General features: G+C 64.5%; 52 protein-coding genes and 8 pseudogenes. 15 read left to right on the forward strand and 45 right to left on the reverse strand.

What is annotated here, in order from left to right; translation table 11 throughout:
* Positions 1-743: pseudogene (locus tag J1M64_RS11015) on the reverse strand (cytochrome P450); the annotation flags it as partial.
* Between the two features lie 88 nt (positions 744-831).
* Positions 832-1,152 (reverse strand): 2Fe-2S iron-sulfur cluster-binding protein, encoded by a 321-nt coding sequence (locus J1M64_RS11020; RefSeq protein ID WP_182618092.1) that lies wholly within the window; start codon positions 1,150-1,152, stop codon positions 832-834.
* Positions 1,153-1,462: 310 nt separating this feature from the next.
* Here J1M64_RS11020 and J1M64_RS11025 point away from each other — a divergent pair, with 310 nt between their 5' ends.
* Entirely contained in the window at positions 1,463-2,173 is a 711-nt protein-coding gene (locus tag J1M64_RS11025; RefSeq protein WP_146776291.1) for a TetR/AcrR family transcriptional regulator, read from the forward strand.
* Between the two features lie 387 nt (positions 2,174-2,560).
* Positions 2,561-3,169: a hypothetical protein gene (locus J1M64_RS11030; RefSeq protein WP_241261435.1), complete on the forward strand. Its 609-nt coding sequence runs from the start codon at positions 2,561-2,563 to the stop codon at positions 3,167-3,169.
* Positions 3,170-3,711: 542 nt separating this feature from the next.
* Here J1M64_RS11030 and J1M64_RS19870 read toward each other — a convergent pair.
* Positions 3,712-4,035 carry a hypothetical protein gene (locus tag J1M64_RS19870; protein ID WP_228549012.1) on the reverse strand — a complete coding sequence of 108 codons (324 nt, stop codon included), beginning with the start codon at positions 4,033-4,035 and terminating at the stop codon, positions 3,712-3,714.
* Between the two features lie 244 nt (positions 4,036-4,279).
* Positions 4,280-4,672, reverse strand: a complete 393-nt coding sequence (locus J1M64_RS11040) for a hypothetical protein (RefSeq protein WP_181694353.1) — start codon at positions 4,670-4,672, stop codon at positions 4,280-4,282.
* A 182-nt stretch (positions 4,673-4,854) separates the two neighbouring features.
* On the opposite strand from J1M64_RS11040, the gene mobF reads away from it, so the two are divergent.
* Positions 4,855-8,475 (forward strand): MobF family relaxase, encoded by a 3,621-nt coding sequence (gene mobF, locus J1M64_RS11045; protein WP_241261436.1) that lies wholly within the window; start codon positions 4,855-4,857, stop codon positions 8,473-8,475.
* A gap of 35 nt (positions 8,476-8,510) precedes the next feature.
* Here mobF and J1M64_RS11050 read toward each other — a convergent pair whose 3' ends face one another.
* From J1M64_RS11050 to J1M64_RS11070, 5 genes are all read right to left on the reverse strand, one after another.
* Positions 8,511-10,358, reverse strand: a complete 1,848-nt coding sequence (locus J1M64_RS11050; RefSeq protein ID WP_146776290.1) for a hypothetical protein — start codon at positions 10,356-10,358, stop codon at positions 8,511-8,513.
* Positions 10,359-10,655: 297 nt separating this feature from the next.
* The gene (locus J1M64_RS11055) at positions 10,656-10,817 is read right to left on the reverse strand and encodes a toxin-antitoxin system HicB family antitoxin (protein WP_119192862.1); all 162 of its coding nucleotides are present in this window, start codon (positions 10,815-10,817) and stop codon (positions 10,656-10,658) included.
* A gap of 319 nt (positions 10,818-11,136) precedes the next feature.
* Positions 11,137-12,320, reverse strand: a protein-coding gene (locus tag J1M64_RS11060) for an IS3 family transposase (RefSeq protein WP_156776420.1) whose coding sequence is annotated in 2 segments (ribosomal slippage) — positions 11,137-12,056 and positions 12,056-12,320 — 1,185 coding nt in all. Because the reading frame shifts where the segments join, the coding sequence is not laid out codon by codon here.
* A gap of 391 nt (positions 12,321-12,711) precedes the next feature.
* Entirely contained in the window at positions 12,712-13,491 is a 780-nt protein-coding gene (locus J1M64_RS11065) for a ParA family protein (protein ID WP_119192861.1), read from the reverse strand.
* Positions 13,492-14,252: 761 nt separating this feature from the next.
* Positions 14,253-14,867: a hypothetical protein gene (locus J1M64_RS11070; RefSeq protein ID WP_083249842.1), complete on the reverse strand. Its 615-nt coding sequence runs from the start codon at positions 14,865-14,867 to the stop codon at positions 14,253-14,255.
* Between the two features lie 207 nt (positions 14,868-15,074).
* Between J1M64_RS11070 and J1M64_RS11075 the strand changes: the two genes are divergently transcribed.
* Positions 15,075-15,866 carry a recombinase family protein gene (locus J1M64_RS11075; protein ID WP_119192860.1) on the forward strand — a complete coding sequence of 264 codons (792 nt, stop codon included), beginning with the start codon at positions 15,075-15,077 and terminating at the stop codon, positions 15,864-15,866.
* 42 nt (positions 15,867-15,908) lie between these two features.
* Here the strand turns inward: J1M64_RS11075 and J1M64_RS11080 are convergent, their stop codons facing one another.
* The 19 genes and pseudogenes from J1M64_RS11080 to J1M64_RS11175 form a co-directional block, all read right to left on the reverse strand.
* The gene (locus tag J1M64_RS11080) at positions 15,909-16,169 is read right to left on the reverse strand and encodes a hypothetical protein (protein WP_119192859.1); all 261 of its coding nucleotides are present in this window, start codon (positions 16,167-16,169) and stop codon (positions 15,909-15,911) included.
* A 523-nt stretch (positions 16,170-16,692) separates the two neighbouring features.
* Positions 16,693-17,589: a Kiwa anti-phage protein KwaB-like domain-containing protein gene (locus J1M64_RS11085; protein ID WP_119192858.1), complete on the reverse strand. Its 897-nt coding sequence runs from the start codon at positions 17,587-17,589 to the stop codon at positions 16,693-16,695.
* Positions 17,590-17,625: 36 nt separating this feature from the next.
* Positions 17,626-17,949 carry a hypothetical protein gene (locus J1M64_RS11090; protein ID WP_146776289.1) on the reverse strand — a complete coding sequence of 108 codons (324 nt, stop codon included), beginning with the start codon at positions 17,947-17,949 and terminating at the stop codon, positions 17,626-17,628.
* 422 nt (positions 17,950-18,371) lie between these two features.
* On the reverse strand, positions 18,372-19,073 hold the full coding sequence (locus J1M64_RS11095) for a hypothetical protein (RefSeq protein WP_119192856.1): 702 nt from the start codon (positions 19,071-19,073) through the stop codon (positions 18,372-18,374).
* Between the two features lie 385 nt (positions 19,074-19,458).
* Positions 19,459-20,355 (reverse strand): alpha/beta fold hydrolase, encoded by an 897-nt coding sequence (locus J1M64_RS11100; RefSeq protein ID WP_119192848.1) that lies wholly within the window; start codon positions 20,353-20,355, stop codon positions 19,459-19,461.
* A gap of 36 nt (positions 20,356-20,391) precedes the next feature.
* Positions 20,392-20,598: pseudogene (locus tag J1M64_RS20550) on the reverse strand (LLM class flavin-dependent oxidoreductase); the annotation flags it as partial.
* Positions 20,599-20,824: 226 nt separating this feature from the next.
* On the reverse strand, positions 20,825-21,454 hold the full coding sequence (locus tag J1M64_RS11110) for a TetR/AcrR family transcriptional regulator (protein WP_181694352.1): 630 nt from the start codon (positions 21,452-21,454) through the stop codon (positions 20,825-20,827).
* Between the two features lie 93 nt (positions 21,455-21,547).
* A complete protein-coding gene (locus J1M64_RS11115) occupies positions 21,548-23,209 on the reverse strand; it encodes an AMP-binding protein (RefSeq protein WP_119192845.1) in 1,662 nt (553 codons plus the stop codon).
* A gap of 17 nt (positions 23,210-23,226) precedes the next feature.
* A complete protein-coding gene (locus tag J1M64_RS11120; RefSeq protein WP_119192844.1) occupies positions 23,227-24,381 on the reverse strand; it encodes an acyl-CoA dehydrogenase family protein in 1,155 nt (384 codons plus the stop codon).
* A 45-nt stretch (positions 24,382-24,426) separates the two neighbouring features.
* Positions 24,427-26,214: an acyclic terpene utilization AtuA family protein gene (locus J1M64_RS11125; protein WP_119192843.1), complete on the reverse strand. Its 1,788-nt coding sequence runs from the start codon at positions 26,212-26,214 to the stop codon at positions 24,427-24,429.
* Complete coding sequence (locus tag J1M64_RS11130; RefSeq protein WP_119192842.1) at positions 26,211-27,050, reverse strand: TIGR03084 family metal-binding protein; 840 nt, start codon at positions 27,048-27,050, stop codon at positions 26,211-26,213. The genes J1M64_RS11125 and J1M64_RS11130 overlap by 4 nt, the downstream gene beginning before the upstream one ends.
* Positions 27,051-27,815 carry an enoyl-CoA hydratase/isomerase family protein gene (locus J1M64_RS11135; protein WP_119192841.1) on the reverse strand — a complete coding sequence of 255 codons (765 nt, stop codon included), beginning with the start codon at positions 27,813-27,815 and terminating at the stop codon, positions 27,051-27,053.
* Positions 27,812-29,806: a biotin carboxylase N-terminal domain-containing protein gene (locus tag J1M64_RS11140; protein WP_119192840.1), complete on the reverse strand. Its 1,995-nt coding sequence runs from the start codon at positions 29,804-29,806 to the stop codon at positions 27,812-27,814. Before J1M64_RS11140 ends, J1M64_RS11135 begins: the two co-directional genes overlap by 4 nt.
* Before the next feature lie 5 nt (positions 29,807-29,811).
* Positions 29,812-31,410 (reverse strand): acyl-CoA carboxylase subunit beta, encoded by a 1,599-nt coding sequence (locus J1M64_RS11145; RefSeq protein ID WP_119192839.1) that lies wholly within the window; start codon positions 31,408-31,410, stop codon positions 29,812-29,814.
* A gap of 62 nt (positions 31,411-31,472) precedes the next feature.
* Positions 31,473-33,053: an AMP-binding protein gene (locus J1M64_RS11150; protein WP_119192838.1), complete on the reverse strand. Its 1,581-nt coding sequence runs from the start codon at positions 33,051-33,053 to the stop codon at positions 31,473-31,475.
* A gap of 927 nt (positions 33,054-33,980) precedes the next feature.
* Positions 33,981-34,442: pseudogene (locus tag J1M64_RS11160) on the reverse strand (transposase); the annotation flags it as partial.
* A gap of 374 nt (positions 34,443-34,816) precedes the next feature.
* On the reverse strand, positions 34,817-36,409 hold the full coding sequence (locus J1M64_RS11165) for an AMP-binding protein (RefSeq protein ID WP_181694409.1): 1,593 nt from the start codon (positions 36,407-36,409) through the stop codon (positions 34,817-34,819).
* Positions 36,410-36,419: 10 nt separating this feature from the next.
* Positions 36,420-37,574: an acyl-CoA dehydrogenase family protein gene (locus J1M64_RS11170; protein WP_181694410.1), complete on the reverse strand. Its 1,155-nt coding sequence runs from the start codon at positions 37,572-37,574 to the stop codon at positions 36,420-36,422.
* A gap of 57 nt (positions 37,575-37,631) precedes the next feature.
* Positions 37,632-38,426: a TIGR03084 family metal-binding protein gene (locus J1M64_RS11175; RefSeq protein ID WP_119193354.1), complete on the reverse strand. Its 795-nt coding sequence runs from the start codon at positions 38,424-38,426 to the stop codon at positions 37,632-37,634.
* A gap of 187 nt (positions 38,427-38,613) precedes the next feature.
* Between J1M64_RS11175 and J1M64_RS11180 the strand changes: the two genes are divergently transcribed.
* From J1M64_RS11180 to J1M64_RS11195, 4 genes and pseudogenes are all read left to right on the forward strand, one after another.
* Positions 38,614-39,231 (forward strand): TetR/AcrR family transcriptional regulator, encoded by a 618-nt coding sequence (locus J1M64_RS11180; RefSeq protein WP_119193355.1) that lies wholly within the window; start codon positions 38,614-38,616, stop codon positions 39,229-39,231.
* A 19-nt stretch (positions 39,232-39,250) separates the two neighbouring features.
* Complete coding sequence (locus tag J1M64_RS11185; protein WP_119193361.1) at positions 39,251-40,969, forward strand: acyclic terpene utilization AtuA family protein; 1,719 nt, start codon at positions 39,251-39,253, stop codon at positions 40,967-40,969.
* An 82-nt stretch (positions 40,970-41,051) separates the two neighbouring features.
* Positions 41,052-42,044: pseudogene (locus tag J1M64_RS11190) on the forward strand (carboxyl transferase domain-containing protein); the annotation flags it as partial.
* Positions 42,045-42,071: 27 nt separating this feature from the next.
* Entirely contained in the window at positions 42,072-42,839 is a 768-nt protein-coding gene (locus J1M64_RS11195; protein ID WP_119193357.1) for an enoyl-CoA hydratase-related protein, read from the forward strand.
* 60 nt (positions 42,840-42,899) lie between these two features.
* Here J1M64_RS11195 and J1M64_RS19880 read toward each other — a convergent pair whose 3' ends face one another.
* Positions 42,900-43,346, reverse strand: a complete 447-nt coding sequence (locus J1M64_RS19880; RefSeq protein ID WP_119193358.1) for a transposase — start codon at positions 43,344-43,346, stop codon at positions 42,900-42,902.
* A complete protein-coding gene (locus J1M64_RS19885; protein WP_241261505.1) occupies positions 43,228-43,470 on the reverse strand; it encodes a transposase in 243 nt (80 codons plus the stop codon). Before J1M64_RS19885 ends, J1M64_RS19880 begins: the two co-directional genes overlap by 119 nt.
* Positions 43,471-43,527: 57 nt before the next feature.
* Between J1M64_RS19885 and istA the strand changes: the two are divergent.
* Both istA and J1M64_RS11210 read left to right on the forward strand, forming a co-directional pair.
* Positions 43,528-45,103 (forward strand): annotated as a pseudogene (gene istA, locus J1M64_RS11205) (IS21 family transposase).
* Entirely contained in the window at positions 45,100-45,843 is a 744-nt protein-coding gene (locus J1M64_RS11210; protein ID WP_119193359.1) for an ATP-binding protein, read from the forward strand. The pseudogene istA and the gene J1M64_RS11210 overlap by 4 nt, the downstream one beginning before the upstream one ends.
* A 116-nt stretch (positions 45,844-45,959) precedes the next feature.
* On the opposite strand, the gene J1M64_RS11215 is transcribed toward J1M64_RS11210, so the two are convergent.
* The 5 genes and pseudogenes from J1M64_RS11215 to J1M64_RS11235 form a co-directional block, all read right to left on the reverse strand.
* Positions 45,960-46,301, reverse strand: coding sequence for a transposase (locus tag J1M64_RS11215; protein ID WP_241261437.1), 342 nt, complete (start codon positions 46,299-46,301; stop codon positions 45,960-45,962).
* Positions 46,302-46,340: 39 nt separating this feature from the next.
* Positions 46,341-47,447, reverse strand: a complete 1,107-nt coding sequence (locus J1M64_RS11220; RefSeq protein WP_067478094.1) for a BtrH N-terminal domain-containing protein — start codon at positions 47,445-47,447, stop codon at positions 46,341-46,343.
* A 329-nt stretch (positions 47,448-47,776) separates the two neighbouring features.
* A pseudogene (locus J1M64_RS11225) lies at positions 47,777-48,112 on the reverse strand (transposase); the annotation flags it as partial.
* Between the two features lie 108 nt (positions 48,113-48,220).
* Complete coding sequence (locus J1M64_RS20555) at positions 48,221-48,577, reverse strand: helix-turn-helix domain-containing protein (protein ID WP_119193562.1); 357 nt, start codon at positions 48,575-48,577, stop codon at positions 48,221-48,223.
* Complete coding sequence (locus J1M64_RS11235) at positions 48,531-48,674, reverse strand: hypothetical protein (RefSeq protein ID WP_156776214.1); 144 nt, start codon at positions 48,672-48,674, stop codon at positions 48,531-48,533. The genes J1M64_RS20555 and J1M64_RS11235 overlap by 47 nt, the downstream gene beginning before the upstream one ends.
* 90 nt (positions 48,675-48,764) lie before the next feature.
* Between J1M64_RS11235 and J1M64_RS11240 the strand changes: the two genes are divergently transcribed.
* From J1M64_RS11240 to J1M64_RS11250, 3 genes are read left to right on the forward strand one after another with little or no spacing between them, the layout of a single operon-like run.
* Positions 48,765-48,989 (forward strand): hypothetical protein, encoded by a 225-nt coding sequence (locus tag J1M64_RS11240; RefSeq protein WP_206474211.1) that lies wholly within the window; start codon positions 48,765-48,767, stop codon positions 48,987-48,989.
* Between the two features lie 12 nt (positions 48,990-49,001).
* On the forward strand, positions 49,002-49,295 hold the full coding sequence (locus tag J1M64_RS11245) for a transposase (protein WP_206474212.1): 294 nt from the start codon (positions 49,002-49,004) through the stop codon (positions 49,293-49,295).
* Entirely contained in the window at positions 49,292-50,176 is an 885-nt protein-coding gene (locus tag J1M64_RS11250; RefSeq protein WP_206474213.1) for an IS3 family transposase, read from the forward strand. The genes J1M64_RS11245 and J1M64_RS11250 overlap by 4 nt, the downstream gene beginning before the upstream one ends.
* Positions 50,177-50,405: 229 nt before the next feature.
* On the opposite strand, the gene J1M64_RS11255 is transcribed toward J1M64_RS11250, so the two are convergent.
* The 4 genes from J1M64_RS11255 to J1M64_RS11270 all read right to left on the reverse strand — a co-directional run bounded on the left by J1M64_RS11255 (position 50,406) and on the right by J1M64_RS11270 (position 52,081).
* Positions 50,406-50,711, reverse strand: coding sequence for an AMP-binding protein (locus tag J1M64_RS11255; protein WP_307872433.1), 306 nt, complete (start codon positions 50,709-50,711; stop codon positions 50,406-50,408).
* A gap of 156 nt (positions 50,712-50,867) precedes the next feature.
* Entirely contained in the window at positions 50,868-51,164 is a 297-nt protein-coding gene (locus tag J1M64_RS11260) for an addiction module antidote protein (RefSeq protein WP_069389435.1), read from the reverse strand.
* Positions 51,161-51,475, reverse strand: coding sequence for a type II toxin-antitoxin system RelE/ParE family toxin (locus tag J1M64_RS11265; RefSeq protein WP_069389434.1), 315 nt, complete (start codon positions 51,473-51,475; stop codon positions 51,161-51,163). The genes J1M64_RS11260 and J1M64_RS11265 overlap by 4 nt, the downstream gene beginning before the upstream one ends.
* Before the next feature lie 102 nt (positions 51,476-51,577).
* A complete protein-coding gene (locus tag J1M64_RS11270) occupies positions 51,578-52,081 on the reverse strand; it encodes a hypothetical protein (protein WP_083249696.1) in 504 nt (167 codons plus the stop codon).
* 248 nt (positions 52,082-52,329) lie between these two features.
* Between J1M64_RS11270 and J1M64_RS11275 the strand changes: the two genes are divergently transcribed.
* Positions 52,330-52,908 (forward strand): hypothetical protein, encoded by a 579-nt coding sequence (locus tag J1M64_RS11275; RefSeq protein WP_119193514.1) that lies wholly within the window; start codon positions 52,330-52,332, stop codon positions 52,906-52,908.
* Positions 52,909-53,435: 527 nt separating this feature from the next.
* Here the strand turns inward: J1M64_RS11275 and J1M64_RS11280 are convergent.
* The 5 genes and pseudogenes from J1M64_RS11280 to J1M64_RS11300 form a co-directional block, all read right to left on the reverse strand.
* Positions 53,436-53,600, reverse strand: coding sequence for a hypothetical protein (locus J1M64_RS11280; RefSeq protein WP_241261438.1), 165 nt, complete (start codon positions 53,598-53,600; stop codon positions 53,436-53,438).
* 69 nt (positions 53,601-53,669) lie between these two features.
* Positions 53,670-54,197 (reverse strand): annotated as a pseudogene (locus J1M64_RS11285) (IS3 family transposase); the annotation flags it as partial.
* Positions 54,198-54,209: 12 nt separating this feature from the next.
* Positions 54,210-54,608 (reverse strand): IS3 family transposase, encoded by a 399-nt coding sequence (locus J1M64_RS20390; RefSeq protein ID WP_307872434.1) that lies wholly within the window; start codon positions 54,606-54,608, stop codon positions 54,210-54,212.
* A gap of 46 nt (positions 54,609-54,654) precedes the next feature.
* Complete coding sequence (locus J1M64_RS11295) at positions 54,655-55,743, reverse strand: IS110 family transposase (RefSeq protein WP_269529596.1); 1,089 nt, start codon at positions 55,741-55,743, stop codon at positions 54,655-54,657.
* A 196-nt stretch (positions 55,744-55,939) separates the two neighbouring features.
* Positions 55,940-56,245: a transposase gene (locus J1M64_RS11300; protein ID WP_069389780.1), complete on the reverse strand. Its 306-nt coding sequence runs from the start codon at positions 56,243-56,245 to the stop codon at positions 55,940-55,942.
* 79 nt (positions 56,246-56,324) lie between these two features.
* Here J1M64_RS11300 and J1M64_RS11305 point away from each other — a divergent pair.
* Positions 56,325-56,660: pseudogene (locus tag J1M64_RS11305) on the forward strand (transposase); the annotation flags it as partial.
* Between the two features lie 54 nt (positions 56,661-56,714).
* On the opposite strand, the gene J1M64_RS11310 reads toward J1M64_RS11305, so the two are convergent.
* A partial coding sequence (locus J1M64_RS11310) for an acyl-CoA dehydrogenase family protein (protein WP_274601509.1) occupies positions 56,715-56,950 on the reverse strand: 236 nt, incomplete at its 5' end.

Consider the following 56,950-nt stretch of genomic DNA (forward strand, 5'->3'; position numbering starts at 1 on the left):
CCGGGTTCCTCCCCCTCTGCTAACCGAGCCTTCTTGTCGTACCACAGAGAACTCAGACCGCTCGCCATCTCGCGCATTCCGTCGAACGTCTCGTCGAGGTCCGCAGGACCACCGTTCGCTTCCTCGATCGAGGTTGCAATATCTGACCAGTACACGAGTTTGCGACGTTCCTCGTAGGGGAAGTCCAAGAGCGTCGCGAGCATTCGAGCTGTCAGTTCGATCGAGACAGTCTGGACCCAGTCGAACGGCTGATTCACCGGCAAGTCGTCTAGTACCTCGCGAACCCGAGACCGAATGAGCGTCTCCATCTCGCGCAGGTTCTTCGGTGCGACCACCCCTTGCACAGCTGCTCGCTGCACGTCGTGGCGCGGTGGGTCCATCGCGATGAACATCTCGATATCGAGAAAACGAGGCGGGGCCCCGATCACTATCATCGGCTCGGCGGAGAAGACCTCATGGTTCTTATCGACCGCGATGATGTCTTCATGTCGGGTCACTGACCAGAACGGCCCGAACGCACTGTTGGGCTGAAAGTGGACCGGAGCCTCGTTTCGCAGGCGCTCATAGTAGGACTGCCAGCGTCCTTGCCGATAGAGAAAGGGATTACTGAGGTCGATGTCGGCGAGTTCGACGTCCTCGACGGGGGGGATGGGCTTCTCTACGAAGAGCTTCTTCCCATTCGTCCTTGTCACCCAGCGCCGAGTCCTGTCGTACAGATGGGCGCCCCGGATCTGCAGATCCATCGGGATGGCCGACTGAACCTTGTCGCCGATCGTATCGGAAACCTTCACGTGTCTCACCTTGTCTTTCGTCGTTACATCTGGAACGTCGTTACATCTGGAACTCTGGCACCTGGACGGTAAGGCCGTCCCAATCCGCGGACGCGGTCATCTGGCACGACAGTCGGGAGGTCGGCAGCCGTTCGGGGTTCATTGAGAGCATCTCTTCTTCACTTGCTCCCGAGAGGCCCACCACGTCGGACCATTGCGGATCAACGATGACATGACACGTGCCGCACGCGGCTTCGCCTCCGCAATCGGCGTCGATTCCGGGCACCGCGTTGTTGACGGCGATCCGCATGAGTGACTGCCCCTCCTCCAAGGGCACCTCGTGCTCCTCGCCGTCGTGGGAGACAAAGGTTACAACTGCCATAGTGAACTCCTGATACGTAGTATTTGACGTCCTTTGGCCCGTTGAGTTTTCCGTTGGTCAGCGCAGGCTCAGTGGCCTTCTTGTCACGCTTCTTTCCCTGGGCTCAGACGGCCGCGGCGGGCGCCTCGTGCGTCCGTCTCTACGTGGGTCGGCGCGCCTCTTCTCGGTGGAGTGGCCGTCCTCGACGCCACTGTGACGTCGGCCACGTTCGTGACCCAGTCTGGAACGCCCGACCCACTTTGTCAACGAATATTCCCTAGTGAATCTCGTTCACGGGCCGGGGGGGCCTCGACCCGGTAGCATCCGGGAGGTGACCGAGTCGGCAAGCGCGCCCCCGCGGCGCAGCCCCCGGATGGTTAAGCGCCGCGCGCAGAACTGCGAGCGCATCCTCGACGCCGCCGAGCGGGCGTTCGTCTCCGGGCAGCGCAACGTCCGGATGGAGCAGATCGCCGAGGACTCGGACATGTCAGTGGGCGCGCTCTACAAGTACTTCGGCAGCAAGGACGGCATCCTGCTCGCCCTCGCCGACCGCGCGCTGACCCGGTTCAGCACCTACCTCGACGAGGCCCTCCGTCCCGAGTACTCGCCCCTCGAGCAGGTCATCGCCGCCAGCGACGTGTACCTGCGGTTCTACCTGGACCACCGCGGGTCGTTCCGCTTCCTCGCCTTCGACGGCCACGGTTCCGGCCTCTCCGCCAGCGCCCACGAGCTGAGCCAACAAGTCGGCGACCGCCTCGACGAGATCCTCGGCCGGTTCCAAGCACACCTCGAAAGCGCCATCGCCACGGGCGAGGCCTCGCCCGACTACCCGCCGAAAGAAACCGCGCTCTTCCTCTGGGGCGCATGGAACGGCGTCGTCTCCCTGACCCTGCGCAATGACCGCATGGCACTCACCGACGATCAACTCGCCGCCACCCTCGACGTCGGCCGCCGCCTCGTCAACGAGGGACTCGCCCACCCCAGCTTCCGCATCCGCGGCCACTCGCGCGCCCGCGTCATGGACCCCACCAAGAACTGGTAAGCGCGCACCCACGGCCCCACCCGACAGCCCGCTCACGAGCGACCACCACTCACTGGCCACACGACCGCCAGTCACGTACCTGGGCTCCCACATCCCGGTGTCGCTGTGGGAACGAGGAATCACCGGGATTACCGTGGCCCCGCCGGCGGGCAACACCGCCCTGGCCGCCGTCTTGGATACCTACAACCTGACCGCCGATAGCCGGCGCTCCCCTCCCTCTGGGCAGAATCGCCTTCGGGTCGTCGCCTGGGCCCTGGGCGCCGACGACCCGCCGCAGCGCCCGCTCGCCGGCGATATCCGGGCGAGCACTATCCCGCCGGACGCCACAGGCGGGTAACATAGGTAACGGAAAACGTTTCCGGTTACTCGTTACCGATCGGAGGGGAGATGGCTATGTCGACGTCGGAGAAGATCGCCAGGGCCTATGGGGTGCTCGTCGCGCGAGGGGACAAGGTCACCGTGCGCAGCGTGCAGCGTGAAGCGGGGGTGCGCATCGGTGAGGTGGCCGCGTGGATGCGCGAGCACGCCACCGGCGCTGCCGGGGACGTGCCCGAGGCTCCGGATCTGTCGGAGGCGATGTCGGCGATGGTGCAGTCGGTGTGGGCCGCGGCGTGGAAGCGGGCCGCGGAGCAGGCGGACGAGGCGACCGCTGTGGCGCTGGATGCAGCCCGCACTGGCGAAGCAGACGCCCTGGCCGCCGCCGAGCAGGCCGCCACGCAGAGAGATGACGCCGTCGCGGCCTGCGATCGCGCCGCTGGCGAGGTCGAAGGGTTGCGCGCGGAGCTGGCGCAGCTGCGCGGGCAGCTTGACGCGGCCCTTCGGGACGCGCAGGACGCGCGCGCCGAGGCCGAGCAGGCCGACCGGGCCCGGGTCCGCGCCGAGGCGACCTCGGACACTCTGCGTGAAGTGCTGGACTCACTACGCGATAACACTCGCGAGGCCGGCCCGGCCGGCACACCGTCGACCGCAACTGAACGCCCCGACGAGCGCCCCTGAGAACTGAGTGTCAGAGGTGGCAGCCACACCCCAAGGGCACGACGATCATTCGGGGACGCCGAGCTCGGCGGACCGACTCGAGTCGTAGGTAGGCGGCGTCCACGGCGCCCGCGGCCTGAGGGAGAAGGTGGCACGCAATGTGGGATCTTGGCACGGCGACGTTGGCGGTCGCGGTGGTGGCGGGCGGTGCCCTCGTGCTTCCTCCGACCGCGCGAGGTGTGGGCGGGATGTGCGCGATCATCGGCTTGCTCGGGGTGATGCAGGGGGCGAACGTGGGCGCCGACTCCTCGCGGCGCTGGGGACGCTGGCCTGGTTTATCGGGCACTGGTCGTTCGCGGTCCGCAATGATGCGCGGTACCGGTCACGGTTGGCGCGCGTGGTGATCGACCAGACGCCGCCCGCGGTGGACGCTGCCGCAGTTCTGGGAACTGCGAAAGCGCAAGACGCGCGAGTGACTGAACGCTGACACATCTCTTCCGACCGGAACGAGAAAAGGCCCCGCGGTGTGGCGGGGCCTTTGTTGTGGGTAAGCGTACGTCAGATCAGAACAGCGAAGGTGTATCCAGGGGTGCGGTATTGCCGGATGCGGCGCTGTAGGCGATGGGGTCCCAGCCACCAGAGACTGCGTTGCGGACGGCCAGGGAGCGGGCGTGGCGGTCTTGCCGTCTGAGGGAGGTTCGGATAATTCCGGTGCGTCCGCAGGCGACGGCGTAGTTCAGGTTCGCCGCCTGTGTGGACGGGATCAGGTGATCGGGATCAACGCGCACGCATAGTGGCTCGTTGCAGCGGTGTTCGGCGACGACGCCGGCCAGGTCGATGCCGTCGAGTAGAAGCGCGAACCGGTGCGCTGATTCGGTGCGGCTCACGCCGCCTTCGCGCCAGCTCAAGCGTCCGTACCCATCAACACCGGAGACGGCCCCCGTGAACAGCCAATGTCCGTCGCCGGGGGCTCGTACGACCTTGGCCCAGAACGCGGCGATTGCCTCCGGAGTGGGGGGCAGTGTCGCGCTGTAGGGGCGCGAGTTAGCCGACGGCCCAGACGAGGTGGACCGTGGTTCCAGGTCCAGTCCCGGCAGGGGAACGTCCCCACACCACGGCCCACCGCGGGGATCAGTGGTTGCTGGCACCGTTGCTGTCCGAACTGTCTACAGCCGTGCCCGTCTCAGCGTCTTCGCTCGCACTCCCGGTGCTCTCTGACTCAGACTCGCCGCTGGCTTCGTCGTTGTCGTCCTCGGAGTTTTTTGCGCTGCGGATCGCTGCACCGACGTCGCGGGCAGACAGGCCGGTCATCTCGGCTAGGTCGGACTGGGGGACGCCGAGGCCCCGGAGCTCGATGAGCGCGCCGCCGAGGGTGGCTTCTGCTTCCTCGCGGGCGTCGATCGCGGAGAACACGGCAATAAGCTTGGACTCGCGCTTGCGCGCTCGCTCCAACTCGACGGCCATTGCTTGGCGGGCGCGGGCCCGTGCGGTCTGTGAACGGGAGTCTGTCTTCGCGAGGCCCATACGCTCGACCCTATTGGTCGCCGCTCTCCCCCGCAGTCGCCCACGCTCTGGCTGCCCACGCTCGGGCTGCGGCTGCCCGCCGCAGCTTCCGCACCGCCCCGGCCAGTCGCCCTCCGTGCGTCCGCCACAAAACCCGACTCGCTCTCGCTCCTCTGAACAGTCTTACACAGTAGGCATTACTAATGACGCCTGGAAAACCGCTGGTCACCGACCCGGCCAGCCGCGCCGATAGACGCGCCCAGACGCCCCCGCCTAGACTGGCGTTCATGATGAGCCTGCGGGCGGTGCACGCCGGGACTGGATACCAGTACTTGCTGCGCTCCGTGGCCACCCACGACGCCGACCCGCAAGGGCAAAGCCTGTCGGACTACTACGCCGCCAAGGGCACCCCACCGGGCCGCTGGATCGGCTCCGGACTGACCGGGCTGGCATCCGAGAACGCCATCTCGGGATCGGTCGTCACCGAAGCACAGATGGCCGCACTGTACGGCGAAGGCCTGCACCCGGACACCGACGACCTCATGGAATCAGGGACGCCACTGTCGGCCTGCAAACTGGGCCGCTCCTACTCCCTGTACGCCTCCGGCGTGCCGGTCCTGGCGGCGATCGACGCCGCTGAGAAGGCGTTCGTCTCTGGCGAAGGCAGGCGCCCCACCACGGATGAGAAGGGCCAGATCGCCGAGAGTGTCGGACGCGGTTTCTACACCGAGCAGTTCGGCTACGACCACGCCTCCGGGCGCGACGTCATCGCCTGGGTCAACCGCGAACGAGACAAGGTCCGCCAGGCCGTGGCCGGGTTCGACTTCACCTTCTCCCCGGTCAAAAGTGTCAGCGTCTGGTGGGCAATGGCCGACGAGCACACCGCCTCCCACATCGCGGCGCTGCACCACGAAGCAGTCGCCGAAGCACTCACCTGGGCCGAGAACAATGCGGTGTACACGCGGGTGGGAACCAACGGCATCGAGCAGGTCTCCACCGGCGGGATCGTGGCCAGTGAGTTCACCCATTTCGACACCCGCGGCGGGGACCCGGACCTGCACTCGCACGTATTGATCGCCAACAAAGTGCAAGGCCCCGACGGGCGGTGGCGCACCCTGGACTCACGCGCAATCCACCAGATGCACCAGGCGATCTCCGCCCGCTACGACGCCGTCCTGCACGACCTCATCACCCGCCGAATGGGCGCGCGATTTGTGGCCCACTACCCGCACCGAGACAAGGCGCCCATCTGGGAAGTCGCCGGTATTGACCGCCGCCTGATCGACGCGTTCTCCTCCCGCCGGACCCTGGCCCGTCCGGTCTACGACCGACTGGTCACCGAGTACGTCCAGGCCAATGGTCGCCAACCCTCGCAGCGGGCCGCGTACGCCCTGTGGCAGAAAGCCATCCTCGACACACGCGATGCAAAGAAGCCCGCACAGTCCCTCGATGAGCACCGGCAGACCTGGCACAAGGTGGCCGCCGAGCGCATTGGCCAGGACGCCCTTGCGGCCATGCTCTCCGGCGTCCGAGGTGCCGGCGCAGAGCAGGACCGACCCCTGTACTCAGGCAGCGAACACGCCACCGACGTGGCAACCAAAGCTGTACGCGCGGTGACCTCCCAGCGGGCGCAGTTCCGCCAGTCGCACGTGGACACGGCAGTGTCGACCGTCCTGAAGGGATACCGGTTTGCCTCCGCCGGCGACCTGGAGCAAGCCCACAGCCAGGTCATGGAAGAGGCGATGGGAGCGCACGTCGTGGCCCTGACACCGCCGGAAATGCTGGACCTACCGGAGGCACTGACGGGTGAGTCCGGGGCCGGGGTGGACCGTCACGCCAACTCCCGCAAATACACCACCGCCGCGGTCCTTGAAGCCGAGACACTGACCCTCGAGGCGGCCACCACACCGGTTGCGGTGTTCGCCTCAGGCGCCGACATTGAGCAGGCCCTGGCCCGCCACGAACTCGAGCACGGGTGGGCGCTCAACGCCGGGCAGGCCGCGATGGCGCGTCACCTTCTCACCTCCGGCACGCTCGTTGCCGCCGGAGTTGGCCCAGCCGGTACCGGCAAGACCGCGAGCATGAAACTCCTCGCCCAAACCTGGCAGGACAGCGGGCGAGGTGTCATCGGATTGGCGCCCTCGGCAGCGGCGGCATCCATCCTTTCCGATGAGATCGGTGCGACCTCCCACACCATCGATTCGGTGACCTTCACCTGGCGCGGACTACACCCCAACCAACCGGAGAAGACCCTGTCGGCACTGCCGATCAAGATCGCCCCCGGCGACATGCTCCTGGTCGATGAGGCCGGAATGTCGAGCACCGAAAACCTGGCCGCACTGACAGAGATCGCCGCTGAATCGGGAGCTGTTGTTCGGCTCATCGGTGACCCCAAGCAGCTCGCAGCCGTCGAAACCGGCGGACTGTTCGGAGAGGTCGCGCGCACCCCAGGAACGCCCGAGCTGCGCGAGGTCATGCGCATGGGCAGCGACACCGAACAAGCCGCCGCCACACTCTCCCTACGCGAGGGAAACCCCGACGCCCTGGCCCTGTACTCCCAGCGGGGATGGATCACCGGCGGCACCCGCGAGCAGATGCTCACCGAGGCAGTGGAGGCCTACCTCACCGACACAGGTGCCGGCCGAAACTCGTTGATCATCGCCTCGAGGAACACCGACGTCGACACCCTCAACGAGATCATCCGCTCAGGCCGCATCACCGCCGGGATCGTCGACGCATCCTGCGAAACCCGAGTCGCTAGAGGCGACACCATCGGCGTCGGGGACACCGTCATCGCCCGCAAGAACGCCAAGCTCTACACCGAAGACCGCAAGTACCTGGGCCGGGTCATCAACGGGCAACTGTTCACCGTCACCGGCCTCACAGGCGACGGCTCGGTGGCCGTGCAAGATATCAACACCGACGAGCAGATGCTCGTACCCGGCAGCTACGCGCAAGACAACATCCACCTGGGTTACGCCTCCACCATCCACCGAGCCCAGGGCGCCACCGTGGAGACCACCCACGCCGTGGTGGACACCTCCGTCGACCGGGCCGGCCTCTATGTCGCCATGACCCGAGGCAAGCAAGAGAACCGCGCCTACGCCGTCTGCGAGCCCGTCGTTGATTTCGTGGCGGAAGATGCCCACATGCACTCGGCTGGCGACCGGGACGCACCTACCGCCTCGGAAGTTCTGGCGACCATTCTGCGGCGCGACACCCACCAAGCCTCGGCCACTGCGGCCCTGCGCGAAGAGATGGACCACGCCACCGACCCGGCGCGTCTGGAAGCGCTGTATCGGCACGGCGTCGACCTGGCCGCCGACGCCTTCACCAGCGCCACTTTGGCCGAATACACCGACGCTCTCCCCCGTCTCTACAGTCGCCAGCTCGAGGCAGATCCCGACCAATACGCGGCGATCGCCCAAGCCTGGACCGACGCGGCAAAAGCCGGCCGCGACCCACGCGAACACTGGACGCAGGCCACAGCGAACCTCGAAACCGCGGACTCCCCCGGTGCCGTCATCGCCCACCGCTTGCGTCACGTGACCGCCGCCGGTCAAGACCGAAGCGCTCTGCCCACTCCCCCACCGGCAACCGCTACTGGCGATGCCGAACTCGCGGCCTGGCTCACCGCCACCCACGACGAACTGACGACCTCGCCCGACGAGGACACCGCCCAGGCGCCCTCGGTGGACGTGGACGACTTCACTGCCTCCTACCTCGACCACCGGGCCGCAGAGGAAGAAAGCGGCCCGGACACCCACTCGACGACCGGATCGCCCTGGGGACCTACGACCGACTCCTCTCCCGACCTCTGGTGACTTGTCCGCTTCGAGCAGGCGGTCAACTGGAGGTGTTAGGCGGCAGTGGCGGCCCATTGATGGGGCGCGGCCAGCACGTCCGCCGCAGGCAGCGCAGCGCGGGCCGCGGCCACCAGTTCCCACCAACTACCGGGGTCTGGCTCGCGGTGGCGATCTTGCGCGGCCATTGCTGCCCCCCAGGTGGTTGCCTCCACCGGCGGCCCGGTCGCGGTGGCCCCGTAGGCCAGGGCGATATCGACGGGGTGGACCTGCTCGGCTTCGGCCGGGCTGGGGAAGCTCCCCCATTCGGCAAGCGCGTCGGAGTCTTCTGCCTGGTAGCGGGTGGTGAACCACCACACGAATACCGCCGATTGGAGGCGGTACAGGCGGACCCGATCGGCGTGGGCCCCTGTCACCCCTGCGGCGGCGGCGGCCCGGGTTAGGCGGGAGCGCCCCTGGTAGGCGCGCCCGCTGGCGGTGCATAGACCGAGGGACTGCAGGGCACGGAGTTTGCTGCGCACGGTGGCCGCGCACACGCCCAAGCGTGTCGCCAGCTCCCCCACCGATACTCGCCCGGTCCGGAGCAGGTCCCACACCCGCATCCCCAGGACACCCAGAGGGCGGGCGTGCCAGATGTCGGCGCGAGCGCATTCCAGTTCCTCATGAAGTTGCTGCGCTAGGACTGGAGTAAATACTGCGCCACTTCCTGTCTCCCCGCCCCCGCGGGTAGCCACCCGCCAGGTCGCGGCCCACGGGCCAACTGCTCGCTGCGTGCGGCGGATCCAGCCCCGGTCGGCGAGATCGGTAAGCCGGTCAGCGACGGTGTCCCTGACCAGGCCGGCGGCCAGAGCCCAGTCACGCTCAGAGAAGTGGACCTCCTCGGAGGCTGCCGAGAGGACGCGTGCGGCCAGGGCGAGCAGGACGAGTCGGCTCTGCGCTCCGGTTTTGCCCTGCCACTGCTCGGGCTGGGCCTCCATGCGCGCGATCAGATCGGCGACGGTGCGCTCGGCGGTGCGGCGGGCCGGGCTGGCGGTGCACGAGGTGCGGGTGGCGTGGCTGGCGGCAGTGACGGCCTTGGCCCACTGACGAGCCAGCTCCTGTTCGGTGTCCAGCCGGGGGGTACGGCCGCCTGCGGTGCGGCGGGTGCGCAGGAATTCCAGACCGGGCCAGTTCTCGGTGAAGGCGGCTCTGGCGAGGTCGCGGTACTGCATGCGGGCGTGTGCGCACGCGAGCACGATCGACCAACCGATCGCGGAGGCATCCCCGCTGCTGGTGATGGGGGTTGAGCAGAGGGCGCGGATCTTGGCGGGCAGTGGGCGGCGTGGTCCGGCCAGATGCGGATGGCCTTCGACATCGACATGCACGGGCAGGGTGGCAACCGTCGGGTTCGCCGCGGCGGCCGGATGAGGGTGGGCGCCGAGCTGCTCGACAGCCCGCTTGAGAGCACGCAGCGATGCGGGATGAATGTCGGTGTCGCCCAGGGGTACCGAGGTTCCGCCGGAGCGGTGGGGTGAGCCCGGGGCGCGGACACAACCGGTGCGCGGGTTCGCCAGTGGGCCGCGGTCAAGTGAGGGCCACGCGGCGGCGAATGCGTCCACTACTGGCGCTAGTCGGGTCGGTGAGATCGCGGTGCTCAGGCGGATCCAGACGTGATATCCCCCGCCGGGTCCAGATGAGCACACCAGATGTTCGATCCCCGCGGCGGTGAGAGCGGATGTGCAGGCGGCGAGGTCGGCAGTGGCGGTTGAGCCGGCGTGATGGGCGTCGAAGTCCAGAGCAAGCAGGCGGAAACGGCCGGCTTCGTCTGTCAGATGCAGCGCGTACGGCACATCTGGGCCGGGGGCGCCGTCGGTGAAGCGCCGAGTTGTCGAGAAGGTGTGGGCTTTGCGCGGGTCGACCCGCACATACGGGCGCGGACTCCACACACACGCCACCGACTCCCACCACGTGTTGACCTGATGGGATGCAGTTTTGCTGGTATCAGAACAAGACACGCCGTCCGGATCGACTGGACCGTCCGGAAGGTATGACCTACCCTGAGAGGTGCTTGGAAGCACAGCTCTCCTAATTGGTGAGCAACCCGAGTTTGAGCGGCAACTCGAACTCTTGACTTTCGATCCCGGCCCACTCGCCAGTGAGCCGGGATCAGTCATTTCATGGGCTGCATGATTTTTAGTTTTCAGTCACACAGCTGATCTACCTCACGCTGGAATCGCCTCCTGGTCGTCAAAATGCGACACGGCTTTGGGCATGCCGAGGTGTGCCGCAGCGACTTCGGCTACGTACTGGTTCATAGAGATGCCGCGCGCCTTGGCTTCACGCCGAAGTGCGTCGTAAACATCCGAAGGTACGCGGACTGTCATGCGTGTCCGCTCCCCCAAGGCTGGCCTGCCAGGCCCAGAACGTGTGGTCGCCATGACGTCAAAACTGACATGGCTGACGTCAGAAATGTGTGCGACACGCTCACGACGTCACAAATGGCGGTAACAAGTGTGGCGCGGAGGCCGCTGTTTCAGCCGATCGTGGAACTCGGCCCTGAGTCATGCTCGCTTGCAACTAGTGTTTGGCGTCCTTTTGAGCTGGCATGAGTGAGTCGACGAGCACCAGCTCCATCAGGTCGATTCCATCGAGCACCGGAATGACCTGCCGCGCTGATTTCGGACAGCGGAGTTGATGGTTTCTCTACGCTGCCGTCGCCGGCTGGATGTCAGCGTAGTGCACCTCGTTCGGCCGCTTGTAGCCGAGCGCTGAATGGCGCCGTCGGGTGTTGTAGAACCCCTCGATGTAGCTGATGACGTCGCGTCTGGCCTGCCTCTTCGTGGCGTAAACGGTGCGGTAGACGCGTTCGTTCTTCAATGCTGAGAAGAACGACTCGGCCATCGCGTTATCCCAGCACACGCCCGTTCGTCCCATCGAGGAACGCATCCCCAGATTCTTGACCAAGCGCCGGTAGTCGCCCGAGGTGTAGACGCTTCCGCGGTCGGAATGGAAGATCGCCCGCGGCTCGATCACCGTCGTCGCAGCGGCGTTCTTCAGCGCCGTCTCGACCAGCTCGGTGCGCATGTGATCGGCGATCGACCAGCCCACCACTTTCTTGGAATAGCAGTCGATCACGGTCGCCAGATAGACGAACCCCTGCCAGGTGTGGATGTACGTAATGTCACCGACAAACTTGACCCCGGCACGATCGGCGGTGAAGTCGCGTTCCACCAGGTCAGGCATGTCGGCCGCCGCGTCGGCATCGGCTTCGGTGGTCACCCGAAATGGTCTCGGTTGGCAGGCAACGAGGCCTTCAGAGCGCATGATCTGCCGCACCAACTCCGGGGAGCACTCAGTGCCCTCATCGGCCAGGTCAGCGTGGATCCGCCGATACCCGTACGTGGCGTCGGTGGCGGTGAAGAAGTGCTTCACCCTGGCCGTCAGCGCCTGTCTGCGGGCCGCTGTCGCCGAGGTCGGGCGCGAGAGCCAGTTGTAGAACCCAGAGGTCGAGACGGCCAACCAGGCGCACATCTTGTAGAGCGGATTGGTCTCGGACGGGTCGTTCTTGCAGGAGTCGATGTACTCGTATCGGCTCACGGTCGCTGCTCCCGCGCGAAGTAAGCCGCTGCTTTTTTCAGAAAGGCCGTTTCAGCGCGGAGCTCGGAGTTCTCCCGCTCCAGCTCCTTAAGCCGTGCCCGCTCATCGAGCGTCACCTCAGTCTCGGTGCCGCCGTGGGTCTCGCGGTATTTGTTCACCCAGTTCCGCAACGTTTCAGGTCCGACGCCGTAGGCCACCGCGACGTCCTTGATCGTCTTCGAAGTCGTGATGACCTCCTGGCACAGCTCATCCTTGAACTCCTGGCTGAACCGCCTGCGTGATGCACTCACTGCTGGATCTCATTTCGGTAGGTCCCTCACTTTAGGAGGGCCCACTGTCCGAGATCACCGCAGCAGGCCAGAACTCGAGCCCGAAGCCTGTCGATGTCTGATCAGCAGTCTCGTGATTCCAAGTACTCGACGATGGCGCTGTCGGTGATGGACGCGATACTGATAGTGCGGTCGCCTGTTTCGTAGCGCAGTTTGTCTACCGCGCGGAGTAGCCGTGCTTTCGTTGATGGGCGCAACCGGACATTGTGCTGCTCCGTCAGTCGCTCCTCCCCCCGCGCGGCGGGCTGGTTTGTCTGTGGGGCGGACAGCGGCGCGGGAGTCGGGGTAGGTCGCTCGGGCAAGTCCGCTGCGGGGTGGGTAGTTCGTCGGATTGCGGGTTCACGCTGGACGCTCATGCTGCAGTCCCTTCGGTGATTACCAGCTCGGAAAGTAGATCCGTGTAAGCGACCTGGAGAGCTAACGCCTTGCCGCCAGTGAACCTGTGGATCGGCGTGTGAGTGCTATGCGCGTCCTGGCGGGCGGTCAGTTCCGGAATGGCGGTCTTCGCGACCAGTTCTCCGTAGGTCTCACGCAACTCGCTCTCGCGGAATCGGTGTTCGCCGGTGGCCCGCTTACGGCTAAGGACAATTTTCTCGAGCACGAGTCGGGGGTTGGGTCGTCTCTGGACATTGCGGATCGTTTCCTGAAGGTTTTCGATCCCCCGGACACTGTCGATGGTTGGCTCGGTGATGGCAATGACCCCGTCGGCTGCGCACAACACGGCAAAGAGCAACTTCCCCAGTGACGGTGGACAATCGAAGAGGACCGCGTCGTAGACCGAGAGGTCGAGCCCCTCGAACGCGATGTCGAGGCGGAAGATCAAATCGTTGGCTCCGTCCGACTCGATGTTGGCCAATGCTTCGTTGGATGGGATGAGGTCAACCCTGTCCCAAGGGGTTGCGATGACGGCATTGGCTGCAGCTCCCGCAGCGGTTCGGTTCATGAGGTCGAACGTCGTCATCATGTCGTCCGTGATTTCGACACCGAGCCCAGTGGTGGAGTTCCCCTGAGGGTCGACGTCCACAATCAGAACATTGCGTCCCTGATCGCTCAGTGCACTAGCCAGGCCGAGCGTCGTTGCAGTTTTGCCGACGCCGCCCTTCTGATTGCAGAGCGCTAACTTGCGGACCATGCGCGTTCCTCTCGAAGTGGCGGCCAACCACAGGTGCTCGCTAGGTTGGCTGGACGGTTACGTTCCCTCGGATAATCGCTGGGTAGTTCGCGTCGTAGTGCTAGCGAGGCTAACCCTGATAGATAGTGACGTAGCGAAGGCTCGCGGAGCAGCCATAACTATCAACGTTTGGCTAGCTAGCGGTGCTAGCTTAGTTAATCTAGTAACGGTAGACAAGCACGCTACTGGTGCTTCTCTAGCTTGTTGTGCACGCAGAGACGGGTCGGTGTGCCGGGCGCTGGTGCCGCTACCCCAATTCGCTTAGGGCCCCCACGGGCCTGTCGAACGTGGGCCACTACGTGGGGCCCGATCAACGAGCCCGTGCCGGGCGGTCAGGGGGCCGACGGGGTCGTCATCGGGGAACGTTTGAATGTGGACGCGACGGGTGTTGTCCCAGGTAAGGTTTCCGAGCTCGTGAAGGACTTCGAACGAGGTGCCGGCACCTGCAGAGATAGGCGTGACGGCGGCGGGGCGCCTCGCCGGACGGGCTTGGGATCACCACCGAAGCACACCCGAGGAGCTCCAGAGAAGGACTGTTAGCGCAGGTAGGGGCCGATCTACTGTAGCCGACAGTTATCCGCTCGGGGGTTCGTCGGAGCCGCTCCCAGCATCCGGAAGTAGAAATGGCTTGCACCCAGAGGGGGCCGTCACTACGCTAGGAACTGCCCACCGTTACGACGGAACGGGAAGAAGGCCTTAGAACCCCAGCCGGACGACTGGATCTAGGGCCTTTCGCTTTGTCCGGACTCTGGCATCAGAGACTCGGGGGTCCGCTTCTCGATCAGGATGCTGCCGCGGAGCACATCGATGTAGCTAACATCTCCGGAGAAGCTCGCGTTCACCGCCCCAAGCACAGCGTCCGGGATCCACAACAAGGGGTCATCGCCACCACGGCAGTGGCTAATCCTCAGGCCCCGATGCCAACCCTGGTTCTGCAACGAAACGATATGGGCGCGGTCCTGCTTGTCCTGAGAGTCGCTTCGCCGTTCGAGAGTGATGTCTAGGACATCAGCCTCTCCGAGTTCGTAGTAGAGCGTTTCCAGGCACTTTCGCCTGTGGCGCTCAGTCTTTCGGTTGCGCCCACTGAGGTGTGCAACGACTACGTGCATGGAACCCAGATCGGCGATTGTCTCTGTGATCGTGCGGCGGCGGCGATCACTTTCATCGGTCCAGTGAGGTTTGATCTGGCCTGGAAGACGAAGATGGCGTAGCGCTTCTCGGATCTCGTCGCAATCTCCTGCGGTGACGATGGCCGCCCCGATTAGGTACTCCTGAGTTGTATCGGTCCGGACGCAACTGGACTCATCAACAAACGCACGCATACCCGCCGAGGTCATTTCCACCTACTCACCGTATCCATCGGCCGCGACAACCCAGCCCGGCACTTCCTCTTACAACTTCCGCCCCTTTGGGGTACACCCGTGCGGGACGATATGTCGCCGAACATCGCTGCTGTGTCACAGGGTCTAGTTCGGTACTTATGAAACGCCTTCCCGTCGGGTCTAAGATCTATTGATACAGATTCCGGGCGAAAGGGTCTTTCGATGGCTGATCGGATCGGGACGTTGCTGAACCGTTCGGGTGACGGTGGGGAAGAGGTGCTTATCGTCAGCCGCGGGGGCGTACGGACTCGGTTCCGTCGCCGGGACGAGTTGGGTTGGAACTTTCGGGTGGAGTCGACGGACTCGGAGAACGTCATCGAGCGGAACCCAAAGCGAAAGCCGAAGCCGGCTCGCCAGGCCTCGCGTCCGCGTGGACAGCGGGTGGCGTACGTGCGGGTGTCGGCGGCGGATCAGAATGAGGCGCGTCAGCTCGAGGCGGTGGGGGAGTGCGACCGGGTCTATATCGAGAAACAGTCGGCTCGCTCGCGCGCCGATCGCGTGAAGCTCGAAGAGTGCATCGGATACCTGCGAGATGGAGACGAGCTCGTCGTTGCGTCGATGGACAGGCTCGCTCGATCCCTGGTCGATCTCAAGCAGATCGTCGGTGAGATTACCGCGAAGGGCGCGAGCGTGCGGTTCGTTCATGAGCGGGCCACCTACGCTGCTGGCGCCCAGGATCCTCGAGCGGATCTGATGCTCTCGCTGCTCGGGGCGTTCGCCGAGTTCGAGCGGGCCATCATTCGCGAACGCCAGGCTGAGGGCATCGCCATCGCCAAGGCGAAAGGCAAGTACAAGGGACGCAAACGAGTCCTGACCACCGAGCAGATCGACAAGGCCCGCGCCCGCATCGAGGCGGGGGAGGGGCCGTCAGCTATTGCCCGAGACCTCGGCGTTGGCCGATCGACACTTTACCGGGCTCTCCATCGACAAAAGTCTCAGGCGCCTGACGAGTAGCGAATGCTCGGCCGTGCGATCAACGCTCGCTCCAAGCCTGACCTACTTGGTCTTCATCTGTATGCGAATCCCCTCGCTGATATGGGAGGCGTACTGAGTTAGCTCGGGGTCGGTAATCGACCCGCCAATCTTCTTCCACTCCCGCTGGAGTGCCGGCTTGATCTCAGATACCGGACGCCCTTTATATCGCTTGGCCAAGGTGTCGAGCATCGTCTGGTAGTCAGACGCCATGCTCTTCACAGCCCTCTCCGCGGCCCTGCCGAGCTGTTTTTCCCAATCGGGATTTATCTTGAAGATTGCCATCGTGAAACCTGCTAACTGAGCCTAGGCCCGGTTGTGCGCACTGCGTTTGGAGTATCTTGCGTCGGGATTCTCGTTCGACATTTGCCTCCGGGCTCCGACTACTCGGACTCCGAGGGGGCTCGGGGCCTCGGCGCTTATGAATAGACTACTGGTGGTGTCCGACACGATCGTGGATCCTACGATCTCAGCTGGCCGAGATACATCGGTTATGGTCCGATCTCCTGATTTGGCGTTCATGAGGACGTCCCCCAACATTTCCACAGTCGGAGTTGCAGGGTCGTCAATCTGTCGGTTCTCGAGGCAGAAAATTCGAGTCAGGGTTGGACACCTAGTGCCCCGGAGTCGGCCGGAATCGCGAATGTACATGCGTCGGTTCAAGGACCGTAGGACACGGGCATCACTTAGCGCAGACTGACCGGCGAACACTGGCCTTTGCGCGGAAGCATGCCTGCTGAATAGTCAGCTTTCCCCAGAACTCACGGGCGGCACGTACGGCGGCCGCTGCTTCGATGGTCGAGCATTTCTACTGCACCGAACGTTTACTTCCGGCCGCAAATCGATCCGAGGAGAAACCTCCGCTAAATAGGTCCTCATTTAGAATTTGGAGCACCAATTTTACGTTGGTTCCATTAATCGTTAAACGATCCTCGTTCATCATTTCTGCCGGATCGTAGCCATGGCGTCGGATCTCTTCCCTCAGAGAGTCGGGGGTCATGGTCCTGATGTGCGGACGACCCTTGACTGCTAAGAATTTTCTGCGAAGAAACTGATTCCTCCTCAGGGTCTGGTCTAGGACGTCTGCGCTTCCCTCTGTCATTGGTACGGACGTTGAAACTTCGTCCACCCAGTCTCGTGTCCTCGATAATACGGCGGCAGAGTCTCTAAATAGACCCTCAAATGCAGTTTTGTTCAAGATGTAGACTTGATTCGTCGTGATAATTGCGTCATATTTATTATCGAAAGCGAATATTGGTGATGAGATTTGGTCAAGAGTGCCGTTCACTAGCTGGGCCACCATTGATTTCTTGGCCAACTGGATAGGAGACCGTTTTTTGACGAAGAGTGCGCTGTTAGTTCCATTTCCGATAAGTGCAGCGTGGCAAAGCAGCGTTTTCGTCCTGAGTTCGTCTTGGGTGGCTAGGGGGAGTGATGCGCCCTTGAACAGCTCCTCTACTAGCGAAGTGTCGAGAAGTTCCTCGGTGTTCGCCACGAGGTGAGTGTTGTCCTCGAGGTCGGTCTCTGGGGAATATGGCGCCGGATCGGTCAATGATTCAACGGCGCTCGTGGCGTGCGAGCGGAGGGATTCCTCGACCTCATTGCCGGTCTTAACTAGCCGTCCGATGGACTGTTTTCCCGAAGCCCACGCAACTATGAGCTGAAGGGCTCCCTCGGTAGTTATGGGCACGTCATCTCCGGTCATTGCAGGTTGCGTCCTGATTCAGCGTTCGAGGTGATCCTAACGGCTGGTCGTGGCCACCAGGACATCGTCCGTCATTCGATAGGCCATAACCCTATCTCCAGTCAATATTCTCTCTTTGCATATGAGGTGCGTCTGTAGGCCGTTGGCATCGGTGATTGAGAAAATACGCCATCCATACAGGAACAGAGTGGGATTGACTTGAATGAGCTCGGTGCGCATGTGCACTAGGAACGCAACTACCAGAAAGACCCCATACGCGATCAGGTCGGCGGCCGTAGGTGACGACACGGTAAGGAAAGGCAGGAGATACCCGGCCAAGTAGCTGGAAGCACCGCTTCCCGCTGGCTCGACGTCGGTCACACTGTGCTCGGTAGGGGATCCTACTTCCTGGAGCCGCATGACTGTGGGCAGAGCTATGAGGCCTACGGCGGCAGCTAGGGCGCACCCTGCTCGAAGCCAAACATCCTCGAAGCGGATCGCCAACATGATGAATAGCGGGGCGTACGAGGAGACAAACATGAGCGGCTTGGTCAGCCAGCCAGTCCCATCCCGCATAGGCACACACTAGGCGGCGACTCCGACATTCGACGGTGCCGGTCGAAGTGTGGTCGTCGCGAACATGGCGTGCGGACTACCGGGCTCGGGTACTCCATGACTTCGGTAGGGCATCAAAAGCCGTTCCGGATTCCGGTGCGCTCCTCGCTGGACGACTAGCTTGCTCAAGAGCCTGCGGATGGGCATAGCTTGGGGCTTCACTACAGCGTCGGCGACAGTGCCGGTGGTCAGGGAAGGGCGTTGGCGACGTCGATGGCTTTGCGGGTGGCTGTGACCATGGTTTGGGCGAGGATGAGGTTGCCGCCCGCTCCAATAGCCACGCCGATCCCGAACGGGGCTGCCCTGCCGAGTACGAGGATTCCTTGGCGGGTGCCGTAGCGGGTAACGAAATTGGGACCCAGAACCCGATTGATGGAGCGGATGGTGGTCGTAGGCACCGCGCCAGTGAGCAGTTTGCCAAGATGCGGTCCGGTGCGGGAGGCGGCTTTGTTGAAGAAGGCCGACCCGCTCCCGCCGACCAGGATGCTCAGCACGATTGCCTTCTGATGCTCGAGGTCGGTGATGTGGAATCCGTAGACGCGCAATGCCGCCAAGACGTGTCCAGCGGCTGCGGTTAAGAACCAAGAGACGTCTCCGGCGGTCATTGCCAACGCGGCGGCGGTTCCCACCCCAGGGACGGCGGCAGCTCCACCGGTGGCGGCCCCACTCACTGTCACTGATGACAAAAACGTCGTTTCGAGGTGTTTGAGTAGCTGATCGGGGCTCGCGTCCGGGTGTTTTTGCTGGATCCGGGCGACGCGATTCTCCGTGAGACCGTCGGCAGCGACGAGTGCCTTGTCTAGCAGTCGCATCGCTTGTGACACCTCGGCATCGTCGACGGCACCTGTGGCGGCGATTTCGCCCGTGCCGGTGTCGTAATTCTCGAGCATTCCGTACCCCTGTCATGCTCTCGGTATATCCGCTGGTCACATCACCTTATGTGCCAGGGGGCGGCTACTGGGGCGACGCCCCGATGCTCGATCACTCGTAGGTTCCCGATTAGTTCGAACGCGAGCAGCTTCATGAGGTGTCGAGTCTGCAGGAACTACAACTCGGCATCATTAGCTTGTCATAAGGTCTGGTTATCGGTCCATGCTCGTGGCCAACATCGAAGCCGGGATCGCAGGGCGGCCACATCCGGGGAAGCGGTCCTCGAGCTCCGCTGTCAGCGAAGCGGCCCGCCGGGGCGGGCGAATCCGGCCATCAATGCAACCGGCACCGATACGCAACCCAGGTGAGCTCCCGCCGCCGGTGACGTTCGAGTCCTCGACGGCGTCAGTGGCGCGATGCGAGAACGTCGTTGTCGAGAAAACCCTTCAATCCGCCGCTGAACACATCGTTGTCGTCGCCGGCGACCATATGACCGGACCCGGTGACGTCGATCAATCTGGCGGTCGGGATGAGCTCAAGCAACTCTTTGGCGCCCTCTTCGCTGACCACGTTTGATTGCGTTCCACGAACGAGCATCGTGGGAACGGTAATCGCGGCTGCGGCGTCTCGGGCGCGTTGGTATCGCACGATCGAGTCGGTCTGGCGGGTGGGTTCGTCGCCCTGGCGCAGAAACGCCGGATCCCAATGCCAATACCAGCGGCCATCGCGCAGCCGGAGGTTTTTGCGCAACCCCTGCGGGTTGGGGGTGCGGACCCGGTTCGGGGTATACGCTGCGATCGCTGCGGCAGCGTCCTCGAGGCTGTCGAAACCATCCAGGCCACTTTGCATGAACGCCATAATCTCCGCGGTGCCGCCCGGTTCGACCTTCGGGGCGATATCGACCAACACCAGACCACGAGCGAGCTCGGGATTCTCTCCTTGCCCGATCAACGACGTCATACCGCCCATCGAGGCGCCGACCAGTACCGGCGGCTGCCCCAACTCGCCGATGACCGAGGTCAGGTCGGAGACCAGAGCATCGATGCCATAGTCCCCGTCCGGTGCCCATTGGCTCTGCCCATGCCCCCGTGCATCCAGGGCGAGTGCGGACCAGCCGTCCGCCGCGAGCCTGCGTCCGGTGTTTCGCCAGGAATGCCGGGTCTGCCCGCCGCCGTGCAGCAACAGCACCACACCTTTACTGCTGACGCCTGAACCGCCGGCAGTCGCCGGTGGATCCCACCGGTCGGCGGCAAGTGTGACACCGTCACCGCGGAATTCAGGGTTTGTGACTACGGGATCCATGGCATTTCCTCACCAAGATTATCGAGTGGAGCATTCTCAGTCATGTTGCCGTGCGGGGTGAACAACAATGCATACCGCACTCGTCATCGGTACCGGGCAGCGCGCCGCGGGCCGGTACCACGGTTCGCCATAGCGTCGGGTGATGTGGGCTTGTACCTGGGTGCATATACCCAGGGCGAATCGGCCGCCACTGACTCGGGCGAGTTCGTGGCCGTGCTGGGCGAGGATCACCCGGACTGCGGGCGAACGCCACGGTGACGGCGGTTCGCAATCCTATGGCCGTCGTGCTCTCCACGGCTACCGCGAGCGGGCCGGAGGGCTCCCAGCGGGCCGAAACCGGCGTCCTCCGCCTGGGTAGAGATTCGGCGGGCTTCATCGAGCCGGACGCCGCTACCTGGGTAGTAGTCGATAGGCATGTCTTTCCATTCCGTCGCCGGCACGTCAGCATTGGCGGCCTCGTAGTCGGGGATCACGAGCCGTTCCTATGTGCACGGGGCGTGTGGTCGGCCGCCAGGAGCCGCTCCGCCATCGAGACGAGGGTGAGTTCCAGATCTGTGCGGCTCAAACCGGAATCAAAAGTGAGCACTGATTGGATGGCGCCGATGCAAGAGTGTACAAGGGTGCGCGCTGTGGCGTCATCCAACTCAGGCCTGAGCTCCAACTGTGTCGCGATCCAGTTTTCGACGTAGCGTCTCTGCAGGCGACGTATTCGGCGTGCGTGTTCATCTTGAAGGAAGTGGCTTTCCTGTCGGTAGAGGAGTACGACGTTGCGCGAGTCGAGGCAGAAGTCAATCTGGGTCTTAATGAGTTGTCGGAGTGTAGTCACACTGTCCGTGTGCTCATCGACGATTCGATCCGACCTCTCTAAAAGGTCGATCATTGGATTTTCGACGATCGCCAGAAGAACCGCATGCTTGCTCTCAAAATGTCGGTAGATCCCGGATCCGACAATACCCGAGGCTTGTCCGATATCCGCCAAGCTCACCGTGTGATATCCGCGCTCGGCGAACAGTTCCGCTGCGGCGGACACGATCTTCTCGGCCCGTTCAGGATCGCGAACCCGGCTCGGAACGCCTCCCAGCTCTTGACCAGATTTCACGTCTCGTCCCCCAATATTGTGTTGCGCAGCGGGCGCTCGGTTCGCGCGTGCGGCCGTTGAACCAGCTGGCTAGACGGCCGCACGCGGTGTTGCTCAGTCCGTGTACAGGCCTGAGTACTGGCTCCTCAATTTGTACTTCAAAATCTTTCCACCCACGGTTTGAGGAAGCGAATCGACAAACACGATCGACTTCGGCGTCTCGAAACCCGCAAGCTTCTCCCGAGCAAACGTGATCAGGTCATCCTCTGTGATATCGGCGCCCGGCCGGCGTAGGACTAGGGCGGTCACGGCTTCGCCCCACCTCTCGTGGGGCAGGCCGACCACGGCAGCGCGTTCGATTCCGGGGTGGCTCTGAAGGATCGATTCCACCCTGATGGTCGACACATTCTCACCGCCGGACTTCACGATGTCCTTGTAGCGGTCGACCATGATCCGCTGGCCGAACTCGCCAATCGCGCAGCTGTCCCCGGAGCGGAACCAGCCGTCAGCAAAGGCCTCTTCGGTCGCAGCCTCGTCCCGGTAGTAGCCGGAGCACACGGTCGGGGAGCGGTAGACGGCCTCTCCGGGACCCTCCTCTGACATGGTGATGAGATCCCCGAACGGGCTGACGATCGTCGATGCCAGTAGTGGCGTGGGAGTGCCCACATAGTTGATCGCCGGAGCAGTCGATTCGTAGAGATCAGTCCACTCATCCGGCCAGAAGGTGTGGCAGGCGATCGCCTCGGTCTGCCCGAAGATCGCGACGGACTGGAATCCGTCAGCCGCGCGCCCCTTGAGCTTCGCCAGAACCTGCGGATGCAACGCAGCCCATCCGTATACGGCAACAGTAAGACTGGAGATGTCGAGATCCTCGCGGGCATCCAGGACCAAGCTGATCTCATTGAGCATCGCGGGTGACCCGGACCACAGGGACGTGGCGCCGTTCTCCGCTATCGCCTCCGCGATCGACTCTGGACGAGGCGAGCGCCCGAGAACCACCGTGCCCCCGCACAGGAGGGCTGCAGTGTTGAAGGGTTGATCTCCGATGTGGTAAAGCAGTGGCAGAAAAGCGCACAGCACCAGGTCCGAAGGCCGTTTGAGCCCCCTGGTGTGGATGTTCGAGAAGTTGAGAGCGGCGAAGTAAGAGCTCGAGTGGGAGATCATCACCGCCTTGGGAGAGGAGGTGGTGCCGGAGGTGAAAAGGATCTGCCAGATGTCGTCGCCATGGATTTCCACGTCCGGGTCGGAGGTCGGCATGTCGGCGATGAACTCCGTCAAAGTGGTCGAGCCCTGGGGGACGTCGCCACCGATCGGGATCGTGACCAGCGGCGCCAGGTCGCGCTTGGATAACTCCGCCTCAACCCCCGGCCAGGAGGCGGCGTCCACGACTATTGCCTTGGGCTCCACCAAGTCGACGAGCTGGCCGACCACGTCCGGAGCCATCATGGTGTTGACCGGTGCACTCACAAGGCCGGCGCGCGCGATCCCGAGTTTAATGAGCCACCCTTCGACCGAGTTCTCGCACAACATCATGACGATGTCGCCGCGAGTGAGACCCTGAGACAGGAGCCCGTTGGCGATGCGGTTGGTGGCCTGGTAGGCCTGCTGGTAGGTCAGCTCGGCGAAGTCATCCGACGCGTAGGCTCCGGGCCGGCCGATGATCGCCGTCTTGTCCGGCGAGCGCCAGGTGATACGTTCCAGGATGTCGCCGATGGCGACCCGGTTCCACAGGCCGGTCTCCCTGCGGTTGTACAGATCCGTCACGTTGATGGGCATGGTTGTCTCCCGACTGCTCAGTAGGACCGCGGTAGGCGAAGGCTGTGTTGTGCGACGTAGTTGAGGATCATCTCCCTGCTCACCGGTGCTATTCGCAACAGGCGGGCGAGGGCCCAGTAGGGGAACAGGCCGTACTCCACGCTGAGGCCGTTCCCGCCGTGCGTCTGGATCGCTGTGTCGGCGGCCTTGAGGGCGGCGTCGGCCGCCGCGAATTTCGCGATGTTCGAGGCTTCGCCGGCGGGCAGGTTGTTCTGGTAGAGCCATGCGGCTCGGGAAGTGGCCATCGCTGCTAGTTCGACGCCGATGCTCGCCTCGGCCAGCGGATGGGACACAGCTTGGTGGCTGCCGATGGGGGTGCCCCACACTTCCCGGGTCCGGGCGTACTCCGCGCCCCGCTCCACGACGAACCGGCCGATGCCCACGCAGAGCGCCGCACCTGTAATGCGCTCCGGATTGAGCCCGTCGAAGACCTGCTTGAAGCCCTTGTCCACCTCGCCCAGCAGGGCGCTCGCTGGGAGCCGCATGTCCTGGAAAAACAGCGTGAACTGCTTCTCGGGCATGACCGCCGCGACAGGCAGCTCCTGCTTGATCAGCCCCGGGGTGTCCGTGGGGACGATGAACAGCGACAGGCGTCCGCGGCCGGACTCGGGGTCGACTCCGGTACGAGTGACCACGACGAGGGCGTCAGCCTCGTCGACACCGGAGATGTAGTACTTGGTGCCGTTGAGAATCCAGTCGTCTCCGTCCCGGGTGGCCGTGGTCGACATCTTGTGGGTGTTGGACCCGGCATCAGGCTCGGTGATGGCAAAGACGACCTTGGACTCACCCGAGCACATCTTCGGAATCCACGTCTCCTGCTGCTCGGGGCTGCCGTACTTTGAGATGAGTTCGCCGGAGATCGCGCTCGAGACCAGCAGAAGCAGGAGCGGGCATCCCCGCGCGGCGGTCTCCTCGACCACCAGCGCGAGCTCGGTCATCCCCGCGCCACCGCCGCCGTGTTCCTCGGGAAGGTTGATGCCGATGAAGCCGGACTCGCCGAGAGCGCGCCACAACTCGTCCGTATTCCCGCCGTTATTGGACTGTTCGGCGAAGTAGGCCGGGCCGAAGCGGTCGGTGATGGCCGCGACCGACTGCCGGATCGCGCGGTGGTCCTCTGATTCGAGAATCTGCATGGTCTTTGCCTTTCGTGGGGAGTGAGGTGCCGAGATTGCGGCGGGTCAGGCGTCGGGGGCGAGCTCTGCCGGGACGTCGACCATGCGGGCGCGGATGAACTCGCCCAGGCCTTTGGCCTGCGCGTCGAGCCGGGTGGTCGATGCGACACCGTCACCGAGGAGTCCGACGACGACGAAGTTGAGCGATCGGATGGAGGGCAACTCGTACCGGCGGATCGGGAGATGCGCGGCCTCTGGCAGCAGCTGCCGGAAGCGCTCCACCGTGATCGAGTCCCGCAGCCACGACCACTCGGCGTCAGACTGCACCCACAGCCCGACGTTGGCGTTGCCGCCCTTGTCGCCGGAACGCGCTGACGCGATCCGCCCGAGGGGCAGCGTCACCATCTGCCCACCGGAAGAGGGGAAGGCCTCGTCGTCATCTTTCACCGTCTCCTGGGTGAGCGGTTCGCGCGGGGGATTGGCAACCTCAGGGGGATGGGGGATCAACTGACGGCGACCGTCGCCGTGTACCACGGCGTGCTCCACCAGTTCCTTGGGAACAATCGCCGGCCAGTACACGCCGTACTCGCTCGCCGACGACGGGGGGGTGGTGGTGTGGAAGCCCGCGTACCCGGCGAGGAACAATTCCATCACCGCGTTGGAGAACGCCCGGTCGACCTTGGCGCGGTCGCGGTCTTTGACGGTGACGCGCAGATGGGCGGTGGAATCGGCGGGACCGGTCGGGTCTGGCCTGTCGTAGCGCAGCAGTTGAACGTCGACCTCGTCGAACCGGTCCTTGCCGCCGAGGATCTCGAACAGTTGATCCTCGGCCCAGCGCGCCTTCTCCTCGATGTCCAGGCCGGTGAGGACCAGGGTCATGGTGTTGCGGTAGCCGCCGACGTAGTTCATGGCCACCTTGAGGGTGGGAGGCGGCGGGGTGCCCCGGACACCGGTGACCCGCACCCGGGACGGGCCTTCCTGTGTGATGGATGCGGTGTCGAAGTGCGAGACCACGTCCGGGTTCAGGTATCGGGGATCATCGATCTCGTACAGCACCTGTGCTGTGACCGTGCCCACGGACACCAGGCCGCCGGTGTCGTCGTGCTTGGTGACCACAAAGCTCCCGTCGGAGGCCATCTCCACGATCGGGAACCCCGGGTAACGGCGGTCGGTGACCTCGGCGAGCTGCGAATAGTTGCCGCCGGTCGCCTGAGGGCCGCACTCGATGATGTGACCAGCCAGCACCGCCCCGGCCAACTCGTCAAAGTCGGTTCGGTCCCACCCGTGCCACCAGGCGCTCGCGCCCACGACGAGCGAGGCGTCCGTGACCCGCGGACAAATGACGATGTCCGCGCCTGCGCCGAGGGCCTCCACGATCCCCCACGCACCCAGGTAGGCGTTGGCTGACACAGGAGTGACCCCGGCATCGGTGAAGGGGATCTCCTTGTCCAGGTGGCGGAAGTCGTGCCCCTCGGCCAGCAGGTCGTCGAAGCGGGGCATGAGATCGTCACCCTCGATGTGGGCTACTGAGACGTCCAGTTCCAGCTCGGTGGCGAGCTCGCGGACCGCGTTGGCAAGACCCGAGGGATTGAGACCGCCGGCGTTGACGACGACTTTGATCCCCCTGTTCACACACTCCGTCAGGTTCTCGCGGAGCTGGGTGAGGAACGTCTTGGCATAGCCGGCGGAGGGGTCTTTTTTCCGCGCCTTCCAGAGGATCAACATGGTCAGCTCGGCCAGGTAGTCGCCGGTGATCACATCGACGGGCCCGCCCTCGACCATCTCGCGGAATGCCGCGGCCCGATCTCCGTAGAATCCCGACGCGTTGCCGATGCGTATAGCTCGTGCGGTCATGACTGGTGTCCTCTCGCGGCCGTAGTGTCGGTCGGTTCGTTCAAGGGGGGCCGCCCGGTGCCGGGGGTGCCCGCGTAGGTCTGGGCGATGGTCATCCAGTTCCGGGCGACGTCGCCGGTGATCTCAAGGTCGGTGTCCGCGAGGTTCCGGCGCTGGGTTACCGCCAGCGCGAAGTCCTCGGCGTGCCCGCGAACGGAGTCGGTGGAGTCCTCCGGACCCCACACCCACTGCTCGCCGGAGGGGCCGGCCAGCTCGACCCGCGGGAGTGTTGACGGGATTTCGCGGTGGTGGAGCTGGTGCACGAAGCCGAAAGTGGCCACGCCTAGATGTGCGACGCTGCGTAACTCAGGGCCGGTCGGTTGCACGGTCCCGAGGGTGTCGTGGACGTCACGGCCGTGAGCCCACGTCTCCATGAGCCTGGCGGTGACCGTGGAGGTCACGCTCATGTCGGGGCCGAACCACGGTAGTCGCGCACTGGGGTCGGATCTGCGGGCGACCGAGGCGAGCTCCTCGCGGGCACTCCGGAACCACATCAGGACCTCGTCACCCGGCATCGAGGCGTACTGATGGGCGATGCGGTCCGGAAAGTCCATCCCCCCGGCCATGAGAATTCTGGCTTCGATGCGGAAGCGGGCTGGAAGAAGGATCGACATGGTGGCCAGTTCGTCGAAGTAGGCCAGGTGCGTGAGCTGGTCCCGAACCGACCATCGCTCGGCTGGCGTCGCCAGACCCCAGCAACTCTCGCCCGTCTCCGCTCCCGCTTCCTCGAGCGCGGCGCACAACCCCGCGGTCTGCGCGTCGAGCTGGGCGAGAAGGTCGCTCATGTCGGCGGCCATCTACCGCCCCTTCCACTCGGGACGGCGCTTCTCGGTGAAGGCGAGCATGCCCTCTTGGGCGTCCTCGCTCATGTACACCGGCTCCCAGATCTCCTCGGCGCGGTCGAACGCCTCCGAGAGCGGGTACTCGGTACCGAGCTTCGTGGTGGCCTTACCTGCAGCCACCGAGAGCGGCGCGTTGCGGGCGATCCGCTCCGCAAACGTCTGGGTGGCCTCGCGTAGTTCCCCGGGCTCGACGACCTTGTTGACGAACCCGATCTCGTGGGCCCTCTCGGCGGTGAGCGGATCCCCGGTGAGGACGATCTCCATCGCGATCCGCGTCGGGATCATCCGCGACAGGGGCGCGGCCCACGGGCTCCCGCGGCCGATCTTGACCTCGGAGATCGCGAAGCGCGCATTGGTCGATGCCACGCAGAGATCCAGAGTCTGGGCCAGGAGGAAGCCACCCCCATAGGCGGCTCCGTTGACACACGCGATGGTGGGCTTGTCTACGGTGATGTTCCTGCCGAGTTGCGGGACGTAGTCCACCGGCGGGACGGTGATCGCGGCGCCGGACATCTCCTTGAGATCACCGCCGGCGCAGAACGCCTCGTCACCCTCGCCGGTGAGGACGAGAACCTTCGCTTCGTCGTCCTCATTGAAGCGGCGCAAGCCGCTGAACAGTCCCTCCCGGACCGCCTTGCTCAGACTGTTCCGGGCGTCGGGACGCGCGATGGTCAGCCACGCGACGTTGTTGACCAGCTCGTATCTGACGACGTCGTTCACTCTTGGTCTCCTCCACTGATCACCACGAGCGTCTCGCCCGTGTCCACCTGCGCGCCCAGAGCCACGGGCAGCCGTGACACCGTCCCGGCGGCGGGCGATTTGATCGAATGCTCCATCTTCATGGCTTCGAGCACGATCACGGTCTGACCCTCAGACACCTCATCGCCCTCGGACACCTCCACGCGGACCACGGTCCCCGGCATCGGTGCCAGCAACGATCCGGCCTCGACCGACGCGGACGGGTCCGGGAACGGGTCGACCCGGTCGAAGGTCGAATTGCCGAGCGAGGAACTGACGTGGACAGAATCGCCCGCGTCGATGATGCGGAATCGGCGGCGCACACCGTCGATGACCGCGTCGATGCCCTCGGGGGTCGTGTCGAAGGCCCGGACGGTGACATCCTCGCCGTCGAGACTCATCACGACACCGGAACGGGTGACCGCGTACTGGACGCAGACTTCACGGTCGCCGTCGAGATAGCGAACCTCTTGCCGTCCGCTGCGGACGTTGCGGAAACCGGCTCGAAGGGTGGGTAGTACGACCGCGCTTTCACGGTTCCGCGCGACAGTGGCGAGCGCTGCAGCGCAGGCGTGAGCCGTGGTCGGATCCGCCCCCGCGTCCCCGGCCTCCAGTTCGATGACCGGGTGGCGGTCAAGGAAGGCCGTGTCCGTGAGACCAGCCCTGAAGTCCGACGTGTCCAGGATGCCCACGAGTAGGTCACGGTTGGTGGTCACGCCGAACAGGGTCGATCTGTGCAGAGCGCGGATCAGTCGATCGGCGGCCTCGTCGCGGTCGCGGCCAAAGGCGATGACCTTCGCGAGCATCGGGTCGTAGAAGGTGCTCACGGTGGAACCACTGCTGAATCCGGTGTCCACACGGACCCCGGGCCCCTCCGGGATCTCGAATGAGTGGAGCCGACCCGAGACGGGGACGAACCCGGCCGCAGCGTCCTCCGCGTACAGGCGGACCTCGATGGCGTGGCCGGCGAAGTTCGGCCGGAGAACCTCGTCGGGGAGGGGCTCGCCGGAGGCGACCAGCAGCTGTGCCCGGACCAGGTCGGTGCCGGTGACCAGCTCAGTGACTGGGTGCTCGACCTGGAGACGGGTATTGACCTCCAGGAAGTAGAACCCGCCGTCTTGCGCCATGACGAACTCGACCGTGCCGGCGCCCACGTAGTCGATCGCGCGGCCGGCGGCGATGGCAGCCCGGCCGAGCTCGTCTCGGAGCTTCGGAGAGACGGCCGTAGACGGGGACTCCTCGACGATCTTCTGGTAGCGGCGCTGAATGGAGCATTCGCGTTCGCCGAGGTGGACCACGTTGCCGTGGGTGTCACCGAAGATCTGTACCTCGATGTGCCGGGGGGACTCGATGAACTTCTCGAGGAACACCGTGCCGTTGCCGAACGCGGACTCGGCCTCGCGTCGTGCGCTCCGGACCGCCTCGACGAGCTCGTCGAGGGTGTGGACAATGCGCATTCCCCGGCCGCCACCGCCGAAGGCCGCCTTGACGAGCACCGGGGGACCGATCTCCTCGGCGGCGGACAGGAGTCGCTCAGGCGAGCTGTCCTCGTCGCTGCCGACGACGGTGCCCGGGAGGATGGGCACGCCCGCGCCCTCCATGATCCGCTTCGCCTCGATCTTCGAACCCATGGCGGCGATCGATTCGGGAGAGGGGCCCACAAAGGTGATGCCGGCGTCAGCGCACGCCCGAGCGAAGTCCTCGTTCTCAGAGAGGAACCCATAGCCGGGGTGCACAGCGTCCGCCCCGGTCGCCTTGGCGGCCTCGATGATGAGATCCGCCCGCAGGTAGGTCTCCGCCGGGGTGTTACCGGGTAGGGGAACCGACTCGTCGGCCAGGTTGACGAAGGGCATCGCCTCGTCCGCATCGGAGTAGACCGCCACCGTGGAGATTCCCATCTCGTGGGCGGTACGGAAGATACGGGCAGCGATCTCGCCACGGTTGGCGACGAGCAGCTTTCTGATCCTGGACATCGATCTCACATCCTGAAGACGCCGAAGCCGCGACGGCCTTCGACCTTGTTTGAGTGGGCGGCAGACAGTGCGATGGCGAGGATCTCGCGGGTGTCGCGAGGGTCGATGACGCCGTCGTCATAGATGCGAGCGGAAACGAAGAAGGGATGGGACTCGGCGTCGATCTGCTTCTCGATCTCGGCGGTGCGGATGACGTCGGCTTCCTCATCGAAGTGTCGACCCGCCGAGGCCGCGGACTCGCGGCCGACGATTGACATGACGCCCGCCAGTTGGGCGGCGCCCATAACGGCCAGACGTGCGTTCGCCCAGGTGAACATGAAGCGCGGGCCGTACGCTCGGCCTGACATGCCGTAGTTACCGGCGCCAAACGAACCGCCCATGTTGATGGTGAAGTGCGGCACCGTGCTGTTGGTGACCGCGTTGATCATCTTGGCGCCGTCCTTGATGATCCCGCCCTGTTCATAGCTGGTGCCGACCATGTAGCCGGTGGTGTTCTGCAGGAAGATCAGGGGAGTGTCCGTCTGGTTACACAGGAGGATGAACTCCGTGGCTTTCTGGGCCTCCTCGCTGAACAGCACGCCGCGAGCGTTAGTGAGGATGCCGACGGGATATCCGGCGATCGATGCCCATCCGGTGACCAGGGAGGTGCCGTACCGGGGCTTGTACTCCTCGAACCGCGAGCCGTCGGCGATTCGGGCGATCACCTCCCGTGGATCAAACGGAACTCGCGGGTCACCGGAGGCAACGCCCAGGAGTTCCTCCGGGTCGAACAACGGGGGCTCCGGATCGGCCGCGGGCTTCGGGCCGAGCTTGCTCCAGTTGAGGGTGGAGACGATCTGGCGTCCGAGGCGGATCGCGTCGATCTCGTCGATGGCGAAGTAGTCGCCGACGCCGGAGATCCGGGTGTGCATGTCGGCGCCACCGAGATCTTCACTGCTCGCGACCTCGCCCGTGGCCATCTTGACCAACGGGGGACCACCGAGGAAGACCTTTGCCTGCTGGTCGACAAGCACGGAGTAGTCACACATGCCAGGTACGTACGCGCCGCCGGCAGTGGCGTTGCCAAAAACGAGGGCGACCGTCGGGATGCCCATCGACGACATCTCAGTGAGGTCATGGAAAATCTCGCCTGCGTGCACGAAGAGCTCGGACTGGGTGGGCAGGTCCGCGCCACCACTCTCTACCAGGTAGAGAACAGGAAGCCGGTTGAGCTTGGCGATCTCCAGGGCGCGGAGGTTCTTGCGCAGCGTCAGCGGGTTCATAGTTCCACCCCGGACGGTCGGGTCGTGGGCGATGATCATGCACTCCACGCCCTCGACCACGCCGACACCGGTGACGATCGCGGCGCCCACGGTGAACTGGGTACCCCACGCCGCCAAGGTCGATAGCTCAAGGAAATGCGAATCCGGGTCGAGCAGCTTCTCTATCCGCTCGCGTGCCAGGAGTCGACCGCGGTCGCGGTGGCGCTGAATGTACTTCTCACCCCCGCCGGCGATCGCGATGGCGGATTCCCGCTCGAGCGCGCTCACCGCGGCCGACTGGACCTCCAGATTGGCGGCGAACTCCTCTGAACCCGGGTCCACCGAGGTCTTCAGTACAGGCATTGTCTAGCTACCCTTCGTTACAGATGCAGTCGAGGCCGCTGCAGGCAATTGATAGGCGGTGGTCACTCGAAGTGGTTCAGGTGGGCGTCGCGGACGAGGTTCTTTCGGATCTTCCCCGTGGACGTACGGGGAAGGTCCTCCACGACGATCACGTCCTTCGGGATCTTGTACGGGTCCAAGTGGTCCCTGACGCGCGATTGGATCGTCTCCGCGTCCAGTTCCTGTCCCTGGCGGGGCACCACGAACGCTGTGATCGCCTCGGACCAGCGCTTATGGGGTAGGCCGACCACTGCCACTTCGGCGATCCCGGGCTCCGCGGCGAGGAGGGCCTTCTCCACCTCGAGTGAGGCGACGTTCTCGCCTCCGGTCTTGATGACGTCCTTCCGCCTGTCCGTGAACCACAGGATTCCGTCGTCATCGAAGTATCCGTTGTCGCCGGAGTGAAACCATCCGTGGAGGAAGGCCTCTCGCGTAGCTTCTTCGTCCCCGTGGTAATCGGTCATCACCTGGGGGCTCCGATAGACGATCTCCCCTTCCTCTCCGGCAGGGAGGAGCCCGCCATCGAGATCCATGATCCCGACGCGCGTGGTGACGACTGGCGTCCCGACCGATCCGTGATGCGAGAGCTGGTGCTCGGGATGGAAGATGGTGGTAGCTGGCGACATCTCTGTCTGTCCGAACAGGAGGTAGAAGTCGCAGTCGAACACCTCCAAGCATCGCTCGAGCAGATTCCTGGGCATCGGCGCCATCGCGTACAGGGCTCGGCGGAGGCTGGAGAGATCCCTGTCGTCGATCGACGGGTGATCGAGCATCACGCCGTACATCATCGGCAATCCGAAGATCTGCGTGATGCGCTCGGCCTCGATGAGGTCGAGAAGGGCACCGGCGTCGAAGCCCGGACGGATGTGAATCGCTGCTCCGAGAAGCAATGCGGTGGTGCAGTGGCAGTTCAGCTGGGCTGTGTGCGACATGGGGAGCATCGCGGCGAAGCGGTCGTCCGAACGGAATCGGCCCTCGATGGCCATCGCCATGGATTCCATGTAGACGGCGAGATGGTGGCCGCTGACTCCCTTGGGCGCCGAGGTGGTGCCACTGGTGTAGAGGAGGGTGAGAGTGTCGCGGTCCTCCACCAAACATTCGGGCTCCGTCGAATCCTGCTGGTCGATGAGAGATGCGAAAGCGCGGGGCTCGATGTCACCGTAGGCCTGCGATGGTAACCCGATCACAATGACGTCGGTCATGTGACTCTGACAAGGAAGCGCTGGCGCGACGAGAGCTTCCGACTCCTCGTGAACGATGATCGCCCGGGCGCCGGAGTCTCGGAGGACGTGAGCGACCTCCGGTGCAGTCCAACCGAGGTTGATGGGGACGCAGATCAGACCGGTCTTGGCGCAGGCGAAGTAAGTCTGGAGGAACTCGATGCTGTTCTTGGATGCCAGGGCCACGGAGTCACCCCTGCTGAGCCCGAGCCCCAGCAGCGAGTTCGCGAGGATATTGACCGCGTGGTTGAAATCTGTGTAAGTGAGACGACGGTGTTCGTCGGCGACGGCTAGTGCGTTCGGGAAGCGGTCCGCGCTCCGGGTGAGCATGTCACCGACGTTCACCCGGTGAATGAGGTTGTTCTCGAGTGCGGTGATTGTCATTACTCGTCCTTACTTATTGGGTACGCGAAATGGCGAAATGGCAGAGTCACGCGGTGCGCTGAATCGAGTTCCTGTTGAAGACGTAAAGGAAACTCGGATGCCAACTGCATATTGAGGCGTCGCACCTAGTTGAACGGTAGTGAATGAGCCATGACTAACTGTACGTTAGACATGATGCGAGTCACACGCAAGCCTCTCGGCGGGCGCGGAAGAACGGGGCCGACCTCGCACCCGCCCGGACGCGGTGATCGCAGACAAGGCGTACTCGGCCGGCACGATCCGCCGCCAGCTCCGCATCAGGAGCATCGCGGCCGTCATCCCAGAGGGAGCGACACGATCGCCGCACGAGTACGGGGCTGCCGCGGTGGCCGGACCCCGACGCTCGCCAGCTGACCTCAACAAAGGGCGAACCGTCGCCGAGCGGCCCTTCGCCCCAGCCGAGCAATGGCGAGGTCTGGCAACTCGTTACGGCAAGCTCGCGATCACCTACCGCGCCGCCACCCTGCTCAACCCTGGACTGGGTACGCCTAATGGGCGGCACACCCAAGGTGCTGTGCCGAGGCCCACACCTGCTTGGGTAGGTACGAGTGCCGGAGGGCGACAAATCTAACCCGTAAAGATTCACTAGTGTGAATGCCTGTGCACTATTCCAAACTCTGGGCTGCACCTTTCCTTGGCGATCGGCGGCCAAGGCCTCGAGCGTGGTGGGCGGGATGCTCGCCGGCGCTGACAGCATTGACGATCTAGGAGACTGCTGAACAAGCTGCGATCCTGGCACGCCGGTGTGCGTGAGGGCCGGTTGGCCGTTGCGCGAGGTGCGGGGTTGGAGATTTCTGGGTTCGGCGAGAGGGGCGAGAGGTTCGTGGCGCCCACCGCGGGTTGTTCGAGCCTGTGCTGGGGCGGGAATGCCTGGCCCCGGCCCGCTGGTCAGGCCAGGGCCCAGGTTCCGTTCTGGCTCGTCAGTCCCATCGCGAGTAGCCGGCGCAGATTCAGGGCGGCAACGCGGTGGTGGAGCCAGTTGTTGTTCTTCTCGACCCCGCGGTACGGCACGCGGCGGGCACCTCGGGTCAGCCAGGCGATCGAGCGTTCCACCATCGGTCGGTGCTGGCGGTAGACGGTCTGGAAGTCCTCATCGCCGGAGCGCTGGCGGTGCTGGCGTTGCAGCAGGTGGTGCTCGCCGAGCACGACTTTGCGCCCCGTGGCTGAGGTGGTGCATCGCTGACGCAGCGGGCAGCCACGACACGCCGCCCCGAAGGTGGCATTGCCCTTGGCAGACAGGCCACGGGTGATGTTGCCGGGGCAGGTCAGGGTGCCCGCCACGGCGTCGAAGGTGAAGTCATCCAGGGTGAACCCGCCCTCGACCGCGGGCCGCAGCGGCCACGGCTTGACCAGGGGCAGCCACTGCTTGCCCGCCAGGGTGCGAGGTTGTGCTCCCGTTGCAACAATTCGATCTCCGACGCAAACCGACAGCGATGCCACCCGACGCAGCGGCTACAGCTCAGTTCCAATTGGCAAACGTTGCTGCTCGATTCCAAGCTGCTTCGGAAGCTAACCCCGGACTCTGCATTGGTCAAGAAGGCCGTAGAAACAGCTATCCCGGTACTCGCTTCAGCGACTACGACTGAAAAGCGACGCCGTGCCTTCGATCCAGTCGCACAGGCCGTTTCTGGCGGGCACGTTAACCGCGAGCTGCTTGACAGCCAAAATGTGGTTGGTACGCTAGGTGGCCTACCAACCACATTCCGGATGCGGCGTTCGGGTGATCAACTGTGAACGTCCTTGTATTGCTCGCGCAGCTCCCGCTTGAGAATCTTCCCGGACGGTCCGCGTGGGAAGTCTTCGACGATCACGATTTCTTTTGGCACTTTGAAGCGCGGAAGCGTCTCTTTGCAGTATGCGACGACCTCGTCGGCCGTGAGACTCTCCCCTGGCTTGACCGTCACAGCAACGGTCAACGCTTCCATCCAGTCCGGGTGCGGCACCCCGAATGCGGCCACCTCCGCAACCTTTGGGTGCCCGGAGATCGCATACTCGACACTCGCCGAAGAGATATTCTCCCCGCCGCTTTTGACCATGTCCTTGACCCGGTCGACGAAGAATAGCTCGCCGTCGGCGTTCAAGCGGCCAAGGTCACCAGAGTGCAGCCACCCGCCGGCGAACGCGGCCGCGGTCCTCTCTTCGTCCTTGTAGTAGCCCTTGAACACCGCTGGGCCGCGGAACAGTATCTGGCCGACTTCACCACGCGGCACGTCGTCGTCGTGGGGGTCGACCACCCGAACCTCAAGGTTTTGGCAAGGGCGGCCGACCCATCCCAGATCGCCTTCGCAGATCTCTTCGAGGTTCTTGAACTGTCCAATAGTGCCCGAACAGGACGTTTCGCTCTGGCCGTAGTACGAATTCCATCGCATCGAGGGGCAAACCGCCGACCAGCCGGTGATCATTGATTTAGATATGGTGGCGCCGAATGTCGTAGCGATCCGCATCGATCTGGCCGACTCTTCGATGCCGGGTACCTGCAGCAGTCGGATCCAGAGGGTCGGTGGTAGGACGATGAAACTGACCTGGTGCTTGGCCATCGCGGCCGCCATCTTCACCGGCTCAGGCAGCTCGGGGAGCACCACCGTCTGACCAAGTAGGTGGCACATCATGAGAACTCCGACGCCACCGGTGTAGAAGAGCGGTAGCACGTGCAGAGCGACATCTTCGGGTCGCAGATCCCACGCATGTCCTGAGGTGATCATATTGATGAGGTTGGTGTGCGTCATCAACACGCCCTTGGGTGCAGCCTCGGTGCCGCTGGTGTAGGTGAGGGTTGCCACATCGTCACCGTCGAGGACTACCTCTGGTTCTGCGTCATTCTGTTCGGCCACCATCTGGGCGAGGTCGACCCATCCCTTCGGTGCCTCGCTGCCGGGCGTCCTCCGAATGAATCCCATCGTCAGGTAGTCGACATCGGGCAGGATGGATGTGAACGCGTCGAGCAGGAATTCGTCGACGAACACCACTTGCGCATCGCAATGCTTGACGACGTAGGTGAGGTCGGCTCCGCGCAGGCCGGCACCTGCCGGTGCGACGATCGCACCGATTTTTGCCGCCGCATAGAGCAGGGCTGCGAATTGGGGACCGTTGAGGGCGAAGACCCCCACCTTGTCGCCTTTCGTGACACCGAGGGACGTCAGCGCGTGAGCGGTCCGATTGATCAAAGTGTTGAACTCACGCCAGGAATACTCAGCGGAAGTGCCGTCCATGGACTCCACCAGCAGGGCGGGTTTGTTCGGGTGGTTGAGTGCGTGGCGTCGTATTACGTCTCCGACGGTGGTCCGTCGGAGCATGTTCGAAACGGTCTCACTGGTCATGATCGGCTCCTTACGCCGTGTAGCCGAGCCGGCGGGCGGCAAGGTCATTGAGGACTTCGTTGCTGCCGCCACCGATCCCGAGGATGCGGACGTCGCGGTAGTGGCGCTCGACCTCGGTCTCGCGCATATAGCCCATGCCGCCGAAGATCTGGACCGCCTCGCTGGCCACCCATTCGACGGCCTCGACGGATTGACGCTTGGCGAACAGGGCGTCGATGACCGCCTCATTAGAGTTAGCGTCGACAACCTGTCGCTCGTATGCCTGCCGGGTTATCGCCCACGCCGCGGCAGTACGCCGGGACATGTCGACCAGCTTGTGCTGGATCACCTGCCGGGAGATCAATGGGGCGCCGAACGTTTCACGCTCACGCGCATACTGTGCGGCAAGGTCCACGCACCGCTGCGCTGCCGCACATGCCTGCACGGCGATCCCGAGGCGCTCATTGACGAACTGCATCATGATCATCGCAAAGCCACGGTTCTCCGGGCCGACCAGGTTGCCGACGGGAACGCGGACATCGTCGAAGGACAGTTCGGCCGTGTCCGAGCACAACCACCCCATCTTCTTCAGTGGTGGGGCCACTTCGAAGCCTGGTGTCGACTTGTCGATCACCAGCAGGCTAATGCCACGGTGCCCCGCGCCGCCTGTACGGACCGCGGTGGTCACGAAATCAGCCCGAACGCCCGATGTGATGAATGTCTTGGCGCCGTTGACGATGTAGTGGTCGCCGTCGCGCACGGCTTTGGTCCGAATGTTGGCGACATCGCTGCCACCGCCTGGTTCGGTGACCGCGAGCGAGCCGATCTTTTGGCCGGCGAGGGTGGGTCGCACGTATCGGTCGATCAGGTCGCTATTGCCGGAGGCGATGATGTGTGGGAGCGCGATGCTATGGGTGAGCCAGGAGGCGATCACGCCTGTGGAGGCGCCCGCGCCGATGGTGGCCGCGCTGATGACGGCGGCGTCAACGATGTCGCCCCCGTCCCCACCGACCTCTTCGGGGTAGCCGACCGCGTGCAAGCCGGCCGCTGCGGCCTTCTTGTGCAGTGAGCGCGGTAGCTCACCGGCTTCTTCCCACGCCGCTACATTCGGCGTGATCTCCGCCTTGGTAAAGGCCGCCGCCGCAGCGGCGAGTGCCCGACGCTCGGGCGTTTCCCACATGGTCATTCGTTGTTCTCCCTTGTTCTTGTGCGATGGTCGTGGTTCGGGGGCCGGGCTGGGGGGTCAGTGCTGAGTTCGACGTAGCGGGTCGGTGCCCGGTGGTCCGGCGAATGCCTGGACGATGGTGAGCCAGACTTTGGCGTCGTGCCCTACGGCCTGGACGTTTGCGTCATCGGGGTGCAGTCGCCGAGTTGCCATCAAGGCGAAGTCGTACCCGTCTCCGGTGACTCGCTGTCGGGCATCGGGCGGGCCCCAGGTCCACTGGGCTTCGTCTGGTCCGGTGAGTTCGACTCGGAATTGTTCGCCAGGCGGTTCCATGTCACGCACGAGGTAGGCGTAGTCACGGACGCGCACCCCCATATGCGCCACGTGTCGGGCGCGGCGATCGCGTGGTGCCTCGATGCCCAATGCGGTGCTTACGTCACGGGCGTGGGCCCACGTCTCCATCATTCGAGCCGATGCCATTGAGGTTGAGCTCATTGGCGGCCCGAACCAGGGAACCTTCTCCCCCTCCGGCACCTGAAGAAGCGCATCAGCGAGCGCGGCTCGGCCGCTGCGCCACCGACGGAGAAGCTCATCGGTCGGTTCCGAAGCCCACTGCGCGGCAGCCGCATCGACGAACTTCTCGGGATCGGAAGCTCCTTCCTGCAGCAGTTCGTGGAACCGCTCCCGGTCGGCCACAGCGGCCAGCGAGGTCTCGTCGGTCCACGCCAGGTGGCCGATCTGGTGTCCGACGGTCCACCCTTCGTCCGTGGTGACGATGCGCCAATCGCTGGGCGGCAGGGATCGAACCCAGTCGTCCAACTGCTGGCTCTCGGCCGCCAGGTCGGTCAGAACTGTGGCAAGAAGATTGGTCATGTCGCGAATCCTGGTTCACATGCCTATGAGGGGGGGGGGACGAGGTGCGCTGTGTGATTTGAGATACCCTAGATCGCCTCGCATTGGCAGATTGGCAGATCAACCCACAAGCAGTCAAGCCTGTTTTTATTTTGAACATAAAAATCAGGCTTGACTGCTTGTATGTGGATGGGTCAAGATGCTTCCAATGACCGGTACCCGGATACCTCAGGAGGAGCGCACGCGGCTGATGCGTCAGCGACTCCTCGAAGCCACCATGCAGTGCTTGGTCGATTACGGCTGGAACGGCACCAGCACCACCCTGGTGTCTAAACGAGCAGGCGTGAGCCGTGGCGCCCAGTTGCACCACTTTCCCACCAAAGCCGCATTGGTCACCGCGGCTGTTGAGCATTTGGCCACCCGTCGAAGCGAGCAGCTCGCAGAAGCCGTCACAGCCCTGCCGGCAGGTGATAACCGCACCCGCACGGTGCTGCAGATGCTCGCAGACTATGTCACGAGTGACCTATTTGTCGCTGCTCTCGAGGTGTGGACGGTAGCGCGCACCGATCCCGACCTGCTGGCCGCGGTCGACCCGCTAGAGAAGATGACCGGCCGACTGATGCACCGACTTACGGTGCAGATTCTCGACGTGGACGAGAGCATCCCCGGCAGCCTCGAGCTCGTCCAAGCCACGCTCGACCTCCTTCGCGGACTGGGCCTGGCCAACACGATCACTGATGACCGCACGCGGCGGAGCCGGATCCTCGACCGGTGGGCCGAGGTGCTCGATGAACATCTCCCCCGACGCAACGATGCGTCGCGGTGACCACGACAGGGGACAGACGATGACTATTCGGATCGGCAACTGCAGCGGCTACTACGGTGACCGCCTCGGTGCCATGCGCGAAATGATCGAGGGCGGCGACCTCGATTACCTCACCGGCGACTACCTCGCCGAGCTGACCATGCTGATCCTCGGCAAGGACCAGCTCAAAGATCCCGCGTTGGGTTACGCGCGAACTTTCGTCACTCAAATTGAACAGTCGCTGGCGCTGGCGCTTCAGCGAGGGGTGCGTATCGTCGCGAACGCCGGTGGTCTGAATCCCGCTGGGCTAGCCGACCGCATCCGCGACGTTGCAGACTCGCTTGGCCTATCCGCCAGAGTCGCCTACGTGGACGGGGACAATCTTACGCCGCGTGCCGCAGAACTGGGTTTCGGCGATGTTCTCACCGCCAACGCCTATCTGGGCGCGTTCGGGATCGCCGAAGCCCTTCGCGCCGGCGCCGACATTGTGATCACCGGAAGGGTCACCGATGCATCCCTGGTCGTCGGTCCGGCGATCGCGGCGTACGGCTGGGATCGCACGTCCTACGACGAGATCGCGGGCGCCACCACGGCTGGACACATCATCGAATGCAGCACCCAGGCAACCGGCGGCAACTTCTCGGGTTTCATCGAATTGCCCCGCGATGCGCGCCCCCTCGGGTTTCCGATCGCCGAGGTTGATGCTGATGGCTCGTTCGTGATCACCAAGCACCAAGGAACCGGTGGCATCGTGTCGATCGATACCGTCACCTCCCAACTGGTCTATGAGATCCAGACCACCCACTACCTGAGTCCGGACGTCACCACCGACCTCACGTCGATCCGGCTCACCCAGGACGCAGCCGACCGGGTACGCGTCAGCGGCGTGCGCGGATCAGAACCGCCGGAGACATTGAAGGTCTGTGTGAATGAACACGGAGGGTTCCGCAACCAGATGGAGTTCGTACTCACCGGGCTAAACATCGACGAGAAGGCCGAGTGGGTTCGAACGCTGCTGGATGCCCGACTGGCCGCGGCCCCTCCGCAGTCGGTGACCTGGACTCTGGGATCACGCCCCGAACCCGACGCCGCCACCGAGGAAGCCGCCTCCTGCCTTTTGCGCGTGACGGTGAGGGATCCCGGGATGGCTGCCGTCAGCAAGGCATTCACAGCGGCCACGGTCGAGCTGGCACTGGCATCCTATCCCGGGTTCAACGTGACGACACCGCCGAGTAAACCATCACAGTACGGAATCTACCGGCCGGAGTATGTCGCCAGGAAAGAGGTCCAGGAGAAGGTGCACCTGTGGGACGGGCGGACGATCGAGATCGAGCCCTCGGCCCGTACCGGCGTACCGCCCCGGCCACAATCGGCGGGAGATCCTATTGCTGCGGCAGACTTCTCCGGACCCACACGGGCGGTGCCACTGGGCACGCTAGTGCACGCGCGCAGCGGCGACAAAGGCGGTGACGCCAACGTTGGAGTCTGGATTGGCGGTCCAGATGATGCCCGCCGTGAGAAGCGAGTCTCGTGGCTGCTGACCTTCCTCACCCCGGGCCGTATTCGGAAGTTGCTCCCCGAAGCCGCGGAGCTTCCCGTCGAGGTGTATCCGCTGCCCAATCTGGGCGGGGTGAATGTTCTTGTCCGCGGCATGCTCGGCGACGGCGTCGCTGCCAGTACGCGGTTCGACCCCCAAGCCAAGGCCGTCGGGGAATGGCTGCGATCGCGGGTCGTCGCCGTTCCCGAGGAGTTGTTGTGAAGGCTGCCACCCTGTCGGTTCGTCGCATAAGGAGATTTCGAATGTTCCATCAATCTATCGATCCGTCGCAGGGATCGGCGTCATGACTGCGGCGCAGACTGAGATGGACGCGACCGCAGAGCCCGGCGATCGGTGCGCCGCAATGCTGCAGCGGATCGCCGATCTTGACGCCGAACACGCCAAGTCGGTGGCCGGCGGTGGCGAAAAGTACGTCGCGCGACACCGCGAGAGAAACAAGTTCACAGCCCGCGAACGCATCGAATTGCTGATCGATCCCGGCTCTGCCTTCCTGGAACTCTCCCCCCTGGCCGGTTGGGGTTCGGACTTCACCGTTGGTGCCAGTGTGGTCACCGGCATCGGTGTCGTCAAGGGTGTCGAGTGCGTGATCACCGCCAACGATCCGACGGTGAAGGGCGGTGCCTCGAACCCGTGGACGCTTAAGAAGGTACTCAGGGCGGCAAAAATCGCCGAGAACTCCCTACCGACGATCGCTCTCGTCGAGTCGGGGGGTGGAGACCTGTCTACTCAGAAGGACATCTTCATACCGGGTGGCCAGATGTTCCGGGATATCACCCGGGCCAGTGCCCGCAAGGAGACCTCGATCTCGCTTGTCTTCGGTATCTCCATCGCAGTTGGGGCCTATATTCCGGCGATGAGCGACTACACGGTGATGGTCAAGGAACGCGCCAAAGTGTTTCTCGGCGGCCCACCACTAGTGAAGATGGCGACCGGCGAGGAGTCGGACGACGGATCGCTCGGCGGTGCCGAGATGCATGCTCGCGTGTCTGGGTTGGCCGACTATCTGGCAGTCGACGAACTCGACGCGATCCGGATCGGACGGCGGATCATGGCACGCCTCAATCGTCACCACTCAGCCAAGGGTGTGCCCCAAATCCCTGCGTATGCCGAGCCCGACGAGGATCCCGAAAGCCTGTTCGACCTGATCCCCACTGATCTGAAGGAGCCTTTCGGCCCGCGTGATGTGATCGCACGGGTCGCCGACGGGGCCGGACCGGCCAACGAGGTCGCATTCGACGAGTTCAAGCCCCTCTACGGAGCGCGCATACGTAATGGCCGTTGATCACAGACAGGAGACTCAGCTATGGCTGGACAGCGACCGGACAAAATGGTGCATTACGAGGTATCTAACGGAATTGGGACTATCACGCTTGACTCGCCGCACAATCGCAATGCGCTGAGCAGCCAGTTGATGGCGGAGTTGTTGGACGCGGTCAAGCGAACCAGAGACGACGAGAGCCGGGTCGTGGTGCTGCGCAGCGCGGACCGGGTGTTCTGCTCCGGGGGTGACCTTTCCGCGGCATCCGGTGGAGGTTTGAACAATATGGGAGCCGAGACCCTGGTGGAACTGCTTCGGCTGATCGTGACCCATCCAAAACCGGTGGTCACCCGCCTCGCCGGGCCGGCTCGCGCCGGCGGATTGGGGATCGTTGCGGCAAGCGACATCGCGATCTGTGCCGACGACGTGACATTCGCCTTCACCGAATCGCGACTGGGCTTGACCCCCGCGGTTATCTCGCTGACCGTGTTGCCGCGGATGACCAGCCGCGGGGCATATGACACCTTTCTCACCGGGCGAACCTTCGACGCCGATGAGGCAACCGCGATAGGTCTGATCACGCGAGCGGTGGCGGCTGGCCAGCTCGACGACGAGATCACCCGCGTGTGCTCGGAGCTGCTCGAAGCGCATCCGCAAGGACTCAGAGAGACCAAGACGCTACTCGCGCGTGACATCCTTGCCCGGATAGACGAGCAGGCCGAGGAGATGGCTGGGCTCTCTGCCCGATTGTTTGCCTCAGACGAAGCACGCACGGCGATGAGCGCATTTCTGAACCGCAAGAAGTCGTCGTGATTACCCGGAGAGCGAGTACCACGCCGGGCCCGTCGCAGATAAGCGCGGCTGTAGTACTAGCTAGGGCGTGTCTCCCAAACGGCGTAGCCAGGTGAGGATTGCGCAGAGGGTGACGGCGGCCCGGTAGGTGATCGTGAGTTTGTCATAGCGGGTGGCCAGGGCTCGCCATTGCTTGGCCAGAGCGAAGGAACGCTCAACGACGTTTCGGTCTTTGTAGAGGTCAGCGTCGAGTTTCGGAGGTCTGCCACCGCGGCTGCCTCGGCGTTCGCGGGCGGCGATGGTGTCGCTTTTCTCCGGGATGACAGCGGCGATACCGCGACTGCGGAGCTGTCGGCGAATCGTGCCGGACGAGTACGCCTTATCTGGCTCTTCGCATCTGAGTGTGGGGTCAGGTCCGTAGCCCGCCGGCGATGAGGAGCATCCGCAGGCGGTAGTTGTCGCGGTTGCGGTAGCCGCGGGCCAGGCGCCGGTGGAGTTCGATGAGGCCGTTGATCGCTTCGGTTCCACCATTGTTGGATCGGTCAGTTGAGTATTCGCTGTTCTGAGGGCCAGTCGTATTGGGTCTGGGAGCCGGTAGCTGCTTGACGGTTTGGACGTCGTCGGAGCCACCGTTATTCGCGTTCAGAGCCACCTTCTTAAGCTCCTCCCGCTGGGTGTAACGGGCACCTGGCGGAAGGAGCAGTTCCCAATGGTAAGGAAGATCAAGGCGAAACTCGTCTTGCAGCTGCGGGCCGAGGGCCTGTCGGGGCGGGCGATCGCCGCCTCGCAGCAGATCTCACGCAACAGCGTCGCTGCGGTGCTGGAGGCCGCCGATGCCGCCAAGCTCGGCTGGGACGATGTCGCAGATCTACCGGACGGCGAGGTGTACTCGCTGTTGTTCCCGGGCCGGGGTGAGCACGAGAGCGTGTTCGCCGAACCCGACTGGGCCGAGGTGCATCGGGAGATGGCCCGGGTCGGGGTGACGATGAAGCTTTTGCACGGCGAAGTACACCGACCGGTGCGCGGGCTCGGGGTCCCCGGCGATGGGGTACGACCGGTTCTGTAAGCAGTACCAACAGCATGTACTGGTCGCGGGGCTGGCCTCCCGGGTCGGGCACAAGGCCGGGCAGACCGTCGAGGTGGACTGGTCTGGCCCGACGATGCAGCTGACCGACCCCGTCACTGGCCAGGCGAGGCGGGTGTATCTGTTCGTGGCATGCCTGCCGTTCTCCCGGTACGCCTTCGTCGAACCGACTCTGGACATGAAGCAGGACTCCTGGCTGCGGGCCCACGTGGCGATGTTCGAGTTCTTCGGCGGATCAGTGCCGCGCATCGCGTGCGACAACCTCAAGACCGGCGTGATCACACATCCCCGCGAGGGCGAGATCGTCCTCAATGACGCCTACCGGGAGATGGCCGCTCATTATTCGGCCGCGGTCCTGCCCGGCCGGGTGCGCAAGCCCAAGGACAAGGCGAGCGTGGAGAACACCGTGGCGCACGTGGCCACGTGGATCATCGCCGCCCTCCGTGCGCGGCAGTTCGCGACGCTTCCGGAGCTCAAGTCGGCGATCGCCGACCAGCTTGAGGCGTACAACGCCGAGCCGTTCCAGAAGCGAGCTGGCTCACGGGGCAGCGTGTTCACTTCCGAGGAGAAGGAGCTGCTGCGGCCGCTGCCGGCCACCGGGTACGAGATCAGCCGCTGGTTCTACGGCCGGAAGGTCGGGCGCAACGGGCACGTGTCGTTCGCCCGTAACTACTACTCCGTGCCGTACCCGCACGTGGGCGCCAAGGTCGACCTGAGGATCACCGAGTCGCTGCTCGAGGTGCACCGCGGTCACCAGCGGCTATCGAGCCACGTGCTGTGGCCCGAGACCGTGGTCAACGCCTACCGCACGAACGATGCGGACTTGCCGACCGGGCCGAAATACCGGCAGTGGGACCAAAGCAGAGTCCGTGAATGGGCCGAGCGAGTCGGCCCCTCGGCGCTGGTGGTGACCGATCGGATCTTTGAATCGGTGCCCGTCGCCGAGCAGGGCATCAACCCCGCTCTGGCCGTGCTGCGGTTGACCCGCCGCTATTCGGCCGAGCGGGTCGAGGCCGCGTGTCGGATCGCGTTGGCCGGGCCGATCCGCTCCCCGCGGTACGCCCACCTGCGTCCGATCCTGGAAACCGGGCAGGACAAACCCACACCACCGACCGGCAGGGCCAGCCAGGACCGGCCCGCCCAGGACGCCGGCGGATATGTGCGTGGGGCCGACTACTACGCCGCAGGAGGTGCCCGATGACCCGGCCCGATCCCGAGACCCGCCGCAAGCTACGCGAGATGGGCGCCACCGCGCTGCTGGAGGCGTTCGAGGCCCGCGACGAGACCCTCATGCTGGGAATGGGGTTCGAGGACCAGGTCAAGATCGTCGTCGACGAGGCCCACTCCACGTACACCCACGCCAAGGTCGAGGGGCTGATCCGGCGAGCCGGCCTGCGCTATCCCAACGCCGACCTCAGGCGGCTGGACATGCTCCACGAGCGCGGACTGGACCAGGGCGTGATCGCCCAGCTCGGCGCCTGCTCGTTCATCGACCGGCACCAGAACGTCGTATTCCAGGGCTTCACCGGCTCCGGAAAGTCCTACCTCGGATGCGCCCTGGCCAAACAGGCATGCACCCACCGGATTCGAGCGCACTACATCCGGATGCCGGACCTGGCCGAAGCGTGGGCACTGGCGCAGGACAAGCCGAACGGCAAGACGACGTTCCTGAAGAAGTACGCCGCCTTCACGCTGCTCGTGCTCGACGAATGGCTCCTCGACCCGCCCGACGAGGGCATGCGCAGCATGCTGCTCGAACTCCTCGAGCGCCGCTACGGACACGCCTCGACGGTGTTCTGCACCCAGTACGCGCAGAAGGACTGGCACCAGCGCCTCGGCTCCGCCGTACACGCCGACGCCATCATGGACCGCATCGTCCACAACACCCTCTGGATCGAAACCGGCACCTTCAACATGCGCGAACACACCGCCGTGAACTAACCCCACGGGACCGCGCACGAGAGCCGGTGGCTCCCACCCCATCGGCCACCGGCTCTCAAAGCCAATAACGGTGGCTCCCAACCTCAATATCCAGTGGCTCCCAAACCCTCAAATACTCAGTCAGTGGTCCAGTAGGCGAGGAAGGAGTCCTTCCACTTGCGAAGAGTGCGGCCGAGGCGGGCGATCTCTGGGATCGGGCAGGACGGCAAGGTCGCGAGTATCTTCTCCGCAGCGCTGCGCCCGGCTGGCAGGTCTTTATGGTGGTAGGCCTGTCGGAGTTCGTGGGCGATCTGCCAGGCGAGGAACAGTTCCTCGTGCCGGGGGTCGGCGGCCAATGCGTCATTGAACCGTCGCCACTGCCGCTCGGTCAGCCGTGCCGGGTCGCAGCGGATGATGGTGCGGATCCCGTAGAGCGGGTCGCCTTTACGTCCGCGGTGGCCGCCGATCTGCTGCTGCAACCCGGCAGTGGTGCTCGCTTGCTTCGTTCGCCGACTTGCCTACAATGGGTCACCCATCCCCAGTTCCCCCGCCGCTTTGCGCATGTGAGAGATGGCATGGCCTTCGTCGCGGGGAAGCGTCGCGGCGAGTTCATTGACCCGTCGCCAGCGATCGAGCGTCGATCCGTCGCTACGGCCGGCCGCAGCCAGAGCCGACCACGTGTCCGCGCAGCGCAAGAGCGCAGTTCCGGCCTTCGCCATCTCCGCGGACTCCGTTAACCGGGCCACGTCGCCACAGAACTGTGCCTGCAACCGGCGGAACAGGCCGCCGCCCGTGCCTGCCTTCTCTACAAAGGCGTGGAGAGAACGCAGCGCGATGTCCAGTTCCGGTTCGGGCATGAGCCCCGGCCACCGGTCGACATCCTCGGCGAAGACCGTGACTCCACTGATCCCGGCAGCGGCAACGGCATCCGGCGGTAGCACCGACGCGTCCGGAATAATCGCGGTTGTCGCCGCCTGCATGTTTTCGACCGAGGCCACGAGGGCCGAAGCCGCAGTCTGGCGGAGATCGGGCAGGATCTGGGGCCAGTTCACGAAGTACGTGGTGTGCCTCGTGGGCACGGGGAACGATCGGGACGCGCGCGCCCGCGCAAGAGCCTCGTAGGGGACTTTCTGCATCTCGGCTCGGTCGTTGTCCACCACGAAAGCCGTCTCGGTGTCGTCTTCGTAACCGATCACGACGATGTCGTGCCGACTCATCTGAAGGCGGACATTGAGGTAGGGCAGCTCAGAAATGTCGGCCCACATCAGCACGGGACGGCCTTGCTGGAGTTCGCGGCGGACCCAGCCCCAGCCGGTCTCGGGATCGTCGGTTCCCCGAACGTCGACCTCTGCACCCAGCCTGGCGAGAAGGTCGACCTCGAGGTCGCTGCTACGCCCGACGAAGTAGATGGGAGGGGCGAGACCCGGTGCCCGCAGGTAGGTGAAGCCGAGACCACCGCCCATTCCGAAGACCAGACCTTCGCTCGGCACCTCGTCCCAGCCCAGACCGGCCCACTCCAGGAGGTCTCTCAGCGCTCCGGAACCACAATGCCCTGCCTGACGGTGGGGATAGTCCAGTAGGACTCGTCGCGGCTCTGGATGACGGGTAGGGACCTCGACTGACATGACATCTCCTGAATCGGCGTCGCAGCAATCTGCGCGGTTTCCGGTTGGACGGGCATGCGGTTACGTGACTATACATTCGTTCATGCAGGCATGTACCTACCTCAGCGGTCCATCGAAAGGATCCTTCGTTCCTGCGCCGCCCGCCGAGTGATAGCTCAAGAAATGCGCTGGGCGAGGCAGCCCCGGGCGTCCGCCAGACAATCACCACCGCTCTCCTCCACGAGCCGGCGGCCGGGGGGTTCAGTCTGGGAGATGGCCGCGTGCCGGTCGTCCTGCCCCGGCACGACAACCTCCTCCACTCGACCGCTCCCGGCGCGGTGCCCGGAACGCAGGTAGCAGTCCGCCACGACCGTGATCAGCGCGGACTCGGCCCGCTTGCGGCGCTCGAGCAGCCACTCGGGGAAGTAGCTGCCCAAGCGCAGCTTCGGGACGGCGACATCAACGGTGCCGACCCGCGTATCCAGGGGCCGGTGGCGGTAGCCATTGCGGTGGTTGGTGCGCTGCTCCGAGCGGGCGTTCCACTCGGCGCCGCAGACGGCATCGGCGTCCGCGGACAGCAGGGCGTTGATCATGGTCTGCTGCAGCTCACGCATCAGATCTGGAGACGCCTCTGTGAGGGCTTGGCCAAGCAGGCCTGCCGGGTCGACAATATGGGGTGCGGTCATCGTGATGACTCCTCGAGGATTCTTTGGAAGGTTGACTCGATGGATCACACGGTGGCCGCTCTACATCCGTCAACGACACGGATGTCGGAGACGATCTCGGCCACCGAGTTACACCACTCTAAGGTTCGGAGATGTAGCGCTGGAGGATCGCGTGGACCGCCCGCAGGGTGTCGGTGACCCGTGTCGATCCACCCCGAACTCGGTGGTGGACCATCTGGTCAGTGGCAGATCATGGTCAGCTGGGTGTGAACACGCCAGTGCCTTGACCTCGGCGACCTCGACCGGGGTGAACACCCGCGGTCGCCCCGGTCGGGGCCGATCCTCAAGCCCCTCCAGGCGCTCGAGGCAGAAGCGATGCCGCCAGCGGCGTGCGGTGTCCTCACACACCCCGACCTCGCGGGCGATCGCAGCGTTCGCGTCACCGTCTGCCAGCGGCGAGCACGATCCGGGCCCGCAGCACCTCACGGTGTGGACAACTCGCGGCGTTCGCGCGGCGGGTCAGCTCGTCGCGTTCTTTGTCAGTGAGGATGACGACATCAGCGCTGGTGGGAGACATATTCATTTCTGACGCACCCAGCATCGCCAGCCAAGTCGCCACGCCGGAACAAGCCGAAATTCGAGTGCGAAACCAGTGGCGGTGATGATGGAGACCATGGCGAAGATCCCCGACTCGACCCAGACGTCACTGAGACAAAAGCTCCTGGCTCGCGCTACCGAACGCTGGCCCCAGATCCAGACCCTGCATACCCGCTACCGCGCCGGGTTCGCCTACATCGACGCCACCTTGACCCACGGGGAAGAGTTGAAACTCTGCCGGCTTGGACCGTTCCCGTTCTGGTGGACACTTGAAGATGAGCGTCGAGTTCCCGCGAGATAGAGGGAGCGATTTATGGGATCGACTCGTCGGAGCTTCACCGCCGAGTACAAAGCCAACGCGGTAAGTTTGGTAATCGATGATGGCCGGACGATTGCCGAAGTTGCGCGCAGTATCGGTGTTCACGAGATGACATTGGGGAAATGGGTGAAGAAAGCACGAGACGAGGGTGACGACACTTCTGACCGCCCGTTGAATGAAGACGAGCGGGCAGAGCTCGAGCGTCTCCGGGAGGAAGTGAAGCATGCCCGGATGGAGGTGGAGTTCGCAAAAAAAGTAGCGACCTGGTTCGCGAAAGACCCGCGGTGAAATTCGCCGCTATCGCGGACTGGGCTGATTCCGACTCCTATCCGGTCACATTCATGTGTCACCAACTCGGCGTCTCGACCTCTGGCTATTACAAATGGCGTGGAAAGTCCCGCTCAGCGCGAGACCTCCGGGACGACGAACTGACCACGCTGATCGAGTGCCTCTACAAGCGTCTCAACGGCCGCCCCGGCGTTCGTCGTATGCGCGCGGAGCTCGCCGCCGGCGGTCACCGGGTCTCTCACAAGCGGGTGTGGCGGCTGATGAAAGCAGCAGGCTTGGAGGGTCGCCACCCGAAAGCGTGGAAGCGAACCACCGTCGCTGGCGACGACCCTGTCGCCGCCCCCGACCTCATCGGTCGCGACTTCACCGCGGCAGAGATGAACACCAAGTGGTGCGGCGATATCACTTACGTGCGGACCTGGAACGGCTGGGCGTACTTGGCCACTGTGATCGATCTGCACTCCCGGATGGTCGTCGGATGGGCCGTGGCCGACCACATGCGTACCGAGTTGGTCACCGACGCACTGGAAATGGCCATCGCTCGACGGCGACCGCCCGGAAAAGTCGTATTCCACAGCGACCGCGGAACCCAATACACGTCCACTGAATTCGACAAGTATTGTACGAAGAACAATATTCGGCGATCACTGGGACGCACCGGCATTTGTTTCGATAATGCGGTCGCAGAATCGTTTTTTGCGAGCTACAAGAAGGAGCTCATCCACACGCGTCCATGGCCCACACTCAAAGCGCTCACAAAGAGCACATTCACTTGGATCGAGGAGTACTACAACCGAGCGCGGCGACGTTCAACACTCGGCTACTTGACACCAGCCGAGTTCGAACTAGGATTCAGAGACATCTACGAACTCGCGGCCTAATTCAGGTGGCCACTTTGTCGGGAACACTCCAGCTGCGCTACGCCGGATCAGCCAGCCAATGGGGATTCGCGATCTACCGCGCCAGCCACAACGACTACCAGCAAGCCGCCCTGCCAGGCGGATGGCCCTCAGGCACTCCCGAAGAAGCCCTCGACACCGCCTGCGGCCTCTACCTCGGCGACCCCACCGCCTGGCTCCCAGACCCCCGACGAACTAACGGAGACACCCACTAGTCCTGGGCGCACCAGGGCCCACGGACCTGCAGCTCACCCGTGGCGTGGTCGTCCCACGGCTGCGGCTCCAGGCTGGCGGCGTCGACGATGCGGGCCTCGACCCCGAGGATGGGGATGCCGGCACGGGCTCGCTGTTCGGCCTGGGTGCCGGCGTCCGCGTCGGCGTAACGGCGAGGCAGGACCGAGGAGGAAGCCAACGGGCTGATCTCGGTCATGCCCCAGGCCTGGAGGATCGGCAGTCCGACCTGGTCGCGATAGGCCTCGGAGAGCGCCTGCTGCACCGCCGAGCCGCCGCAGCCGATCCTCCCGGAGCCGGTGGGGACGGCCGGCCAGGTTCTACAACCACGACCGACGACACAGCACGATCGGAATGGTGAGCCCGATCAGCTACGAGACCGCCGCGGCGACCGAACCGGAAGCCGCCTAGGAAACCCTCCACGATGCGGGGGGAACCACAGTTAGGCGACGGCTTCGAAGTGCAGTCGCAGGCCGAGGGCACGGGAGACTTTGATGACGGTGGCCAGCGTGGGGTTGCCGCTTGGTGAGAGTGCTTTGTAGAGGCCTTCGCGGCTGATTCCGGCTTGGCGGGCGATTTCGCTGAAGTTGCGGGAGCGGGCGATGTCTCCGAGGGCGTGGGCGATGACGGTGGGGTCGTCGTTGCTTTCTTCGATGAGGGCTTCCAGGTAGGCCGCGACGTCCTCGACGGTGTTGAGGTGCGTCGAGGGGTCAAAGTGGGTGAAGGTTTCGGTGTTCATTGGGATTCTCCTTGTGTTCGTCGCCAGTGTTCGGCGATCTCGTGCGCTCTTGTGATGTCTGTTTGTTGGCTGGACTTGTCTCCTCCGGCGAGGATGAGGATCAGTTGGTCCTGGTGGCGGAGGTAGTAGATGCGGTAGCCGGGTCCGTAGTTCAGGCGCAGTTCCGAGACGCCATGGCCGACGGGTCTGACGTCTCCGGGGTTGCCCGAGGCCAGGCGTCTAATCCGGACGAGCACCCGCGCGGCGGCCTGTCTGTCTTTGAGCTTTGTCAGCCAGCGGTTGAAGGTGTCTGACCAGAGGATCTCGATCACGTGTGTCAACTATAGTTCACACCAGGTGTGTGGATCAACCGCTGCCACACGCCTGGGCCTGGGGCGGGGCGTGTGGCCCAGGGGCGCTGCCCGGGCCGGTGGTTAGGGCCGGGGTGGCAGTGGAAATGGTGTGGTGAACTCGGTGAACCACTGGGCGGGTGTGAGCTGTACTGCGCCGATGGGCCCGGTGACTGCGTCGACGGGGATGTCATAGAGGGTGAGGACGTCGTTGTCCTGGAAGAGGTCTTCGGCCAGGTCTGACCACGACTGGCCGGTGTCGGTGGTGGTGCGGTGGAGGATGAGGTGCAGTGCCATTTCTTCGCCGGTGCAGCGGGGTACGGGTGCGCCCCACCGCTTGGAGTCGTCGGCCAGCCGGGAGGCGCAGTCGGCGAATTGGTAGCGCCAGAACCGGCTCTGGGCGTACGTGCACGCTGGCAGGGCGGCGAGGATGTGTCGCTGACTGGGGCCCACTGCCGCGGTACCGAGCGCATCAGCAGCGGTGCGGATCTCGGTCGCGATCTTGCGGGCCGTGGTGGCGAGGATGCCCGCACGCCTGTGGCCAACGGTGTCGATGAGTTCGGCGAACTCAGCATCGAGATTAGTCACGGCCCACCCTCCTGGTCCGGACGAAGAAGGTGGCAGTGATTCTAGTGGCCCTCCCGCGTGCGAGGCGCTCGTGCGCCCCTGGCTGTGCGCCGGCGCGGCCCTCGTCGCCCGGGTGGCGTTCTCCGCTGGCGGGGCTCGCGCCCGGCCCGCGGTGCCAGCGGTGCGAAGGGGTGGTCGCTGCCCGATCGGTTAACGTTGGTAACTAGATAAGTTCCCGGTTACCCGTTACCGGACTTGGAGGGGTTGTCATGTCGACGTCGGAGAAGATCGCTCGAGCCTATGGGGTGCTCGTTGCACGAGGGGACAAGGTCACCGTGCGCAGCGTGCAGCGTGAAGCGGGGGTGCGCATCGGTGAGGTGGCCGCGTGGATGCGCGAGCACGCCACCGGCGCTGCCGGGGACGTGCCCGAGGCTCCGGATCTGTCGGAGGCAATGTCGGCGATGGTGCAGTCGGTGTGGGCCGCGGCGTGGAAGCGGGCCGCCGAGCAGGCGGACGAGGCGACCGCTGTGGCGCTGGATGCAGCCCGCGGCGGCGAGGCCGACGCGCTGGCGGCCGCCGAGCAGGCCGCCGCCGAGAGGGACGAGGCCGCCGCGTCACGCGATCGCGCCACTGGTGAGGCCGAGGGGCTACGCGTAGAGCTGGAGCAGCTGCGCGGTCAGCTCGAGACCGCGCTCAATGACGCCGCCGTCGCACGCGCTAAGGCCGAGGAGTCCGACCGGGCACGGGTCCGGGCGGAGGCCACCTCGGACACCCTGCGGGAAGTCCTGGACTCGCTGCGCGAGACCGCGCGCAAGCCAGGCCAGTCGGATCAGCCGGGCCAGTCATAGCCAGCCCGCCAGAGCACGAAGCGCGCTGACTGTCGGAGGGGAAAGCCACACTGACAGCCGATCTGGCCGTGAGGTCTGTGCGAGCGCCGCGGCGGGAAGGCGTTAGCGACAGGAGTGTGGAATGTGGGATCTGGAGACCGCGCTGTTGGCTACCGCTCTCGTCGCTGGCGGCGCCTTGGCCTTGCCGCCGCCTCGCGCGTGGGGCCGGCGGGTTCTGCGCGGTGATTGGCATGCTCGGTGTTTTGCAAGGGCCGTACGTGGGCGCCGACGGTAGCGGCGCTCGGGCTGCTGGCGTGGTTCGTCGGTCATTGGTCGTTCGCGGTGCGCCACGGGCGTGCACTACCGGGCGCGGATGGCGCTGTGGGTGATCGATAAGACCCCGTTGCGATGGACGATCCCGCGGTACTGGCAACTGCGCCGGCAACGCCGACAAGCAGCGGCCCGCTGACACATCCCGCCCGGGCCGCCAACGAGAATGGCCCCGCCTGCGGGCGGGGCCATTTGGTGTGGGTGACTGTACTCCAGCTTTAGAACAGTGGGGGCGTGTCGAGCGGTGCGGCGTTGCCGGATGCCCGTGCGTAGGCGACCGGGTCCCAGCCGCCCGCCACGGCGTCGCGGACGGCCAGCGAGCGGGCCTGGCGATCGTGGCGCTTGGCCAGGCTGCGGATGATCCCGGTGCGGCCACAGGCCACCGCGTAGAGCAGGTTCGCCGACTGGGTGGAGGCGATGAGGTGTCAAGCCCCGGGTTTTGTAGAGGGTGGTTATCTGGCGTCGATGAGGTCGTCGACGGGCTCTGGTGCCGGTTCGGCCGCCGTGTGTTGGGCTTCGTACTCCGCCGGGGGGACGTAGCCGATCTCGCCGTGGATGCGGCGGTGGTTGAACCAGTCGATGTACTCGGCCACGGCGATCTCAAGGTCGTCGATGTCCCGCCATGGCCCCTTGTGGCGGTTGCGGATCAACTCGGCTTTGAACAGAGAATTGAACGCTTCGGCCATCGCGTTGTCGTAGGAGTCGCCGCGTGAACCCACCGAGGCCACCAGATCCTGTTCTTCGAGCCGCTCGGTGTAGCGCAGCGCCCGGTATTGAACGCCGCGGTCACTGTGGTGAATCAGGCCGCCCAGGTCGTCGCCGGCGTGGGTGCGCTGCCAGATCGCCATGTTCAACGCGTCCAGAGCCAGGTCGGTGTAGAGGTTCTTGGACAGCTGCCACCCGACGACCATCCGCGAGTAGACGTCGATGATGAACGCCGCGTACACCCACCCGGCGTAGGTGCGGATGTAGGTGATGTCGGCTACCCATAGTTAATTTGGCCGCTCGGCGACGAACTTGCGTTCCACCAGGTCAGCGGGCCGCTCGGTCTCAGCCTTGGGCCGAGTGGTGCGCGGCGACTTGGCCCTCTGGACCCCCTTGAGTCTTTCAGCTCTCATGAGGCGTTCGACGGTGTAGCGGGCGACCTGGTGGCCGGCGCGTCCCATCTCCTTCCACATCTTGCGGGCGCCGTACACGTGGTAGTTCTCCTCGTACATCGTGGTGATCGCGGCCGTCAGTTCGGCGTCGCGAACCGACCGCGCTGAGGGCGGTCGGGTCTTGGCGGCGTAGTAGGACGAAGGCGCGATCGCGGCGCTGGTCTCGGACAGTGCGTCGCAGATCGGCTGGACACCGTGTTCGTCCTTGTGGCGGTCGATGAACTCAACCTTCAGCGCTGTGGACGGTCCAGCTCCGCGATGCTCCTATGTCAAGCCCCGCTCACGCCGCCGCCTGAAGTGCAGGGATCGGAGTGCGTGGCGCTGCAGTTGGAGGCGGCGACGTGGCCTCGGCCACGGGCCGTGCTTCGTCGGCGCGCATCGCTGCGAACACCCGGTCCGATATCCGGCGGCGGAGCAGTCGCAATGCCTCGGTTCGGGTCTTGCCGGCGGCGATGAGCTTGTCGTAGTAGTCGGTGCCTTCGCCGCCGAGCCGCAGCTGGGTCACCGCGGCCATGTGCAGCGCGGTGTTGATGCGCCTGTTACCGCCCCGGGACAGCCTGACGCGGACCTTGTTGCCAGACCACACTGGGATCGGAGCCGTGCCGTTAAAACGGGCGAAGGCGTCTTTGGACTTGAACCGCCTGACCCCGGCAGTCTCGCCGATGATCATGGCCGCTCCGAGCACCCCAAGCCCCGGGACCTCAAGCAGGTGCTGATGATTCGCGCGCGCCAGCTTGCTCAGGCGGCTCTCGATCTCGTTGATCCGCCGGGTGAGCGATCGGATGTCCTCCAAGATGTCGCGGGCGATCTCCGGCACGACCCCGGTCAGGCCGTCCAGGTGGGTAATCAGCTCATCGAGAAGATGGTAACGACGCAGCGCCCGGGACGGTATCTGCAGGTCAGGGTCGATCTCGTGCAGGAACCAGCGGACCTTGGACTGCAATGCGGTACGGCGAGCGACCAGGCTGCGACGGTGGTCGGACAGTAGCTTGATCTCCCGCGCCGGCCCCGGCAACTCGGCCGTCGGTAGGTCACTTTCGCGCAGGGCAACGCGTGCCACGGCCTCTGCGTCGATCGGGTCGGACTTGCCGGGTTCGCGACCCGACCGGCGCATACCCGCCATCAGCCGGGTGTGGACTCGCACGACCTTGTGCCCGGCGTCGAGCAGGTCGGCTTCCAGGCGCCGGGTCAGGTGCCGGCAGTTCTCGATCGCAATGATCACCTCCTCGAACTGCTCGAGCCAGGTCATGATTTTCTGATGCCCGGCCGCCCGGGCCTCGACTGTGAGGACATCGATCCTCCTGCCGACCTCGTCGACAGCTACGAGCGTGTGCCAGTTCTTGTGGGCATCAATTCCGATGACAGTCACCGCGGGCCTCCTTCTGATCCGTTGCCGTACGTTCGGCACCGCCGACCGAGGTCGGGCACGCCTCAGTCGGGCAGGACGAGCGAGCAAGCTCCTATCAGGCCACGGCCTTGATCAGCGATGCACACCCGGTGGAGCGGCACATCGCGGACAAGCCACCTATGGCAGCGAAAAAACGAGCCAACCCCACCGGGCATCGTCATTGTGGTACTGAAGCGAAAAAAGCCGACGCCTGCTTCAAGATCGTGTTCGCCCGCCGCAGCTCGCGGTTCTCCTTCTCCAGCTGGGCCAGGCGGGCGTCGCGATCAGCCGAGACCGACGAGGCGTCTTGGCCCTCGGCCTGGGCTTTACGGACCCAGGCCCGTAGTGCTTCGCGGTGCACGCCGAGCTGCTCAGCGACACGCACGATCGCACCGTGTGAGCGGTCGGGGTCGGCCAGTGCTTCCAACGCCATCCGCGTCGCTCGTTCGCGCAGCTCGTCCGGGTACTTGCGAGGTGCTCCCATGGTTCTGATGATCCCTTCCCGGGTAATCGATGTCTCCATCAAACCCGGGGCGATGCACGTCGATGCCGACGGCCAGCCGGCCGAGCTGCACTTGGTGATGGACAACTACGCCGCCCACAAGCACGCGAACGTCAAGGCCTGGCTGGCCGACAATCCACGGTTCACGGTCCACTTCACACCCACTCACGCCTCGTGGATGAACCTGGTGGAGGTCTGGTTCGGCATCGTCGAACGCCAGGCCATCCGCCGCGGGTTCTTCACCTCCGTCAAGGACCTCAACGCCAAGATCCGCACCTTCATCGACGGCTGGAACAACCGCTCCCACCCCTTCGTCTGGACGAAAACCGCCGACGAAGTCCTCGCGAAAGCCAACCGTAAGAAGACTTCAAATGCGGACCACCAGAGACGTGTTTAGGCGTGCTGGCGGACGGAGTGCTCGCCGAGCGAGCGAGTGCGCGTCGGGTACGGACTACTGTCCCATGACAGGTGTCGGGAGTGACCGGGCGATGATCTCCTTCATGATCTCGGTGGTGCCGGCGTAGATCTGACTGACCCGCAGGTCGGTCCATGCGCGCGCAATCGGATACTCCTCCATGTAGCCGTAGCCGCCGTGGAGTTGCAGGCAGGTGTCGGCGACTTGCTGAGCGCGTTCGGAGCTCCAGTACTTCGCCATCGCGGCGGTGGGGATGTCCAGTTCGCTCTTGA

The sequence above is a fragment of the Dietzia sp. KRD202 genome, from assembly GCF_017168155.1.
Lineage (GTDB): Bacteria > Actinomycetota > Actinomycetes > Mycobacteriales > Mycobacteriaceae > Dietzia > Dietzia kunjamensis.

Excerpts from the sequence above, each read along its gene's own strand:
- J1M64_RS11020 (WP_182618092.1), bottom strand. The coding sequence starts at position 1,152 with ATGGCAGTTGTAACCTTTGTCTCCCACGACGGCGAGGAGCACGAGGTG.
- J1M64_RS11030 (WP_241261435.1), top strand. The coding sequence starts at position 2,561 with ATGGCTATGTCGACGTCGGAGAAGATCGCCAGGGCCTATGGGGTGCTC.
- J1M64_RS11040 (WP_181694353.1), bottom strand. The coding sequence starts at position 4,672 with ATGGGCCTCGCGAAGACAGACTCCCGTTCACAGACCGCACGGGCCCGC.
- mobF (WP_241261436.1), top strand. The coding sequence starts at position 4,855 with ATGACGCCTGGAAAACCGCTGGTCACCGACCCGGCCAGCCGCGCCGAT.
- J1M64_RS11055 (WP_119192862.1), bottom strand. The coding sequence starts at position 10,817 with ATGACAGTCCGCGTACCTTCGGATGTTTACGACGCACTTCGGCGTGAA.
- J1M64_RS11065 (WP_119192861.1), bottom strand. The coding sequence starts at position 13,491 with ATGGTCCGCAAGTTAGCGCTCTGCAATCAGAAGGGCGGCGTCGGCAAA.
- J1M64_RS11070 (WP_083249842.1), bottom strand. The coding sequence starts at position 14,867 with ATGACCTCGGCGGGTATGCGTGCGTTTGTTGATGAGTCCAGTTGCGTC.
- J1M64_RS11075 (WP_119192860.1), top strand. The coding sequence starts at position 15,075 with ATGGCTGATCGGATCGGGACGTTGCTGAACCGTTCGGGTGACGGTGGG.
- J1M64_RS11080 (WP_119192859.1), bottom strand. The coding sequence starts at position 16,169 with ATGGCAATCTTCAAGATAAATCCCGATTGGGAAAAACAGCTCGGCAGG.
- J1M64_RS11085 (WP_119192858.1), bottom strand. The coding sequence starts at position 17,589 with ATGACCGGAGATGACGTGCCCATAACTACCGAGGGAGCCCTTCAGCTC.
- J1M64_RS11095 (WP_119192856.1), bottom strand. The coding sequence starts at position 19,073 with ATGCTCGAGAATTACGACACCGGCACGGGCGAAATCGCCGCCACAGGT.
- J1M64_RS11100 (WP_119192848.1), bottom strand. The coding sequence starts at position 20,355 with ATGGATCCCGTAGTCACAAACCCTGAATTCCGCGGTGACGGTGTCACA.
- J1M64_RS11115 (WP_119192845.1), bottom strand. The coding sequence starts at position 23,209 with ATGCCCATCAACGTGACGGATCTGTACAACCGCAGGGAGACCGGCCTG.
- J1M64_RS11120 (WP_119192844.1), bottom strand. The coding sequence starts at position 24,381 with ATGCAGATTCTCGAATCAGAGGACCACCGCGCGATCCGGCAGTCGGTC.
- J1M64_RS11125 (WP_119192843.1), bottom strand. The coding sequence starts at position 26,214 with ATGACCGCACGAGCTATACGCATCGGCAACGCGTCGGGATTCTACGGA.
- J1M64_RS11130 (WP_119192842.1), bottom strand. The coding sequence starts at position 27,050 with ATGGCCGCCGACATGAGCGACCTTCTCGCCCAGCTCGACGCGCAGACC.
- J1M64_RS11140 (WP_119192840.1), bottom strand. The coding sequence starts at position 29,806 with ATGTCCAGGATCAGAAAGCTGCTCGTCGCCAACCGTGGCGAGATCGCT.
- J1M64_RS11145 (WP_119192839.1), bottom strand. The coding sequence starts at position 31,410 with ATGCCTGTACTGAAGACCTCGGTGGACCCGGGTTCAGAGGAGTTCGCC.
- J1M64_RS11150 (WP_119192838.1), bottom strand. The coding sequence starts at position 33,053 with ATGACAATCACCGCACTCGAGAACAACCTCATTCACCGGGTGAACGTC.
- J1M64_RS11165 (WP_181694409.1), bottom strand. The coding sequence starts at position 36,409 with ATGACCAGTGAGACCGTTTCGAACATGCTCCGACGGACCACCGTCGGA.
- J1M64_RS11170 (WP_181694410.1), bottom strand. The coding sequence starts at position 37,574 with ATGACCATGTGGGAAACGCCCGAGCGTCGGGCACTCGCCGCTGCGGCG.
- J1M64_RS11175 (WP_119193354.1), bottom strand. The coding sequence starts at position 38,426 with ATGACCAATCTTCTTGCCACAGTTCTGACCGACCTGGCGGCCGAGAGC.
- J1M64_RS11180 (WP_119193355.1), top strand. The coding sequence starts at position 38,614 with ATGACCGGTACCCGGATACCTCAGGAGGAGCGCACGCGGCTGATGCGT.
- J1M64_RS11185 (WP_119193361.1), top strand. The coding sequence starts at position 39,251 with ATGACTATTCGGATCGGCAACTGCAGCGGCTACTACGGTGACCGCCTC.
- J1M64_RS11195 (WP_119193357.1), top strand. The coding sequence starts at position 42,072 with ATGGCTGGACAGCGACCGGACAAAATGGTGCATTACGAGGTATCTAAC.
- J1M64_RS11210 (WP_119193359.1), top strand. The coding sequence starts at position 45,100 with ATGACCCGGCCCGATCCCGAGACCCGCCGCAAGCTACGCGAGATGGGC.
- J1M64_RS11220 (WP_067478094.1), bottom strand. The coding sequence starts at position 47,447 with ATGTCAGTCGAGGTCCCTACCCGTCATCCAGAGCCGCGACGAGTCCTA.
- J1M64_RS11235 (WP_156776214.1), bottom strand. The coding sequence starts at position 48,674 with ATGAATATGTCTCCCACCAGCGCTGATGTCGTCATCCTCACTGACAAA.
- J1M64_RS11240 (WP_206474211.1), top strand. The coding sequence starts at position 48,765 with ATGGCGAAGATCCCCGACTCGACCCAGACGTCACTGAGACAAAAGCTC.
- J1M64_RS11245 (WP_206474212.1), top strand. The coding sequence starts at position 49,002 with ATGGGATCGACTCGTCGGAGCTTCACCGCCGAGTACAAAGCCAACGCG.
- J1M64_RS11260 (WP_069389435.1), bottom strand. The coding sequence starts at position 51,164 with ATGAACACCGAAACCTTCACCCACTTTGACCCCTCGACGCACCTCAAC.
- J1M64_RS11275 (WP_119193514.1), top strand. The coding sequence starts at position 52,330 with ATGTCGACGTCGGAGAAGATCGCTCGAGCCTATGGGGTGCTCGTTGCA.
- J1M64_RS11300 (WP_069389780.1), bottom strand. The coding sequence starts at position 56,245 with ATGGGAGCACCTCGCAAGTACCCGGACGAGCTGCGCGAACGAGCGACG.